This is a genomic window from Streptomyces sp. NPDC002623 (assembly GCF_053592635.1).
This window is the reverse complement of sequence record NZ_JBSFWB010000055.1, coordinates 1-43384: the sequence shown is the minus strand read 5'-3', so window position 1 is coordinate 43384 and position 43384 is coordinate 1. Positions and strand designations below refer to the sequence as shown.

The window sequence follows — 43384 nt, the reverse complement described above, 5'->3', positions numbered from 1 at the left end:
AGCTTTCTACCAGTTCCCGGATCTCCGTCAGGCCCGTGTCCTGGCCCACCGGGGCCGCGAAGTCGGGCTCGCCAACTGGGGTCACCCCCAGGGATATCTGAGGCGCCAACTCGATCGATGGCGTGCGCAGTGGGACTTGGTAGCCACGCGGCCACTACTCGAACTGCTCCGCTTGCACCGGGCGTTGGAGGCCGCGGTGCCGAGTGAGAGCGGTGTCTCGATCGTGCACGGTGACTTCCGCGTCGACGACCTCGGCACCTTCCTCGCATACCGCGGCCCGGCCGTCGACGCGCTGCTCGACTCGCCTGCCGCGACCGATCCTGGCTTTCCCGATCAGATGGAACTCGCCGATCAGTACGAGTTGCTGAGCGGCCGTGACATCAGCCTCCTGCCCTTCTACCAGGCGCTCGCCTACTTCAAGATCGCCGTGTTCGCGGAGGGCGTGTACTCCCGTCATCTGCAGGGGGTCACGGTGGGAGACGGCTTCGCGGGGGCCGGCACATCGGTTCCCGAGCTGGTGCGGGCCGGCCTCGCGCTCGTGGGACGCGGCCGGTGACGGCCGGCACCGCCATCTGCCGCGGCTATGTCGACACCGACATGAGCGCCTGGAACCACTCTCGTGTCCCGCGCGCTGTAGTGCCGTAGTGCCGTAGGTCAAGTATTCAGCCGCAGTTCGGCCCAGATCGTCTTGCCGTATGTGGTGTGGCGGGTGCCCCAGCGGTCGGTCAACTGCGCGACCAGGAGGAGTCCGCGACCGCCCTCGTCGTAGACACGGGCCCGGCGAAGATGCGGAGCGGTGTTGCTGGCGTCGGAGACCTCGCAGATCAGAGTGCGGTCGCGGATGAGGCGGAGTTGGATGGGTGCGGCGCCGTAGCGGATGGCGTTGGTGACGAGTTCACTGACGACGAGCTCCGTGACGAACTCGACCTCGTCCAGACCCCAGTCGGCCAGGCGTGTCATGGCCTCCTTGCGGGCGGTGGCGACGACTGCCGGGTCGGAGGGGAGCTCCCAGGTGGCGACCTGGGAGGGGGCCAGAGTGCGAGTGCGGGCGATGAGCAGGGCGACGTCGTCGGTGGGGCGTTCGGGAAGGAGCCGCTGGAGGATGGTGTCGCACGTCTGTTCCAGCGGCTGGTTCGGGTCTCCGAGCGCGCTGCGCAGCAGGTCGTTCCCGACCTCGATGTCGCGCTCGGCGGTCTCGACAAGACCGTCGGTGTACAGCGCGATGAGGCTGCCCTCCGGCAGTTCCAGGACGGCTGATTCGAAGGGCAGGCCGCCGAGGCCCAAGGGAGGGCCGGCGGGGAGGTCGGCGAAAACGACTGTGCCGTCGGGGTGGACGAGAGCCGGCGGAGGATGCCCGGCCCGGGCCATGGTGCACGTGCGGGCGATGGGGTCGTAGACCGCGTACAGGCAGGTGGCACCGACATCTCCGTCGGAAGTCGGACGGCCGTCGTCGTCCTCCGAGTCCTCCGCGCGGTCGAGGCGCAGGACGAGATCGTCGAGGTGGGTGAGCAACTCGTCGGGAGGCAGATCGACGTCGGCGAGGGTACGGACCGCTGTGCGCAGCCGGCCCATGGTGGCCGAGGCCTGGATCCCGTGACCGACGACGTCTCCCACGACCAGCGCGACCCGTGCACCCGACAGGGAAATGACGTCGAACCAGTCGCCCCCCACGCCCGCCCGCGAGCCGGTGGGCAGGTAGCGGGAGGCGACTTCGACCGCGGATTCCCTGGGAGCCCGCTGGGGGAGCAGGCTCCGTTGCAGCGTGATGGAGGTGTTGCGCTCTCGGGTGTAGCGGCGAGCGTTGTCGACGCAGACCGCGGCACGGGCGGTGATCTCCTCGGCCAGCAGCAGATCGTCGTCGTCGAAGCGTTCCGCCGTGCGGTGGCGCGCGAAGAAGGCGAAGCCCAGAGGTGTTCCCCGGGCGCGCATCGGCACCAGAAGGGTCGAGTGCGTGCCGAAAGCCGAGACTTTCGACGCGAATTGTGGATGCTCGGCCAGCCACGTGCGGGTTTCTGGCTCATCCGCGTCGTGGCGGACAGCCCGACCGCCGACCAGTGAGTCCAACAGCGCTGATCCCGCTGGGAAGAGGCTCAATTCACCCGGCTGGAACATGGCCTCCGGACAGCCGTCCAGGACGGATCGGTTGGCCGCGCGCCGCATGGCGGTGGTGTCGGCCGGCCCGCCGGGCTTGGGTTCTCCACCGTCGTAGACCTGGTCCAGGAGGTCGACGGCCGCGAAGTCCGCGAACCGATCGACGGCAAGCTGTGCCAGCTCCTCTGCGGTGCGCACCACCTCAAGGGTGGTGCCGATGCGCGCGCTCGCCTCGTTCACCACGCCCAGCTGTCGGCGGGCCCGCGTCTCTTCGGTCACATCGCGTACGACCGTGGAGGCGCCGCGCACCCGGCCTGCGGGGTCCCTGAGCGGCGAGACGGCGAAGGACCAGGTACGGGCGCGGCCCTCCCCGGGTGGGCGAACGGACTTGTCCGTGTGGAGCGGCTGCCCCGTGCGGGCCACCTCCGAGACAGCGTCTGCCAGGCCGCGGTACAGAGAGCGGGTGCGCAGAGCGTCGTCGACGCGGCCGCCGAGAACTGTCTCCTCGGACAGGCCCAGGAGGTCCAGCGCTGTGGCATTGGCGTCGACCATGCGTGCCTCGGCGTCGTGGATGAGCACGGCCACGGGCAGTTGTGAGAGGGTCCAGCCCCGCAACGCTTGGGTCTCGCTGTCGGTGGCCGAAGCGGGTGGTTCGGCGATCAGCACCCAGCCGACGTCTCCGTGTGCCTCCCGCTGGGGAAAAGCTCGGACAACGGCGCTGACAGGGGAGCCGCTGCGGTGCCGCAGTATGAGGGTGCCACTCCACTCCTTGTGTTCGGCCAGGGAGGTCCGAGCCGATGGCGGAAGCGGCGAAGCGAGCAGGTCGGCGGCGGCGCGGCCCAGCACGTCGTCGGGTAGGTGGCCGAGTAGTTGCTCAGCCCCGGAGTTCCATGTGATCACGATGCCCAGAGCATCGACTGATACAAGACCTGTGGCCGGCGCGGGTGGGGCGATGCTGTCGGGTCGGCCCCCATCTGCTTCCCTGTCCATGATCGCTCACTTCGGCGCCGTACCGACTCACCGGGCATCGGAAAGCAATGTCCTGGGCGCCACCCTCCAGCATGGTGCCGCCACCCCTTGGCCACAACCGGTCACCTCCGGCGGACGGGGTCACGTCTTCGGTGTGCGCGGGGTGGGCCTCACCCGTGCGCTCACCGTGCGCAGGGCGATGCCTACGTAGCGATCCGCGATGTCTTCCGGTGTCAGCCGGCCGTCCGGGTGGTACCAGCCGGTGACCGCCTGGCACATGCCCAGGAGCGCTCGGGTGGTGTCGGCCGCGCTGTCCACCTCGAACAGCCCCTCGGCCACGCCCTCCTCGATGATCTCCAGCAGAAGTTCCTCCAGGGCTTTGCGGAGGGCCGCGTACTTCTTGCGGTTGGCAGGCTCCAGGTAGCGCAGCTCGGAGTCCAGGCCGGCTGTCGCTGTCCGGTGGGTCATGTGCAACACGATGCACTCGATGACGTTGCCGAAGCGGTCCAGTACCCGGCCGTCGGCCTCCTTGTCGGCCTGGCGAGCCCTCTGGAGCACCTCGCCCATGGCGCTCTCCAGCAGGGCGACCAGCAGGCCCTGCTTGTTCTCGAAGCGGTAGTAGATCATCGGCAGGCTGACCCCGGCTTGGTGTGCGACGTCCCGCACGGTCGTGCCGTGGTAGCCGTGCTCGCGGAAGTTCTCCAGTGCGGCGGCCAGGATGGGGGGCGGGTCGAGGGGCGCGAACGTCCGCCATTCGTCGATGCACGTCTCGTGCTCCGATGCCGGGTCCGCTCCGGGTGTCATGGACGCCATCCGCTCAAACTCCTTGTCACGCGGCCGACGGGCTGCTGATCGTGATTCTAACGAACGCTAAGTAGAGCAGAGGGCCGGGCGGACTTCTGCGGTCGACAATCTCCGACCACGCTCGTCGGCAGGCTTGACCTTTCGCTAAATCACAGTAACTTAGGTGATTAAGGGATCGGTGGCTCTCGATGACAAGGCTCGAGTGGTCCGGACCGGTCGGTTCTTCTTTCCAAGCCCCTGGAGGCTCAGGCATGACAACTCACACCGCGACCGAAGAGCGGGCGGCCTTCATCGAACGGTCACTGCAGGTGGGAGATCCCGTCGCCGATGCCGTGATCGTGGAGATCGACGAGCTCGGAGGGCCCGCGCGACGCCTCGTGAACCAAGGGCTGCAAGACGGACTCTCGTCGCTCTCCGATGTTCCTCCCGCGATCGCTGCCCTGCTGCGCGAGGCCGAGACCGTCCCCGACTGGGTGGATACGAAACCCTTCGCCGAGGGGGAGACCGCCTACCTGTCGGTCGAACCGGTGTGGACGCAGTTCGCCCTTGCGCTCGGCTCGCTGCTGCCCGAATACAGCACGCCCCGCATCGCGCGGGTCCTCAGCGGCACGGGGCGGCTGGAGAACGCCACACAGCGTCGGCTCCAGGAGACCGGCAAATGGATCAACGGCGTGGTCCTGCCGGGAGGACTGCTGCCGGGTGGCCCCGGATACCTCGACTCGGTGCAGGTGCGGCTGATGCACGCGCGTGTACGGGCCACCAAACTGCGGCACGGCTGGGACCCGGCCTTCGGCGTGCCCATCAACCAGGTCGACCTGGCCCGCACCTGGCTCGACTTCACCTACAGCCCTCTCAGCGCGCTGGAGAAGCTGGGCATCACCTTCACGGACGAGGAACTGGCCGGCGTGTACAGCTACTGGCAGTACGTGGCCTATCTCCTCGGCGTCGACCCCGGCTTCTACCGCAACATCGCCGACCACCGGGAGGCTGGAGAGTGGTACGCCGTGATCAACGCCATCAGCGGAGAGCCGGACGAGCACTCCGTGGCGCTCACCTCCGCGACGCTCGACATCCTGACCGCCACCCTTTCGGAACTGACGCTCAAGACTCCGCTGACCCTCACCGGTGACCTCGTCGCCGCGTTCGCCCGCCACATCCTGGGCGACGAGTTGTGCGACCGACTGGGTGTCGCGCAGACGGACCTCGTTCCCCTGGTCGGGCTGTTCGCGGAGCGTAACAAGCAGACCCGTCGCTGGCAGCGGCTGTCCGCCGAGGCCCAGCAGGAGGGGCTGACGGAGAACATCGAATTCCGACGCTTCCTGATGGGCCTCACCGAAGGCGCCACGGTCTACGAGCAGAACCTCGCCTGATATCCCGCCTACCCCTGCACCGCACCACAAGGAACCCCCATGACTGACACCACAGTGCCCACCGCGACCCTGCCCGTCGACGAATCCTTCGCCGTTCCGGTCTCCGAAGCGAGCCTCGTCCGTGCGGCGGATGCACTGGGCAAGCACGGCTTCGCCGTCCGGATCGTCGACACGGCCGCAGAAGCACGGCAGCTCGTGACTGAACTGCTGCCGACGGACAAGGCCGTCTTCACCTCCACCAGCGAGACACTGCGCCAGTCCGGCATTCAGGAGGACATCGACGGCTCCGGACGGTTCGTCAGCGTCCGCGCCGCCCAGGCCGACTGGGACCTGCGAGCCCGTTACGACGATGTCCGCCAGACCCGGTCCGCTCCCGACGTGGTCGTCGGCAGCGTGCACGCCGTCACCGAGGACGGCCGTCTCGTCACCGCCTCGGCCAGCGGCAGCCAGCTCGCCCCCTATGCCTTCGGCGCCGCCCAGGCGGTGTGGGTGGTCGGTGCCCAGAAGATCGTCCCCGATCTGGAGACGGCTCTGCGCCGCATCGAGACCTACTCCCTTCCCAAGGAGGACCTCCGCGCCCAGCAGGCCTACGGCCGGCGCAGCGTCGTGGCAAAGATCCTGATCAGCAACCTGGAGTTCGTCCCCGGCCGCGCCACCGTCGTCCTCGTGCGCGAGCCCCTCGGTTACTGACAACTGCGCGCATCCACTTCCCGACCGTCCCCTCTGGCCCTCTCGCCCGTTCCCTTTCGGAGATCAGCACCATGTTCATCGTCACCGCCGTAGTCGCCGTCCTGCTGGCTCTGGCCTTCTTCGCCGCAGGCGCACAGAAGGCCACGGGCCAGGCCAAAGCCCTGGAGCAGGCCGACCACCTTCATGTTTCTCACGCGCTTTACCGCCTGATCGGGGCACTCGAAGTACTCGGCGCCGTCGGCGTCGTCACCGGTCTGTGGGTGCCATGGCTGGGCATCGCGGCCGCCGCCGGCCTCACCCTGACGATGGTCGGCGCTGTGGGCGCGCACGTCAGGGCCAAGGACCCTGGCAAGGCGATGGCCCCTGCCCTGGTGTTTGCGCTGCTCGCCGTGGCGGAGCTCGTCCTCAGGGCAGCCACCGCCTGACGGCACCGGTAGGTGCGACGGGCCTGGGAGTGTCCGCCGGTCCGCGGCCCCCGTGGCCGACAGACCGGCGGACTATTTTCTCGCTGGAACGGAGAAGCAATGGACCGCGTGCAATGGGTGCTGCGGCACTATGACGCGTCGGCTTCCGCGCTGGACGCCGATGCCTTCGTCCGAGGCCTGGCCCCGGACGTCAGGATGACGCGTGGCCTGACGGCCATGACAGACCGGGGCGAGATCCGCCGGGCCGTCGAACGTATGAGGGCCCAGGGCCTGCTTTCCATACGGCACGACATCGTGGGCCTCTGGGAGCCCGAGCCCGGAGTCGTGATCGCGGAAGCCGTGGTGACGTACCGACACGAGACCTACTCGACTCGACCTGTTCCCGTTGTGACGGTCTTTCGATGGCGGGGCGACGAGGTGGCGGACATCCGCATCCACATGGACAGCTCTCAGGTATCCGACAGGCGTCCTGCCCACCGGCTTCGCGGTATTGCATCGGACGGCGTTACCGGTTCATCTCACGATGAGACGCAACGCGCCGCCGTCGTCCCGCACCCTCACGGTGAGGCAGGCGAATCACTCGGGCGGGGAGGCGGGGATGGCGGCGCGATCATGGGGACACCGCGAGCGGCTGCTCGCCTTCGGCCTGGTCGGCATCCTGCTGGCGGTCTGCGGTGCGATCGCCGCGGCCACCGGTGCGGCCGTGGGCCCCGGCCTGACCCTCGCGGGCACCGTCCTGGCCTGCTGGGAAGGGCTCGGTCTGTGGCTGGCCGACGCCTACGACCGGCGTTCGGGGCGTGGCTGAGCGTCCTCGCCCCTTTGCTCGGTCTCGCTCGATTCGGTCCTGGGCTCAGGTGATGCCGACGTCCCCGGCGTCACCCGCCGTCCGGACCCAGCCGGATCCCGAATGCCGTGATCTTCCGGTAGATCGTCGCCCGTGAGATGCCCAGCGCCTTCGCCGCCTTCGCCTTGTCGCCACCGTGATCGAGCAGGGCTTGGACGATCAAGTCGCGCTCTGTGGACTCCCAGGTGGACAAGGGGTGTTGAGCCTGGGAGAGAAGGGAAGGCGGGAGGTCTGCCTGCTCGATCAGCGGGCCTGTGCGGTGCGCCTCGGCATAACGGAGCGAATGTGCGAGCTGACGGACGTTGCCCGGCCAGGGCGCGCGGGAGAGTGCGCGCAACGCGCTGTCCGAGCATCGGGTGTCTCCGCCCTGGCGCGTGATGAGGCAGGTCACAAGCTGCGGTATGTCGGCCGTACGGTGCCGCAGAGGCGGCACGCTGACCTCGGCGCCGAACCGTGGCCGCACAGCGTCGAGGGGGTTTCTGCCCTTCTGCGGGACGCTCGCGCCCGGCAGCGTGAGCCGGTCGCGTGTGAGCAGCGCGGCGACCCATCCCGTGCGTCCTGCCGTGCTGCGCAGCAGGGTGTCGAGCTGCCGAAGCACCTGCTCGGACAACACTTCGACATGGCGCAGGACCACCGTGCCCCGGTCCTCGGCGAGGTTCTGGAAAACAGCCCGGAGCCAGTCGGCCGCACCGTCGCGCGTGTGGACCGCGTCGTGCACGGCGTACGGCACAGTCGGTGCGACGTGCCGGTGCACGGCTCGCACGAGTTCCTGTTTCCCTGTGCCCGCCTCTCCGTCCACGAACGTCCAACGACCCTGCCCGCAGTGGCGGATCAACTGGCTGACCACCCCTTGAAACGCGGGGCTGGAGCCGACGATCCCTGGAAGATGCGCCGCCCGGGCGACCGGTCGCGGCTCGGGCTCCTCCTGGTCCGCGACCAGCCATAGTTCGAACAAATATCCGGCCGGCTGTTCGCCGTGTGTCTCGCCCTCGACCTGTCGGCCGCGCACCCGTACGGCACGCCCGTCACTGAGGGACATCCGCTGTTCGCGCAACCCCTCCGGGTGCTCGACCAGTTCTCGCAGCCTGCGGTGGTCGTCCGGGCCGAGCAGTTCCATGGCGACCGCGTCGGCCAGCAGCAGCCCGTCGGAGAGCGTGACCAGGGCCCTCCGGGAGCTCTGGCGTGTGGTCAGAAAGGCACGCAGAACCGCTCGTTCACGCTCTGAACCGATGTGGAGCAGCCGCTCCTCGATGTCGGCGGCGGCTTCCCGGACCAGCGCCATCATCAACGGCGAGGCCGTGTCCTGCCAGGACGTCAGATCGATCAGGCCGATCACCCGGCCGCTGGCCGGATTGCGGATGGGCGCGGCCGCGCAGGAAACCCTCTGCAACCGCTCCGAGAAGTGTTCCGAGCCGAACACATGCGCCGTGCGACCGTCCTCGGCGGCCGTGCCGATGCCGTTCGTGCCGACGTACTCCTCGGCGTAGCTGAAACCCGGTGCGAGACAGATGTCGTCGAGATGCCGGTGCAACGCCCGGTCGCCGGTTCTGCGCTCCCGCACCCTGCCCTTGGAGTCGGTGAGGATCAGCGCCGTCGGGGTGCCTTGGAGGGCGTCGGAGAGCCGGTCGAGGACCGGGTGCGCAGCCGTGGCGAGCCGGGAGTGCGGGTCGAAGTCGGCGTTGTACGGGGCCTGGATGCGGTCGGTGTCCACACCCCAGAAGCGCGAGCGCTGCCAGGAGTCGAGGATGGGAGTCCGCACCTCGGAGGCCGGGACGCTCCCGCCCTCCAGGAACAGGGTCCGCGCGTGGATGGGGTTGAGGCGTGGGACAGGACGGTCCCGACCGGGCTCGGGCGAGTGGGCGGAGGAACTCGTCCGCTCCTCGGGTTCCAAGGGTTCCATCGGCTCTGTGCCTTCTGCCGTGATGACGCCTCGTGTCGCTGCGAAGGCGCTCCTGGTTCGGGTACTGCCAGCACGCTAAGTCCGGCCACCGGCGGGCGGCCATACCCGCGTCGCGACTCGTGTCTCAGCTTGAGATGAACCGCTGCCCCACCAGCCCTCACGATGGGCGACGCCCCGGTGACCGACGGCAGTGCGCCGCCGCGGAACCGGACCGATCGAGCCATCCCTCGCCGCCCAGTCAGCCGGAGGAGTCTCACCCGTGAGTCGACAGAGCCTGAGCAAGGCGCACAAGAAGATCACCGAACTGTCGTGGGATCCGACGTTCGCGACCCCCGCCAACCGCTTCGCAACCGACTACCGCTTCGACAAGGCCCCGAAGAAGGATCCGCTCAAGCAGGTCCTGCGCTCCTACTTCCCGATGGAGGAGGAGAAGGACAACCGGGTCTACGGCGCGATGGACGGCGCGATCCGCGGCAACATGTTCCGCCAGGTCCAGCAGCGCTGGATGGAGTGGCAGAAGCTGTTCCTGTCGATCATCCCGTTCCCCGAGATCAGTGCGGCCCGCGCGATGCCGATGGCGATCGGCGCGGTGCCCAACCCGCAACTGCACAACGGGCTCGCGGTCCAGATGATCGACGAGGTACGCCACTCGACGATCCAGATGAACCTCAAGCGCCTCTACATGAACCACTACATCGACCCGGCCGGCTTCGACATCTCCGAGAAGGCGTTCGCCAACTGCTACGCCGGCACGATCGGCCGCCAGTTCGGCGAGGGGTTCATCACCGGTGACGCGATCACCGCCGCCAACGTCTACCTGACGCTGGTCGCCGAGACCGCCTTCACCAACACCCTGTTCGTGGCCATGCCCGCCGAGGCCGCCGCCAACGGCGACTACCTGCTGCCCACCGTCTTCCACTCGGTCCAGTCCGACGAGTCCAGGCACATCTCCAACGGCTACTCGATCCTCCTGATGGCCCTCGCCGACGAGGACAACCGCCAGCTCCTGGAACGCGATCTGCGTTACGCCTGGTGGAACAACCACTGCGTGGTGGACGCCGCCATCGGCACCTTCATCGAGTACGGCTCCAAGGACCGCCGCAAGGATCGCGACTCGTACGCGGAGATGTGGCGGCGCTGGATCTACGACGACTACTACCGGTCGTACCTGATCCCACTGGAGAAGTACGGCCTGAAGATCCCGCACGACCTCGTCGAGGCGGCGTGGAAGCGGATCTGGGACGACGGCTACGTCCACAAGACCGCCCAGTTCTTCGCCACCGGCTGGCCCGTCAACTTCTGGCGGATCGACGGCATGACGGACGACGACTTCGAGTGGTTCGAGTCCAAATACCCCGGCTGGTACGCCGAGTACGGCGCCTGGTGGGAGGCGTACAACCGGCTGCGGCACCCCGGCCGCAACAAGCCGGTCACCTTCGAGGACGTCGGCTACCAGTACCCGCACCGCTGCTGGTCCTGCATGGTGCCGTGCCTGGTCCGGCAGGACATGGTGGTCGACAAGGTCGACGGACAGTGGCGCACGTACTGCTCCGAGACCTGCGCCTGGACGGACACCACCGCGTTCCGGCCCGAGTTCGAGGGCCGGCCCACCCCGTCGATGGGCCGTCTGACCGGCAAGCGCGAGTGGGAGACCGTGTACCACGGGCAGGACCTCGCCGACATCGTCCAGGACCTCGGCTACGTCCGTGACGACGGGAAGACCCTGATCCCGCAGCCGCACCTGGACCTCGACGACCCGAAGAAGCTGTGGACGCTCGACGACGTCCGGGGCAACACGCTCCTCAGCCCCAACATCACGCTCAACGAGATGTCCGACGCGGAGCGCGAGGCGCACATCGCGGACTACCGCAGCCGCAGCAACATCACGCCGTCGGCGCACTGACCCATTCAACGGCAGGGGCGGCGACGAACCGTCGCGGGGTCGCCGCCCCGGAAGGCTGGTCCTGGTGGGCGACAAGCACCGTATCCGATTCGAACCGGTCGGCATCGAGATCGAGGCCGACGAGGACGAGACCGTCCTGGACGCCGCGTTCCGTCAGGGCGTCGGGCTCATGCACGGCTGCAAGGAGGGCCAGTGCTCGTCCTGCAAGTCCTTGCTGCTGGAGGGCGACCAGCAGATGGAGCGCTACTCCACCTTCGCGCTGGCCGACTACGAGAGCGAGGAGGGGTACGTCCTGCTGTGCCGGACGCACGCCTACAGCGATCTGACCGTCGAACTCATCAACTACGACGAGGACATGCTGCTGGGAGGCATCCCGCCGCGCCAGGTCGGCGCCACCGTCTCGGCCGTCGAACCCCTCACGCACGACATCGTCCGGCTGACCCTCGCCGTCGCCCCGACCGACGAACTGCCCTACCGCACGGGTCAGTACGTGGACATCGAGGTACCCGGCACGCAGCAGTGGCGCTCCTTCTCCATGGCCGGACAGCCCGGCGAAGGAACCGGCGGCACGCTGGAGTTCATCATCAAGCGCTATCCCGGCGGGCTGTTCTCCGGTCTGCTCGGCGACACCCTGCGCCCCGGCGACCCGCTGAAGGTCAAGGGCCCCTACGGCACCTGCGTCATGCGCGACGCACCCGACCGTGACCTGATCCTCCTCGCCGGCGGTGCCGGCATGGCCCCGATCCTCGCCCAGCTGAGCGGCCTCGCCGCCGCCGGAACCGCCCGCCGTACCCGCTTCTACTACGGCGCCCGCACCGAGCGGGACCTGTTCGCCCTCGACGAGATCGCCGGACACGGCAGCCGCATCGCCGACTTCGCCTTCGTCGCGGCGCTCTCCGAGGACACCTCCGGAGCGTACGAACAAGGCCTCATCACCGAGGTCGTCGACCGGCACGAAGGCGATCTGTCGGGGGCCGACGCCTACCTCTGCGGCCCCCCGCCCATGTGCGACGCCGCGCTGGAACTGCTCACCGGCAAGGGCATGCCCGAGGAACGGATCTTCCTCGACAAGTTCACCACCTCCACCGACACCTGATCCGACCCGATCCCCGACCGATGCGAGGAGCCGTACGCATGGCCACTCAAGCCGAGAAACCAGTCAAGAGCGAACGAAGCTTCCCCAAGCCGCAGTTCACCGATGCCGAGGCGGGAGCGCTCGTCTTCCCGAGCTCCAACAGCCGCGCCTTCTCCTACTACCGGCCGCAGAAGCTGCGGGCCACGATGTACGAGGACGTCACCTTCGACGTCCAGCCCGACCCTGAGCGTCACCTCCTCCAGGGCTGGATCTACGGCTTCGCCGACGGCTCCTCCGGCTACCCGCAGGACTGGACCGCGGTCAAGTCGTCCGACTGGCACCGCTTCCTCGACCCCAACGAGGAGTGGGAGCAGACCATCTACCGCAACAACGCCAACGTCGTGCGGCAGGTCCAGCAGAACCTGGCCAACGCCCACAAGGCCGACGCGTACCAGCAGTGGAGCCGTTCCTGGGTCTCCTTCGTGGAGCGGCACGTCGGCGCGTGGATGCACGCCGAACAGGGCCTGGGCATGCATGTGTTCGTCGCCGTCCAGCGCTCCGCGCCCACCAACATGATCAACAACGCGCTGGCGGTGAACGGTACCCACAAGCTCCGTTTCGCCCAGGACCTCGCGCTGTACAACCTGGACATCGAGGAGCAGCTACCGGGTTTCGACGGCTCCGCGCACCGTGAGGTGTGGCAGTCGGACCCCGCCTGGCAGGGCGTGCGGGAGAACGTCGAGCGGCTGACCGCCACAACGGACTGGGCCGAAGCTCTGTTCGCGGCGAACCTCGTCTTCGAACCCCTCGTCGGCGAGCTGTTCCGCAGCCACCTCGTCCTGCAGATCGCCGCCCGCAACGGGGACTACACCACTCCCACCGTGATGGGCGCCGGCGAGAACGACTACGACCGCGACCTGCGCTATACCCGCGCCCTGTTCTCGCTCCTGCTGGGCGACCAGGCCCACGGCGCCGGCAACAGGACCACCGTCCAGGAATGGCTGGAGCGGTGGGTGCCGGTGAGCCTCGGCGCGGCCCGCCGGCTGCAGCCGCTGTGGTCGCAGCCCGGGGAGAAGCCGGTCCGCTTCGAGGACAGCCTCGACCGGGCGAAGGAGCGTTTCGGCCGCCTGGTCGAGGACCTGGGCCTGCACGCCCCCGCCGACCGTACGAGCGAGAGGACCGCCAAGTGACCACCGTCCCACAGCCTTTCAGCGCTGACCGCACCTCCTCGAACATGTGCGGCGTCACGCTGATGAACAACCAGAACGGCCATGTGGTCGCCGACGTCATGCGGGGCAAGGAGAACGTCACCGTCACCGACTTCCCGTCGATGATCCGCGTCGACGCCGAGCGGGTGCTCACCTTCGACTTCGACGAGATCTCCAAGGCCCTCGGCTTCGACTTCGACCAGTCCGACTTCGAGGAGATCATGTCCACCCACTACGGACGCATGGTCCACCTCGACGACCGCACGGTGCTCTTCGCCAATCCCGAGGACGCCGCCGAGTACATCGACTTCGACCTCAGCCCGGTCGACTGACGCCTCGGAGAGGAACCCATGTACCACAAAGACGGCGTCGACTACTTCATCGTCGACGGGCACATCCACTTCTGGGACGCGAGCGAGGAGAACACCTCCAACAAGTACGGCGAAGGGTTCATCCGCTGCTTCTACGACTACCAGCGCAACCTCAGCCCCCAGGAGTGGGTGTGGCCGCTGGAGAAGTTCCGTAAGTACAGCGAACAGGACCTGGTCCACGACCTCTTCGAGACCGGATACGTCGACTGGGGCATCTTCCAGCCCACGTACCTCAACGAGTTCTATCGCCAGGGCTTCAACACCACCGCGCGCAATGGGGAGTTGGCCCGTAAGTACCCCGACCGGCTCATCGCCAACGGCTCGTTCGACCCGCGCGAAGGCGAGGCCGGCCTGGAGCGGCTGCGGCAGCTGCACGCCGAGTGGAACCTGCGCGGGGTCAAGCTCTACACCGCCGAATGGCGCGGAGCGTCGAAGGGCTGGAAGCTCAGCGACCCCGAGGCGCACGACTACCTGGTGCTCTGCCAGGAACTCGGCATCCGCAACATCCATGTCCACAAGGGCCCCACCATCTGGCCGCTGAACCGCGACGCCTTCGATGTCGCCGACATCGACCACGCGGCCACCGCCTTCCCCGGCCTGAACTTCATCGTGGAGCATTCCGGCCTGCCCCGCCTGGAGGACTTCTGCTGGATCGCCACCCAGGAACCCAACGTGTACGCGGGCCTGTCGGTGGTCATGCCGTTCATCCACTCCCGGCCCCGCTACTTCGGCCAGGTCATCGGCGAGCTGTTGTACTGGCTCGACGAGGACCGGATCGTGTTCGGCAGCGACTACGCGATCTGGAGCCCGAAGTGGCTGATCGAGAAGTTCGTCGACTTCCAGATCCCCGAGGACATGCAGTCCGAGTACGGCGTCCTCACCACGGACGTCAAGCGCAAGATCCTCGGCCTCAACCACGCGCGGCTGTACGACCTCAAGGTCCCCGGCAGCGCCCAGGTCCCGCTCTCCGCAACGGCTGTGGCATGACAACCGTCACCGAGGCCGTCGACCGGGTCACCGCCGTCAACTCGGCTCTGGCGGCGGTGCTCGACCCGGAGCTCGACCGGCCCATCACCGATCTCGGTTTCGTCCGGGCCTTGAGTGTGGACGCCGACGGCTCGGTGGAGGCCAGACTCCGGCTGCCCACCTACTTCTGCGCCCCCAACTTCGCCTGGCTGATGGTCGAGGACGCCCGCCGCGCGCTCGTCCGACTGCCCTGGGTGAGGCAGTGCACGGTGATCCTGGAGGACCATTTCGCGTCCGACGAGATCAACCAGGGTGTGAGCTGCGGCAAGTCCTTCGGGCAGGCCTTCCCCGGCCTCGCCGACGCCGACCGCATGGAGGAACTGCGGGTCTCCTTCCTGCGCAAGGGACACCTCGCCGCCCAGGCTCGCCTCGGCAAACGCCTCCTCGAACGCGGCTGGACGCTTCGTCAACTCGTCGAGGCCGCCTTCGGTGACCTGCCGGAGCGGTTGACGGTGACGCTGCGCAGACGGCGCGCGCTGCTCGGCCTGCCCGCGGACGCCACGGCACCGCTCTTCGCCGACGACGAGGGGCGTGCGGTGCCCGCCGCCGGCCTGGAGCGGCATCTGCTGCGAGGCCGCACGGCAGGTGTCGGCATCAGCACCAACACTGAGTTCTGCGAGGGACTGCTGGCCACCCGCTATGACACACCGCAGGCGCGTCGAGAGGAGGAAGCGTCGTGAAAGCCGTACGCCTGCACCGCTACGACCACCGGCCGGCGCTCGACGAGGTACCCGACCCGGTCGTCTCCGGACCGCTGGACGTGATCGTGCGAATCGGCGGCGCCGGAGTGTGCCGGACCGACCTCCACATCATCGAAGGCCAGTGGGCGGCCAAGAGCGCAGTGACCCTGCCGTACGTGCAGGGGCACGAGAACGCCGGCTGGGTCGCCGAGGTCGGCTCGGCGGTCACGGGCCTTGCCCCGGGCGACCCGGTGATCCTGCATCCGCTGGTCACCTGCGGACTGTGTGCCGCCTGCCGACGCGGGGACGACGTGCACTGCACGGCGAGCACCTTCCCCGGCATCGACGCGGACGGCGGCTTCGCCGAGTACCTGCGCACCAACGCCCGCGCGGTCGTCCCGCTCGACCCGGGCCTCGCCCCGGCCGAGGTGGCCGCGCTCGCCGACGCCGGCCTGACGGCGTACCACGCGGCGAAGAAAGCGGCCCGGCAGCTCGCACCCGGGAGCAAGGCCGTGGTGATCGGCGCGGGCGGGCTCGGGCACATCGGCGTCCAGGTACTACGCGCCCTCACCCCTGCCGAGCTGATCGTCGTCGACCGATCGCCGGAAGCCCTCAAACTCGCCGCGAAACTCGGCGCGCACCACACCGTCGTCGCCGACGGCAGCCAGGTCGACCAGGTCGCCGCGCTCACCGGAGGGGAGGGCGCGGCGGCCGTCCTGGACTTCGTCGGCGAGGGCGGCGCCCTGGAGGACGGGGTCCGGATGCTGCGCCGGGCCGGCGACTACTACGTCATCGGCTACGGCGGCACCCTGACCGTGCCGACCATCGACATCATCTCCACCGAAATCAACTTCGTGGGCAACCTGGTCGGCTCCTACACCGACCTGGTGGAGCTGATGGACCTCGCGGCACGTGGACTGGTCACCCTGCACACCGTCACCTATCCACTGGCCGACTTCGGCCGCGCCCTGGACGACCTGGACGAGGGCCGGGTGCGGGGACGTGCCGTGCTCGTGCCCTGAAGCCGCAACCCCATACAGGTGGCGGCGGACGATCCGTGGACTCTTCCCAGGCCGAAGAGTCGGCGCACCACGGAGCCTGCACCCGACCGCCGCCACCGCTCCACCCTCATCTCTCATCCGTTTCCGCAGGCCGGAAGGAACGACCGCCATGGCGAAGGAACTGCGCTTCAACGCCGAAGCGCGCGCACTGCTGGAGAGCGGGGTGAACGCGCTCGCCGACGCCGTCCGCGTCACCCTGGGCCCGAAGGGCCGCAACGCGGTCCTGGAGAAGCTGACCGGACCGCCCACCATCACCAACGACGGCGTCACCATCGCCCGCGAGATCCAGCTCAAGGACCCCTTCGCCAACATGGGCGCCCAACTGGTCAAGGAGGTCGCCACCCGCACGAACGGCGACGTGGGCGACGGAACCACCACCGCCACGGTCCTCGCCCAGGCGATCGTCCGCGAGGGACTGAAAGCGGTCAATGCCGGGGCCAACCCAGTGCTGCTGAAGAACGGTATCGAGGCCGCCGTGGCCGCAGCTGTCGACTCACTGACCTCCCAGATGCGGCCCGTGCGCACCGATGACGAACTCGTCCGGGTGGCCGCCCTGTCCGCCAACAACGACCCCGTGATCGGCGAGGCCATCGCCGAGGCGGTGGCACGCGTCGGTCGCACCGGAGTCGTCACCGTGGAAGAGTCGTCGGCGTTCGGACTGAGCGTCGAGTACGCGGAGGGCCTGGAACTCGACAACGGCTGGCTCTCCCCGTACATGGTCACCGACCAGGGACGCATGGAGGCCGTCCTGGAGAAGCCCTACCTCCTGTACTGCGACACCAAGATCACCAAAGTGCAGGAGCTGATGCCCGTCCTGGAGCGGGTCATGGGCACCGGCTCCCCTCTCGTCGTCATCGCGGAGAACGTCGACGGACCCGCCCTCGGGATGCTCGTCACCAACGCCGCGCACGGCACCTTCCGTTCACTGGCGGTGCGCGCCCCCGGCTTCGGCTTCAGGCGGATCGCCGAGCTGGAGGACATGGCCGCGCTCACCGGCGGGCGCGTCATCACCGGAACGGCGGGCCGCACCCTGGAGGGCGTCACCCTGGACGACCTGGGGCGCGCCGACAGGGTCATCGCCACCGAGCGCTCCACCACCGTCCTCGGCGGAGCCGGCGGCGACGCACGCATCGCCGAACGCATCGAGAACCTCAAAACCGAGCTGGAGCGTGCCACGAACGAGCACGACCGGGACAAGCTCGGCGAACGCATCGCCAAGCTCTCCGGCGGGGTGGCCGTCATCCGGGTCGGTGCCGCGAGCGGTGTCGAGCTCAAAGAGAAGCAGATGCGCCTGGAGGACTCCCTCGCGGCGACCCGGGCCGCGGCCGAGGAAGGTGTCGTCGCAGGCGGCGGCGCGGCTCTGCTGCACGCCCGCACGGCCATCGCGGCCCTCGACCCCCTCAGGCTTTCGGGTGAGGACACGGCGACGGGCCGTGCGATCGTCGCCAAGGCGCTCGCCGAACCGCTGCGTTGGATCGCGATCAACGCCGGCCTCGACCCCGACGAGGCGGAGACGAAGGTGGCCGCGCTGCCCGTCGGAAGCGGTCTGGACGCGCTGCGCGGCGACTACGCCGACCTGCACCAGCGCGGCATCATCGACCCCGTCAAGGTCACCCGCAGCGCCCTGCTCAGCGCCGCGTCCATCGCCGCGCTGCTGCTCACCACCGAGACGCTGATCGTCGAGGAGATCATCGGCAACCCCGGTTCCATCCACTCCCCGGAGATCGGCGACCTCGCAGAGGGACTGCCGCGGCCGTCCAACATCCCGTAGCCGCGGCGGGGCAGACCGTACACCTCTCCTCGCTCCCATGGCGGTTTGGATGCCCACCACTCACCCGCGACCGGCGAACTCGCCGAAGGGCTGCCGCGGCCACCCGACCTCCCCGGCCATGGCGGGCGGCAGGGCTGTACCCCCTGCCGCCCTCTCCCCTGGCCATCCCTGTGACCACAGAGAGGCGACACCATGGCGGCCGATTCCTCCCCGGCCCGGTCCGGAGAGCTCGATCTCCCCACCACGACCACCACTCACCCCGACTCGCAGGGCCGCACGCCGGGCGAGCGGCACCCCCGACTGCGCTCGGGGGTGTCGTACACCCTGCTCGGTCCGGCGTTCATCGCCGCGGTCGCCTACGTCGACCCGGGCAACTTCGCCACCAACATCCAGGCCGGCGCGACCTTCGGCCCACTGTTGCTGTGGGTCCTGGTCACCGCGAACATCGTGGCGATGCTGCTGCAGTACCTCTCCGCCAAGCTGGGCATGGCGACCGGCAAGAGCCTGCCCGAACTGTGCCGCACCCGCTATCGGCAGCCGGTCGTGTGGGGGCTGTGGATACAGGCGGAGGCTGTCGTCGTGATGACCGACCTCGCGGAGGTGGTCGGCGGCGCCATCGCCCTGAACCTGCTGTTCAATCTGCCGCTCTGGCTGGGTGGTGTGGTCGTCGGAGCGGTCTCGCTGCTCCTGATGCCGATGCGCGGTCGCGGGCGACGCCGGTTCGAGGTGCTGATGGCGGCGGGGCTGGCCTGCCTGCTTGCCCTCTTTCTGGGACAACTACTCGGCGCCGGCGCCCCGTTGGCGGGCATGGCCGACGGGCTGAAGCCGGCCCTGGCGGGTTCCGACAGCATCGTCCTGGCCGGCGGGATCGTCGGCGCCACCGTGATGCCACACGTCATCTATCTGCACTCGGCCCTCACCAGCGACCGCTACAGCCTCTCCCTCCCCCCGGCAACCGAGGAACTGTCCGCCGACCCCGACCGGCCGCTGCGCCGCCGCCTTCTGCGCCACATACGCACCGACGTGCTGATCGCGATGTGCCTGGCGGGAGCCGTGAACGTGGCGCTGCTGGTGTCGGCGGCCACCCTGTTCCACCCCGGAGTCCCCGAGGCCGCCGACTCGCTGGGCGCGGCGCACGACGCGTACGGGCGGCTGGTCGGACCGCTCGCGGCGCTGGCCTTCGCCCTGGCACTGCTGGTCTCGGGCCTCGCCGGCACCAGCGTCGGCATGTACGCGGGCGAAGTGGTGATGGGCGGTTTCCTCGGTCGACGGATCCCGGTGCTCCTGCGCAGACTCGTCACGATGACGCCCGCCATCGTGGTTCTGGCAGCCGGGGCAGGTCCGACGGAGAGCCTGGTGATCAGCCAGGTCGTCCTTTCCTTCGGTATCCCCTTCGCCCTCATCCCGCTGGTCCTGCTCACCCGCGACCGTGCCGTCATGGGCCGCTGGGTGAACCGGCGTACGACCACGCACGGCGCCTGGGCCGTCAGCGCGGTGGTGGTGGCGCTCAACGTGGCGTTGCTGGTGAGCCTGTTCGCGAACTGAGCACAACAGAGGAGGGTTCCATGATCTTCATCGCCGTACGCTTCCCTGTCCGCCCCGAGTACCGGGACCAATGGCTCGACCGAGTCTCCGACTTCACCGTCGCCACGCGCGCCGAGCCCGGCAACCTCTTCTTCGAATGGTCCGTCGACACCACCGACCCGAACCGCTTCGTCCTTCTGGAAGCCTTCGCCTCCAGCGAGGCGGGCCTCGAACACGTCAACTCCGAACACTTCAAGACCGCCATGTCCTGGATGCCGGACATCGTCGCCGAGACGCCCGACATCGTCAACGTCGAGACCGCGGGCCAGGGCTGGTCGCGGATGGCGGAGATCACCCCACGGATGTGATCAACGGCCCGCGCAGTCGCCGGGCATCCACATGTGCCTAGACCTCATAGCGGGGCGTCCACTGCGCCGCCGCGATGGCCTCGCGTAGCGCCTCCTCCGAAGCCTTCGGGGCGACCTGGTCCTCGACGGCGGCGAGCGCCGCGGCCAGAGCGACCTCGCGAGCGGCCTCCGGCATCCCTCTCAAGGGCGGCAGCAGCGGCACGGGCCCGTCGTCGCCGTCCGCCGACCGAACGGCGCACTGAGCGACGGCGCGGGCAGCGGCCACGAGCATGCCGTCGGTCACACGTGTGGCCCGGCTCGCGGTCACCGCGAGCCCCATGGCCGGGAAGACGTACACATTGTTCGACTGCGCCACCGGCACCTCTCGCCCGTCGACCTTCAACGGTGGGAAGGGGGAGCCGGTGGCGATCAGCGCCCGGCCGTCGGTCCAGCGGGTGAGGTCCGCGGGGTCGGCCTCGGCGTGCGAGGTGGGGTTGGAGAGCGGGAAGATGACCGGCCGCGCGCAGGTGGAGGCCATCTGCCGGACGATCTCCTCGGTGAACGCACCGTGGGCGGTCGACAGCCCGATGAGCGTCGTCGGCTCGACGCGGCGCACCACCTCGGCGAGGTCTGTACCGGGCCAGTCGGCCGCGTCACCGTCGTCACGTGCGTAGACCCGCTGCTCCTCCGTGAGATCGGCGCGTGAGCGCAGCAACAGGCCGTCGACGTCCACGATCCAGAAGCGAGCCGCGGCCTCGGTTTCCGACAGGCCTTCCTCGGTCATGGCCGTACGGATCATGTCGGCGACGCCGATGGCGGCCGACCCCGCGCCCAGGAGCACCACGCGCTGCTCGGACAGTGGGGTGCCGGCCACGTCGGCCGCGGTGGACAGTGCGCCGAGGGCGACGGCCGCGGTGCCCTGGATGTCGTCGTTGAAGGTCAGCAGCCGGTCCCGGTACCGCGTGAGGATCGGGCGCGCGTGGACGGTGGCGAAGTCCTCCCACTGCAGCAGTGCACCCGGCAGTTCCGTCTCGACCGCCGAGACGAAGGCCTCCACCATCTCGTCGTACTCGGCACCGGTCAGTCGGACTGCCCGCCGGCCCAGGTAGCGCGGATTGTTGAGCAGTTCCTCGTTGTCGGTACCCACATCGAGCAGGACCGGCAGGGTACGGGCGGGATGGATGCCGCCGATCGCCGTGTAGAGGCTGAGCTTGCCGATCGGGATGCCCATCCCGCCGACGCCCTGGTCGCCCAGTCCGAGGATGCGCTGCCCGTCGGTGACGACGATGACGTCCACGTCCTGGTCCCGGTGGGGGCGGTTGCGCAGGATCTCCCCGAAGCGGTGCCGGTCCTCCCAGGTCAGGAACAGGCCGCGCGGCCGCCGGTAGATCTCGCTGAAGCGTTGGCAGGCTTCGCCCACGGTCGGTGTGTAGACGACGGGCAGCAGTTCCTCGAGGTGGTCGGTGACCAGACGGTAGAAGAGGACCTCGTTGGTGTCCTGCAGCTGTCGCAGGTAGATGTGCCGGTTGAGCGGCTTGTCGTAGCCGCGGAACGCCTCGTAGGCGCGGGCGACCTGCTCGTCGAGGGTCTCCACCGCCGGGGGCAGGAGCCCGTCGAGACCGAGTGCGGAGCGTTCGCTCGGGTTGAAGGCTGTTCCCTTGTTGGCTAGGGGGTCGGCCAGGATCGTGGCGCCGGGGCTTTTGGTCGGTCGGGGGTCATGGGGCATGGTGTGGTCCATCGTGTGCTCGCGATCGGAAACGGCAGGGCGTCCGGGTAACCCCCGGACGCCCTTCGATGTCACGGCTCTCAGATTGACGGCAACGGAGCCGGTACTACTTCCGGGTCCGTGCCAGGACTAGGGGTAGGTCGCGCCCCTCTTCTCGCGGGCGAGGACGTCCTCGACGAAAGCCTTGAGGTTCGCCACGGAGCGGGTCTCGGTGTCGGACGACACCGTCACGGTCGCGGCCTGACCTCCGTCGTCGACGACGCGACGGAAGAGCGTTCCGTCAGCGACTTCCTCGAAGGTGTACGAGATGAAGCCGGGCAAACCGATGAGCTGAATCGTCACGCGCCGGGGGCGCTCGTGCTCCACCACCTTCCAGACGAGCTCCAGCGTGCCGTCGGCCGTGCGGATGAACTCGGTGAACTCGTCACCCGGCAGGAACGGCCGCTCGATGGTTCCGGTGACGGCCCTGGTGAGGACGTGCCACTGGGGCCAGAAACGGACCTGGGTGACGATGTCGAAGACCCGGTCCACGGGACCGTTGATGGTCGTTTCCATGGGGATGGGAGACATGGCTGCATTCCTTGAGGGGTGGGGGGAGCTGTTGTCCTGGGCGAGGGGGGCGTAGGGACCCCCGGGTGCTTGCTGTCAGGCCTTGCGGAACAGGGCGCCGGCGCCGTCGGCGACCGGATCCAGACCGAGCGTGCGCAGGACCTTCCAGGAAGTGGCCGCAGCCGCGGTGACGATCGGTAGGCCGAGGCGCTTCTCGGCGGCCGGGATGGCCGGCAGGGACGGCATCTGCACACACGCCGAGAGCACGACGGCGTCGACGCCGCGCGTGTCCAGGCCGGCGGCGATGTCAGGCAGCCGGGAAGGGTCGAGGCGGCCGACGGCGAGGTTGTCGTCGACCTCCAGGCTGATCGAGTCCTGGACCTCCACGCCCTCGGACTCGATGTAGTCGGCGACCAGGCGGGTCAACGGCTTCATGTAGGGAGTGACGATGGAGACCTTCCGGGCGCCCAGGTGGTGCAGCCCCTCCACCAGCGCGCCGGCACTGGAGAGCACGTCCACCGCGCACCCGTTCTCGGCAGCGGTGCGGGTCAGGTCGGCTTCGATGCCCCGGTGCACGCCGATGCCCTGGGACATGATGGCGACGAGGCATGCGTATGCCATCACTTCGACCTGGGCGTCGGCGAGTTCGATCGCCGCACGGCCCGCATCGGCGTTCATGGCCGCCAATTCGCTTTTCTCCACGGTCTTCATGCGCATGCGGCTGGCGTGGAAGGTGAACTGATCGCCCGTCAGCGCGCTCTGCCGACGGAGGATTTCGGGGATCTCGGTCTCCATGGTGGTGTTGGAACTCGGCACGAGCAGGCCGATCCGGTGACTGGACATGAATGCTCCTCAGCAGTTGGGTCGGGAGAAGAGGGGGCCGTGATCGAGCCCGGGATGGAGAGGTTCGGCACCCGGTCGGGACATGTCGGGCTAAGGAGCGCTTGGCCCCAGGTGAAGGGCGGACTGCAGCATGTGGTCGAGCAGCGGCCAGACCGTCTCGGGGTTCTCAAGGTGGGGATAGTGGCTTGCTCCGGCGAGCACGGTGACGTCAGGACAGGCCTTCGCCAACTCGGCGGGCGGACAGATCGGATCGTGTTCGCCGGCGGCGAGTACCACCTCCTGCGCCCGACAGGCAGCGATCAGCCCGGGCAGATCCGCCGCGCCGACTGCGAGAACTGCGGGGTCCGTGACGGCTTCCCACCGCTCCCCGTCGCCGACGACCAACGAGTCGCACAAGGGTGACTCGTTGGTCACCACATCGCTCATCGCGGCCACGGCCAGTACGAATTGCACGGCGTCGTCCCGAGTGGCGAAGACAGGTGCAGGGGCCGCTGCAACTGCGGCCATCAGTTCCATGTCCTCCGCGGACCAAGTGGGTTTCACGCCCATCGCGCACACGGCGGCCACATCGATACCGAACCACCCGCTGGCCAGGGTGAGGGCGACCACGCCGCCGAGGGAATGGCCCACGACGTGCACCGGCGCGCCCTGGGGGAGGTGGCCCTTCACGGCTTCGGCGACGTCGGCCGCCATCCTTCCGTAGCTGTATCGGGTCAGTCGGGGGGACCTGCCGTGCCCGGGGAGGTCGGGCACCAGCCAGCTGCCCGGCCACCGTTCCCGCAGCAGGTCCTCGACGGCGTGCCACACCTGCCCGTTCCCCAGGCCGCCATGGAGCAGCACCAGCACCGGCCCGTCCGTACGGCCACCGCGGCGGAGGAACAGTCCGCCGCTGCCCGCCTCTTGATGCTGCGAGGTGTCGTCCAACGACATCGTCATCGTCTCCTATGCTGCCGAAGTGGGATCGAGGTAGTCGAAGACCGGCTTGACCGGAGCCAGCGACAGGTCGGTGAGGATGTGGCTGGCCGAGACCACGTCGACGACCGGCAGGTCGGCGAGCGGCGCGAGCACGTGGTGGAAGAGCTGGAGCCGGGCGGGGCCCGTCCAGGCCTCCTTGACCGTGACGTCGGTGATCTGGGTGCGGACCAAGTCGGCGACCCGGGGCCGGAAGTCGTAACCGGGCACGATCTTCACCATGTACGTCGGCACGGTGATCTGCCGCAGTGCCTCTCCCGGGTCGAGCCGCCGGTGTTTGTAGCCCATCGTCGCGGTGGCCACGCGCAGGGTGCCGAAGTCAAGGGTGCCGACGAGGGCCCCCTGGTCGACGTAGAGCCGGGGAGACCCCATGACCTTGGGGTAGGCGGACAGTTCGCGGCCGCCCGCTGTGGCCGGGAAGTTGTCCAGGTACATGGCGTGCAGGTACTCGCCCTGCTCGCCCTCGAAGTCCACCGGAATCGCGATGCCGGCCTCGGTGTAGGGGCCGAAGCCGCCGCCGACGTCGCCCATGTGCATGACCTCGAAGCGCACCAGGGGTTCGCCGACCGTCAGCGGTTCGGGGACGACGGCCCGCAGCGCCTCGGGATCCGTGCGGTAGACGATGTTGAGGTACTCCCGGTCGATGAACCGGGTGCCGGACGGCATCGGGTAGGCGGGTGCGGTCAGCGGGGTGTTCAGCTGGCTGATGACCTGATCGGTGCGCATGACGAGTTCCCGATCAGGCGTTGCGCCAGGTGGCGAGGTAGTCGGGATTCTCGACGGCCAGGGCGCCCTCGCCGAGTTCGAGGGGGCGGAAGGTGTCGATCATGACGGCCGTCAGGCGTTTGATGTCGACCTTGCCGGCGTTGTAGGCGTCGACGGACCTCTCCAGCTCGTTCGCGTGCGGACCGTGGATGAATCCCGCCGGGTGCCACGTGATGGCACCCTCGTCGATGCCGTGTCCGCCACGAGCGCCGCTCGCCGCTTCGACGTAGTACATCAGCTCGTCGGAGTCCACGTTGGCGTGGTTGTAGGGGACGATGACCGCCTCCGGGTGGTACTCCACCTTGTGCGGGACGAAGGAACAGACCACGAAGCCGGGCCCCTCGAACGTCTGGAAGGTGGGCGGCGGTTGGTGGATGCGCCCGATGATCGGCTCGTAGTCGTCCATGTTGAACGCGTACGGGTAGAGGTGGCCGTCCCAGCCGACGACGTCGAAGGGGTGGTGGGCGTAGGTGTAGCGGGTGCCGCCGGCTCGGTGGCGTACGTACACGTCGACGTTGTCGCCCTCCACGACGTACGGCTCGGCGGGCGCCCGCAGATCCCGTTCGCAGTAGGGGGAGTGCTCCAGGAACTGGCCGCGGGGGGAGAGGTAGCGCTTGGGCGGGTGGATGCCGCCGGTCGACTCCGTGATCAGCAGCCGAACGGGCTCGTCGCCGGTGGGAACCCAGCGGTGCGTGGTGGAGGTGGGGATGATGACGAAGTCGCGCGGGCCGACGTCCAGCACACCGAACACCGTCTCGACGCGGGCGGTGCCGGACTGGACGAAGTACATCTCGTCGCCCATGGCGTTGCGGTACAGCGGGCCGGGCCGGTCGGCGGCGACATGACTGACCCGCACGTCCTGGTTGGCCGCGAGCAGGCGGCGGCCGTTGACGGCGTCGCCGCCCTCGTCCAGCTTGCGGGTGCGCACCAGACGAGGCTTGAGCGGGTGGTTGGGCGTGGTCTCCTGACCGGGGATGTCCCATGTGCCCACGTCGACCACATCCGTGGGGGCGTGGGTGTGGTAGAGGAGGGCGGACTCGGCGGAGAAGCCCTCGGTGCCCATCAGTTCCTCGCGGTACAGCCCGCCGTCGGGCTTGCGGAACTGGACGTGGCGTTTGTGGGGAACACGGCCCGCGGAACGGTAGTACGGCATTTCTGCCTCCAGAAGAGCGTGTTGTGCGGCTGCGGCGGGGTCAGGACGTGCTGACGCGCTCGGCGAGCCACTTCGTGACGATCTCCCCGGCCTTGTCGCGCGGGTTGTAGTCCACCGGCGCGTTCGGCAGCAGGAAGAGGTAGTGGTGGGCGTGGGCGAGGGTGAGGAACGTCTTGTCGGCTGCCGGGACGCGGGAGTAGATCTCCTCCTGCTCCTCCGGGTAGGCGTCGGTGTCGCCCAGCGGTGCGACCACGAGAGTGGGCACGGTGATGTGCTCGGCTGCGTGTGTCCACTCGGCCTGCGCCGACAGGCCGCTCCAGGTCGACAGCCAGGCCCTGGCGGTGAGGATCCGGCCGAGAGAGTTGGGGCCGTAGGAGCCGCGCAGCGGATGGCCGCCGGAGAAGATGCTGCCCGGGACTCGGTCGTTGGGGTGGATGGTGGGATCGGTGTGCGCCGGGTTGGCGACGGTCCCGTAGACGGTCAGATACGGCGACATGAGCGCGCGCCGGGCCAGGGGCGAGCTGAGGTTGTCGCGGTCGACGACGCGCCGTGTCTCCTCGTAGTCGGCGATCAGCGTGCGGGCGATGACGTCGATGCGTCGGGTGCGGGCGCGCTGCCCCTCGCGGTACGCGGCCACCCACTCGGGTGCGTACTTGCTGGGCTCAGGGAAGGGCTGGTAGCCGTTGGCCGGGTTGAACATGTCCAGCTCGGGGTCGATCGCTGTCGGGTTCGCCTCGTCGACGACGGCCGGGTCGAGCATATTGAGCATGATGACGCCCTCGCCGGCGTGCGGGGCGAGCGCGACGTAGAAGTCGGCGGCCGGCATGTCCTCCTCGGCGAACCGGGTCAGTACGCCGTGCGGGCCGTGCGTGTGCCGCTGTTCGGGCGGCAAGGACGCCTGCCACTGGTAGTAGGACAGGAGCGAGGTCCCGCCGCTGCTGCCGATGAGCACGATGTCCTCGAAGCCGCGCTCCTTGAGCATGCGCATGCCCGCCGCGGTGTCCAGGACCACTTCCTCGTGGACCATGTCGCTGTCGTTGTTCAGCGCACGGCTGGTCTGGCCCCAAACGGCGTATCCCGCATGGAGCAGATAGGGGCTGAGGTACTGGCGGGACTGGTTCTCCCTGGGATGCATGAAGACAGCGACCGTCTTGGGGCGCGGGCCCGGCGGCAGGTGCAGCAGCCCGAACGAGAACGCCCCGTCCGAGGCCGTGATGTCGATGAACTCACGCTGTGTGCCCTCCGGGAGCTGATCCATCCGGTAGGCGTTGACATTGCCGCGCACCCGCCGCTCGGGTGTGACGAACAACTCGGGAAGCGGCAGATCGGGGAGTCGATACCTGCTCTGTGCAGTCATGTCGGGTCCTCACAGGGGCGACAGAGGGGAAGTTCCTGGTGAGAGCCATGCGCACCAGGTGTGGCGGGGGCAGGCCCCTCAAAACCATGAATCACATATTCATATGGGAAAGATGGAATGTCAAGCGGTGTCGGTCATAATGGGGGCGATTCCCCGCGCGCAGTCAGGAGAGGTTGTGTACATGCCGAACGAGTCCGCTTCCGCGGATGCCGGGAGTGGCGGCCCAGTGGTGGACGACGGTGACGTCCTGAACCCGGACGTGCCCATGCAGCAGCAGATCTATCGGCAGCTGAAGGCCGAGATTCTCGACGGACTGTGGGTGGGGCGCACGAACTTTCCCGGTGAACGCGAACTGGCCGAGCGCTTCAATGTCAGCGTGGTGACGGCCCGGACCCCTTTGGAGCGTCTGGGTGAAGAGGGCCTGGTCGAGCGAGGCCGTGGCCGACGGCCCCGGGCCACCTACGTCCCGCCGGGCGCCGGTGAGGAGGGCGACCTCCCGGTCTTCTATCCCGAAGAGGAGGGGTCCGAGTACGGGTACGAGCTCCTGCAGGTCGGCGTCGGGGTCGTTCCCGCGGAGGCGTGCCGGGTGTTCGGGCTGCCCCCGGGCAGCAAGCTGTGGCAGTGCACCCGGCTCCGGGTCTACCGGGGGCGGCCGCATGTTGTGACGCACAACGTCCAGTTGCCGGAACTCGGTGAGCGGCACAGTCTGGAGGACCTCCGGACGAAGCCGATGATGTCGATCCTCAGTGCGGAAGGCGTCGATGTCACCGCGATGCGAAGGCGGATCTACGCGAGCACGCCGCCGCCCATCGTCTCCCGCCGCCTGGGTCTGTACCTCGACACCCCTGTGTCGGTCTGCGTGCTGACCCTGCACGACGCGAACGGGTCCCCCATCGAGTGGATCAGGGCATACGTGGATCCGAAGCTTCCCGTCCGTGAGGAAGTGCGCGACGTTCGCGAGGGTTATTGGATCAGCCCGGATCAGCGGCTGAGTTGACCTGGGGAGGCCGGCCTTGCGGGAGGGCCGGCAGGCTGCGTAGCCAGAGGATGGATTCGCGCAGATGGAGTCCTGCGACGTAGCTCTCGGGTGTCTTGTCGTAGCGGGTGGCCGGCCCACGTCATTCCTTGATATTGCGCCTACGCAGCCTGCATGGGCGAGGACTTCGACCTTGGCGCGCAGCGGATACACCGCCGCCGCCTACGCGACAGCGACAGCGACAATTCCGGCGACGGCGCCGACGGGCGGGTTTGAGTCACCGTCAGGTGGCGAGGCCGAGGGCTGTGCCGAGGCGGCGGGCCTCGTGGTCGAAGAAGGCGCGGGGGTCGGCGATGATCTCGCGGCGGTGGCCGAAGAGCTCGAAGGAGATGGCGCCGAAGAGGTGGGTCCAGGCCATCAGGCTGCCCATGACCAGGTCGGCCGGGGTGTCCGGGGGGAGTCCGGCGAGCAGCGGTGCCAGTGACTGGCGGGTGTCGTCGGGCATCGCGGGCCGGGTGCCGGCGGGGCGGTGGCCGTCCTGACCGAGCGGGTCGGTGAAGAGGGCGCCGATCAGGTAGGGGATCCGGGTCGCCTGCGCCACGGTGTCCTGGGGGGCGGCGTAGCCGGGCACCGGCGAGCCGTAGATCAGCGCGTACTCGTGCGGATGCGCCAGCGCCCAGTCCCGCACCGCGTGGCAGACGCCGACCCAGCGCTCCAGCACGTCGGCCGGCTCCGTGTCCGCCCCCTCGAGCGCGGCGTAGGCGGCCTCGGCTGCGTCGCTCAGGGAGGTGTAGCCGTCCAGGATGAGCGCGGTGAGCAGGGCGTCGCGGCTCGGGAAGTAGCGGTAGAGCGCGGACGGGGTGGCCAGGCCGAGCTCCCTGGCGATGGCGCGCAGCGAGAGCGCGGCTGCGCCGCTCTCGGCGAGCTGCCTGCGGGCCACCGTCTTGATCTCCGCGGTGAACTCGATCCTGGCCCGTTCCCGTGCGGTGAGGGGCTTCTGAGGGGTGGACATGGATCCATCCTGGCATGGAGCCGTGGAAACGAGAACGCTGAACGCAAACGAGCACACTGTTCTTGACAATGTCCCGGCGCTGCGCCAGTCTCTCGACATCGACCAAAGCGAGAACATTGTTCTCTGATGCTCCGGAGGAACCGTGAGTAAGCACCTGATCGTCGGCATGGGTCCCATCGGCTCGGCCACCGCGCGGCTTCTCGCCGCGCGCGGCGAGGAGGTCGTCCTGGTCAGCCGCTCCGGAGCCGCGCCCGCCACAGCCGGCCTGGCCGACCTGCCGGGCGTACGGTCCGTGCGACTGGACGCCACCGACGCCGCCGCGCTCGGCGAGCTGGCCGCCGGGTCGGCCGTGCTCTACAACTGCGCCGGCCCGGCCTACCACCGCTGGGCCACGGACTGGCCTCCGCTCGCCGCCGCCCTGCTGGCCGCCGCCGAGAGCTCCGGCGCCGTCCTGGCGACGGTCGGAAACCTCTACGGCTATGGCGCGGTCGCCGTCCCGATGACCGAGGACACCCCGCTCGACCCCAACTCGGTGAAGGGCCGGGTACGCGCCCGGATGTGGGAGGACGCGCTCGCCCTGCACCGGGCCGGACGGATCCGGACCACCGAGATCCGCAGCTCCGACTACATCGGCCCGCACGCCGAGAGCCCGCTCGGGGCCCGCGTGGTGCCGCGGCTGCTGGCCGGCCGCGGCATCCAAGTGCTGCGCAGCGCCGACACCGCCCACACCTGGACCTATACCGAGGACGCCGCCCGGCTGCTGGTCACCGTCGGCGGCGAGGAACGGGCCTGGGGCCGGGCCTGGCACGTTCCCAGCAACCCGCCCCGCACCCAGCGCGAGGCCGTCGCCGACCTCGCCGAGGCCGCGGGGGTCGCGCAGGTCCAGGTCGGTGAGATCCCGACCGTCATGCTGGCGGCGCTGGGTCTGGTCAACCCGAGCGTGCGGGCCCTGCGTGAGGTCGCCTACCAGCTCGAACACCCCTTTGTGATGGACTCAGGTGCGGCCACCGCCGCCTTCGGCCACAAGCCCACCCCCTGGACCGAGGTGCTCAGCGCCGCTGCGGACTCCTACCGAAATCCGGCCTCCCACCACTGACGACCTCGTGCCCGGTTGGCCGTGGCTCGGCGCCAGGTAGCTCGTTGAACTGTGCATGATGGGGGCTGGGACGCGTGAGTTGATCGTGGCGGAGTACCGGGCCACCGGGTTGTCGCCGGATGTGATCGGTGAACTCATCGCAGAGGTGGGGCCGTTGTGGCACGAGCGGCATCAGGCTCGGCTGACGGCTCGGCCGCGGCGGCGGGCTGTAGGAACCGGGGCGAAGCACAGATTCGTCTTCGTCGACCGCCTGCTGGCCACCCTCGTGAGTCTGCGCCATGGCACCACCCATGACGTACTGGCGGCCTGCTGGTTCGGCGTGGACCGCTCCACCGTCACACGCGCCATCGGCGAGGTGCGGCCGCTGCTGGCGCAACGGGGCTGCACCGGCGCGCCGGGCGTCCGGCTGTGCGCTCTCGCCGAGGTCATCGAGCACCCGGGAGCCGACAGTGGGACCGGGATCACCGACGGCACGGAGATCCGCGTTCGACGCCCGGTCGCAGGTCGCAAGGACCGGGGACAAGTTCGTCACGCGATCGGTGCCGACGGGTCGGTCGCGGGTGGCACGGCGGTTCGGCCTCATGGGCCCGCGGCCGGCACGCCGCGCCGGGCCGCCGTCGCACCATGCGGTCTCCGCTCCCTCAACCAGGTCCTTGAAGCGCGGCAGATCAATGGTTTCGTGCGCATCAGCAGCTGGTGACGTCGGGCACCTGACTGGCCGTGTCGGCGCGCACCCCGTGCAGGAACAGGTCCAGGAATTGCTCGCGGACCTTGTACGCGCTGACGCCGCGAAGGCGGGCGATGTGTGTACTGAAACCCGCGAGCGAGCTCGCGAAGGTCTCGGCAGCCACGGCTCGGTCGGTTCCGGCGCGCAGCTCGCCGCGCTGCTGTGCATCGTAGAGGACGTCTTCGACGACAGCGAGGGGCTGGTCGATGCAGTCGCGCTGGAACATCGCATAGAGCTCGGGGTACTCCGGCAGCTCAAGGGAACAGCGGGCCGCGATCAGCCACCGGGGGCTGTCCAGGGCTTCTGCTGTCGCGTTGAACAGGAGGCGCAGGTCGCGTTCGAGGCTGCCGGTGCGTGGTGAGCGCAAATGAACACAGAGGGTGGACAGGCCCGCCAGGATCAGTTCATCCCGCTCGGTCCAGCGGGCGTAGAGGGTCCGCTTGGCGACCTTGGCGCGCGCGGCAACGGAGTTGATCCGGAAGCCGGCAACCCCGGCCTCGGCGAGTTCATCGACGACGGCCTGGAGGATGCGGTCGTCGGCGCCCGGGTCACGGGGCCGTCCAGGCTTCGGCGCGACCTGAGGTGTGCTTGCCATGTATGTCTCCCGCGTGTACTCCCGACCCAGTTTCGCAGGTGGCGCAGGGGAGTGAGGGCGATCGGGATGGCCACCTCCCGCACCTCCCGCAGGGCGGGCGCCGTGGGCTCGACGTGACCAATTTTGCTACCGAAACGGTTTCGTATTTTGCCCTTCTGGAGTTACGGTCTACTCATACGAAACCGTTTCGTATGAGTAGAGGGGTCGGAGATGACAGCCGTGACAGGACGCAAGACCTCGGCCGCTCCGATGGGGCGAGGACATGCGTCAGGGATGCGACGCAGTCGACTCACCCCTGAACGCGAGGCTGAGCTGTACGAAGCAGTGCTCGCCCTGTTGCGGGAAGTCGGCTACGACGCCTTGACCATGGACGCCGTTGCAGCGCGCACCCACTGCAGCAAGGCCACCCTCTACCGCCAGTGGACGGGCAAGCCGAAGCTGGTCGCCAAGGCACTACGCCACAACAAGGCCGTCAACCTTGCTGACATCGACACCGGCTCGCTACGTGGTGACTTCCACCAGATGGTGCGGACGGACACCGGAAAGCTGGAGAAGGACTCCGCGCTGGTGCGGGGCCTGATCCACGCGGTGAACTCCCACCCCGATCTTCTTCAGGCACTCCGGGATCTGATCATCGATCCCGAGTTGACCGGGCTCGACGAACTGCTGCGGCGGGCGGTCGACCGGGGTGAACTCCGTCCGGACACTCCAGCACTGCACTACATCCCTCACATGCTGATCGGTGCCCTGATGGCCCATCCTCTGACCGAAACGCAGCCAATCGATCAGCCCTTCCTCCGCCGCTACATAGACGCCGTGATCCTCCCCGCCCTCGGCGTCTGATCCTCCGCACAGCGGCGCACGCCCTTTCGGAATCCCCACCCCTTCATGGGTGGCGCTGCTCGCCACGGTGGGGGTCGGCGCCGCCAGTGCCAGCACCGCCGGCAACAACACCTTCTCCATCCCCGGCACCGAAACGCAGAAGGCCTTCGACCTGCTGGATGAGCGCTTCCCGACCCTGCATGCGGACGGTGCCCAGGCCGACGTCGTCTTCCAGGCTCCGGCGGAGAGAAGATCACCGCCGTCGGCAACAAGGCGGCCGTCGAAAAGGCTGTGACCGAACTCGGCCACGGAAACAAAACAAGTCACCGGCGTCCTCGACCCGTTCAGTGCCGGCAGGGTCGACAAGGACGGGACCACCGCCTACGTCACAGCGACGTACTCGGTGCAGTTCAACGAGATGTCCGACGCGTCGAAGCACATCCTCGACAAGGTCCTCGATCAAGGCCACGACGCCGGCCCGACCGTCGAGGCCGGCGGCACCACGATGGCAGAGGTGCTGGAGACCGGTGCCGCCGAGATAATCGGCATCGCCATCTCTGCTCTGATCCTGGTCATCACCTTCGGCTCGCTGATCGCCGCCGGACTGCCACTGCTCACCGCGATCATCGGCGTTGGCGTCGATGTCGGCTCCATCGTGGCGCTCACCGAGATCCTCGATCTCTCCAGCACCACTCCCACCCTTGCCTCGATGATCGGCCTGGCGGGAGGTATCGGCTACGCCCTGTTTATCGTCTCCCCTTACCGAGGCGAACTCGCGGAGGGGCGTGAACCGCAGGAGGCGGCGGGCCGAGCGGTCGGCACCGCGGGCTCGGCCGTGGTCTTCGCCAGACGATCTCGGCGCCGGGATGCTCGGTGAGCCAGGCCGCGAACGTTTCCGACGTGCGGTAGGGCAGCACGTCCACGACCCGGCCGGCTTCGACGTCGACCAGCACGGTGCCGTAGGTGCAGCCCTTGCGGAAGGCGAATTCGTCCACCCCCAGCAGACGCGGGGCAGGGTCCGGCACCGCTGGCGCCGTCAGCAGTCTGAGCAGCCGGGTCCGGCCCGCGGCCAGCCGTAGCCGACGGCATGCCGCGCGGCCGGCCGACCGCCCAACTCGACGGCGATCGACCTCAGCCAGCCCGTCAGCCCGGTGCTGGAGCGGCGGTGCCGCTCTGCCAGGCCCGGCGCCTGCTCAGTGAACGTCCGACGGGTAACAGTTCTTCCGGTCGCAGAAGTACCGGCGCACCCGCAGCCGTACCACGACCCGACGGGACATACTGTGCCGAAACGATGCCTCGTTCACCTCCCCGACCTGGGGATTGATGGAACTGCGGACAGAGCCGTTTCCAGAGATCCTCATCGCACTGTGGTCTAAAACTGCCGATCATCATTGACGCCTGGGTCTCCGATCACCATGGAGATCCACATGCCGAAGTCCACCACCAACCCGTCGCTTGACCGTGAAGCCAAGCGACGCCTGGCCGTCATACGCCACGTCGAAGAGGTGGCGGTCAGCGAGTGGGATAGAAGGCGTTGATCTCGGCCAGGACATGGTCGGGTACTTCGTGGACGAGGAAGTGCCCGGTGCCGGGGACCGTGCTGCCGATGGCGTTCGGGGCGGCGTCCTGGAGGGCCGGCAGCGTGATCGGGGCGAAGCCAACCGTGGTCAGCATGCGGACCGGGATGGTCAGCGGGGTCTCCTGGAAATCGGAGTTGTCTGCCTCGTCCTGGCCCCAGGCCCGGTAGAGCTCGAATCCGGCGTGCAGCACTTGGGGGCGGGAGAACACTCGGACGTACTCGGCCAACTCGATGTCGGAGGCAGGCGTGGCTCCGGAGACGGACGGCGGGAAGAGAGAGGACAGAAACGTCTCGACCCGGCCGGTGACAAGTTCTTCCGCGAGTGGATACCGCTGGTTGAACGAGAAGTGCCACGAGAACGGTGCGAAATCGGCGAACTTCAGGTTCTTTCCGACGAGCGGGAAGTCTATGAGAAACAGCCCGGCCACCTGCTCACGGTACTGGGCGGCCAGCGCGTACGCGACGCCGACACCGAAGTCATCTGCACGTCGTCAATGGTGGTGAAGCAGTGGCGGAATTCCTTGTTGAACTCGACATCGTTCTTGGTCGCCGCATCGTAGCCGGGGCTGCGCGGCTCCTCGGACTCAATGGCTGCAGCAGCCCCGGATACTCCGCTGAAGGTACTCATGGTGGTGATACGTCCTTCTTCCTGCATGGGGATCGTGAGCTGGGACGCGCCAGTGACCAATGGCGTGCGCGCCTCGCTCCGGACACAGCCCGAGCGGCTTAGGAGAGGGCGTCGCGGAACAGGGCGGGGAGGTTGATCTTCCCCTGCTGCAGCTTCGCAACGTTGGGCGCGGCGAACCCGGCGTTGGTGATGTAGAGCCGCGTTCCGCGCACCGCGGTGGCGGTCGGGGAGCCAAGACCGTCCGCAACACATAGTCACGGCTCGTCAGCGATACGTATCGACCTGATCGCCGGGCCGCCAGAGCCACGCATACGTGAGGCCGGGGCCGGGGTCGGCTTCGGCCTACGGATGCTCGTGCCTGCCCGTGCGTTGAGTGAGCGATGAGCTCGACCGGCTCGATCAGCCGGCCGGGCAGGGCGCGCATCCCGTCGGGCCACACCAGACAACAGCCAATCCCAGGCCGCCGCGGGCGCCGCGGACTGGACATTTCACCAACACGCTGATCGTCACCGTGGTACGCGTCGCCTTCCAGGTGCTGATCGGCTCCATGGCTGCGTACGGCATGATCCTGCGCAAGGGCAGGCTCACCGCTGCGGTCGGATCGCTGCTGATGGTCGCCTACTGCATCCCGATGCAGTCGACCTCATCCCCCTGTACCGGATGGAGGCCTCGCTCAACCTGGTCAACACCCTCCAGGGCCTCATCCTGATCTACCTGGGCAGTGCGATCTTCTGCTACTTCCGTCCGCGATCTGCCGATCGTGCCGTGCGGACTGGCCAGGCTGGCGACCGTCCCGGCGGGCGGCGGGGCCGAGGACCGCACCCAGGAACTCGCCCTCGGCCGTGCCGTGCCCTGCTTCGACGACGAGCCCGTCCCCGGCCTCGTCGCCCGGGACCACGGGGGGCCGGGAGACGTGGAAGGACTGGCCGGGCACGCCCTCGGACAGTCCCAGGACCTCGTCCGTCACCGTCTCGGCGTGCACGGCCTCCACGGTCGCGCCGATGGTGAAGGCCTCGGCCTCACGGATGGTCGGCGACTGCATGCCTGGTACGGGGCGTCGCCCGGGGTGGGGAGTCGCCGGCGATGCTGCGGCACGACGGCACGTATTTCCTCATGCTCTCGCACAAGACGAGCTGGGAGAGCAACGAGAATTCCATCTGTCCGCACCGTTCCTCGAAGGCCCTGGACCCTGCTGCGGGCACTTCGCGCCCGACGGCAGCCTGACCTGCAACTCCCGCGAGGGCGCTGTCCCCCTGTACATGGGCGACCGCTGGTCGTACCCGCACCAGGCCTCCGCGGCGACATACATCTGACTCCCGCTGCGCGTAGAGGACGACACACTGTCGATCCCGGGCTTCTGGGCCGCGTGGGATCCGGTGCCCGTCGGGGTAACCGTTGACGCCGACGCCGGAGTCGCTCGGGTTATCACACACAAATCAAGTAAGAAGGTTGCCGATATCCAGGTGTCCCGCCCCGGCGAAGCCCGCGTCGCGGTCTGTCAGGTCGACGGAGGACGCTGGCCACGCTGGAAGGCACGGCCGAGGTGCTCACCGACGCCGCAGCCGTCGACGACGCCGTGGTCCGCTACGCCGTCCGGTACGGGCGTACGCAGGCCCCGGACCCCGAGCGCGTGGTCATCGAGATCACGATCGAGCGCGCCATGGGACTGGCCGCAGTTCCCCGCCCTGGGTCGGCTGAACGTGCTGGGTGAGCTGAAAACCGCGGCTTCCGGCGATGTCGTTCATCCACACTGCCGTTGCGCTGCGTGGAGGCGACGGACGCCGCGTCGCTGAGCGGTAGGGCTTGGCGTCTCGGCCTGCAAGGCGGTTGCGGACAGGGGCGGGGCGGGTCAGGCGCTGACTCGCGACCGGATGAGGGCTCGCAGTTCCGCCGCTTCCGGGCTTTGTGCCTGCTCCAGGATGCCCAGCGCGTCAATCCAGCACGCCTGGGCCCGGACAAGCTGGCCGAGGGCGTTCAACGCGCTGCCCAGAGTCGTGAGCACCTGGGCCCGGGCAACGTCGCCGCCGGTGCATCCCAACGCCAGTGCCTGCTCGGCGTGCTGCGCCGCGAGCGCTGGTTGGCCGGCGGAGAGGTGCGCTTCGGCGATGCGGAAGTGCGTGGTGCCCTGCCATAGTTGCCGACGGCTGTCCCGGAACACGGCCAGTGCCCGCTGGAGTTCTGCATCCGCCTCTCGGAGCCGGCCCGCCGCCCGGAGTGCGAGGCCGAGGACATAGCGGCCGTTGGCGGCGTGCGGGACATCCCCCAGTTCCTCGTAGATGGCCACTCCCTGCTGCGCGAGGGAAACCGCGCTCTCCGTGCGGCCGATCGCGACGTGGACACGGGACAGACTGCACAGCGCACTCGCCTCACCCGGGAGGCTCCCGATCGCACGGTACCCTTCGGCGGCCCGCATCAGGTGGGCCTCGGCGTCCGCGAAGCGCTGCTGCTGAATGGCGATCAGGCCCCGGGTGTTGGCGGCCCAGCAGCTGACCAGGCGATCCTGGACAGTGTCGGCCAGCACCAGCACGTGTTCCGCGTCCCGGTCGGCCTCGTCGAATCGTCCGGCGAAGTGGTGGGCGGTGCTCAGAGCGACCAGGACCCGCACGGCCGCGTGCGGGTCGTCCTGCTCCTGGGCAGCGTGTCCAAGAGCCCTGGCCGTCGACTCGTACTCCGAGAACGCGCTGCCCGGCTTGTACTCCTCGAAGCCGGTGCCCGGCTCGTCCAAGGCGAGGGTGCACCAGAACAGATCGGTGGCCCGACGGAGCGCGGGTGCGCCGACCGACTGCCTCGCGCACGCCAGCAGGTTGCCTCTCTCGGTGTCGAACCAGTTCAGAGCCTCGGCCGGGCCGGTGAACTCCAGCCCCTGAACGGACGTCGCCGCCAGATGGTCGACGAGGACGTCCCCCGGCCGGTGGATCGCATACACCCGTGACACGGTGGCCAGGTAGAAGTCCAGCAGCCGGGAGAGGGCCGCCTCCCTTTCGGAAGGCGGCTGTTCGTCCCGCTCCGCGCATGCGCGCACGTAGAGCCGCACCAACTGGTGGTAGCGATAGCGCCCGGGTGCCGCCGACTCCAGAAGGGACGCGTCGACGAGGGACTCCAGCAGGTCCTCCGCGCCATGCGTCGGCAGGTCCAGCAGAGCTGCGGCCGCGGGCAGGGAGATGTCCGGTCCGTCGGCCAGTCCCAGCAGTCGGGATGCCCGGGCCTGGGCAGGCTCCAGCTGGGCGTAGCCCAGTTCGAAGGTCGCCTTGACCGCCAGATCGCCGGCCTGGAGCTCATCCAGGCGGTAGCGCTCGTCCGCCAGCTTCGCCGCCAGTGTCGAGACCGTCCATGTCCGCCTGGCGGCCAGCCGGGACGCGGCGATACGGATTGCCAGCGGCATGAAGCCGCACGCCGCGACCACGTCCAGCGCTGCCCTCCGCTCAGATGCCACCCGCTCCGTGCCCACGATCCTGGTGAACAGCTGAAGGGCTTCTTCGGGGGACATCACGTCCAGGTCGACCAGGTGGGCGCCGCCCAGGTCCACCATCCGCGCCGTCGACGTCACCAGCGCCGCACAGCCCTCCGTACCCGGCAGGAGCGGCCTCACCTGCGCCGCGTCCTTCGCGTTGTCCAGCAGCACGAGGACGCGACGGCCGTCCAGGACGGACCGGAACAGCGTCGCCCGCTCTTCCAGCGAATCCGGTATCTCTGTGTCGGGCGTGCCCAACGCCCGCAGGAACGAGCCCAGCACCGCATCCGGCTCCGCCGCTCGTGAACCCGAGCCCTGGAGATCGACGTACAACTGCCCGTCGGGGAAGGCCGCGCGGGCCTGGTGCGCCACGTGCACGGCCAGGGTCGTCTTGCCCACCCCTCCGATGCCCGCCACCGCCGCCACCGCCATCAACTGGCTCCCCCCGGTGGCGAGCACTTCGGTCAGCTCCGACACGAAGGACCCGCGACCCGTGAAGTCCCTGACGGTAGCGGGGAGTTGGGCTGGACGTACCGGTGCGGGAGCCCACTCGGCGGCCGGTACCGACGGCCGCACCAGGCTCGGGTCCGCTTGCAGGACGCGCATTTGCAGCTCGCGTAGCTCCGCTCGCGGATCCACGCCCAGTTCTTCGGCCAGCAGGCGTCGGGTGTCTGCGTAGACGGCAAGGGCCTCCGCCTGGCGGCCGCTCCGGTACAGCGCCAGCATCAACAGCTCTCGCAACCGCTCCCGCAAGGGGTGTGCTGCCGTCAGGGCGGTCAGTTCCGAGATCGCCTCGGCGTGGTAACCCTCCTCCAGGTCCATGTCCAGGCGCGTTTCCAGGAGCTGGAGGCGCCACTCCTCCAACCGGACCCGTTCCACCTCTGCGTACGGGCCCGGCAACGCGGCGAGCGACTCCCCGTCCCACATGGACAGCACCCGCTGCAGGAGTTCGCGTGCCCGGTGCAGGTCCCCTGAGGCTTTCGCCCGCTCTCCTTCCGCGGCAAGCCTCTGGGCCACCAGGACGTCCAGGGCACCTTCGGGCAGACCGCGAACGGCGTACCCGCCCGATTCGGTCACCAGAACCTCGGGGCCCAACACCTTCCGCAGGCGGGAGGCATACGTCCGTAGCGCAGCCAGCACGCGTGTGGACGACGGCGGGTCATCACCCCACAGCGCGTCGATCAGTTCGGCCGCCGTCGCCGTCCGGCCCTCACGCAGCAGCAGTGCTGCCAGCAGGGTCCGCTGCTGCGGGGATCCGGTGGGGAGCTGCTCGTCCCCGCGCCAGGCGCGCACAGGTCCGAGCACACTAAAGCGCAGAGCAGGCTCTTCTGCGATGGAGGGCCGCCGCTGCCCGGGTGTGGGGGGCACAGGCCCGTACACGGTCGAGATCTGCGCAGCGGCTGATCGGTCGGCTTCGCGGGTGGCGGAGGGCGGAGGCGCAGATGTCGGGGCGGTCCGTCGTTCCGCTTCGGAAGGTTGGGCCGCAGCCATGACCATGAGCCGCGCCCTCTCCAGGCGACGCTCATCAGACAGGGCCTCGGCAGCTTCGAACTCCGTGATGGCCAGGTTGACCAGCGCGGAGCGGGACAGGGGATGACGTGGTCCGAGTACCGCCGGCACTTTCTGGGCGGTGATCGCGAGGACGTCTGCGGCCCGCTCCCACCGTCCGCGGTCCCCTGCGGCCAGTGCTGATCCGAACTCGGCCCGGGCCACGGTGATCAGGGCGGAGAGCGAATTCGGATGGTCGCCGCCGAGCAGCCGCACCAGCCCACGAGCCGTGACGGCGACGGCATGTACCCGCTCATCAGCCTGAGCGTGGCGTCCCTGTCGGCGGGCGCTCTCCGCCAGTACCGATTCCGCCAGGAGCTGGATCTCCATCCGCTCCTGTTCCTGGAGGGAGTCATCGCGGGCTCCGAGGCTCAGCGCTTCCTCAGCCGCGCTCGTGGCCCCCTTGAGGTCTCCCACCCGCAGCTTGACCGACGCCAGATTGGCGATGCTCCGGGCCGCAGCGCCACCTGAGTCGTCGTGCGCCCCGAAGACGACGGCCGTCGACAGGACACCGGCCGCAGCCGGGACGAGGCCCCGGTCGGCCAGAACGACAGCCAGTTCGTTGCGGACATCGCCTGGCAGCGCAAGCGACGTCGGATCCCACTGGAGCTGCGAAACCACGCTCCGTAGGACGGCGTGTGACTCCTCGGCCAGGCCGAGCGCTTCGAGCAGCGTCACCAGATAGGCGAGATCCCGGCCGGGATGCGACCGCCGGAGCAGATCGGGGACCTTGCTGAGCGCCACGGCGGCCGAAGCCGCACTGCGGCGGGCGCCGGTGTCCCCGCGAAGGCCGAGTTCAGCCCGGTCGATGGCTTCCTGCCAGAGGTCGGTCATGCGTCGTCACCACGCAGCTGACGCTCCATGGCCCCTTTGGCGGCGAGGAACCTGAGCTCGGCGACCTGCGACGGATCGAGCAGCCTGCGCCGAGACCACTCGTCGATCCGGTCGAACCACGACTCCGCAGCGGCGGCCGCCGCGTCGACGGTCAACTCCTGGCCGTGCTCGGCCTGTCGAGGGAGCGAACTCGCCGGATGGACCACATCCATCAGATGCTCCACATCGAACTGGTCGAAGCGGCGCATGGCTTCCCCGATGGTGGCGGCGAAGAGCACATTGGCGGCCCGGTCGGCGGAGACTCGGTCCGGGACCTGCTCCAGGAGGATGCCCACGATCACGGGCTCCTGATCCTCTGGAAGACCCTTGACGACAGGGCCGCCGGAATAGCCCGAGTAGTCGCCCAGGGACTGGTGCGTTGTCAGCTGCAGTGCCTGGATGACCCCGCCGCCCTCGCAGAGGTACTCCGCCGTGCCGCTGTCCACCTGCCCCCTGAGATGTGCTTCGGACGCTGCGGGCCGGTACGGCCCGTGCCAGTCGTCGCCGCCATGGGCGACGCCGGCCCGGGGGATCGGCAGCAGTATCTCGTAGGCGGCGGAGATCATGATCAGCGCGAGGTCGGCGTCCTTGTCGCGGCGGCAGACCTGGCCGGAGAGCCGGCTGCCGTCTGTCAGGACGATGTCCACGTGCTCGTCCAGCGAGGTGAGGCCCCGCAGACAGTGAAGTGCCGTGAGCACATAGCGGCGGGTCAGCAGGAACCCGCCGCCGAGGCGCTGCTGCGACTGGAAGAGCTCGACCCAGTAACTCGCATCGATCACGGCGACTCCGGGACCCGCTCCACGGTGAGGGTGACCTCGAACGACGCCTCAGCCGACGCCTTGGACAGGATGACTCCGGCCTCCGCCGCCAGGGTCAGCCCGAACGTCACCTCCATGCTCGCCACCTGCCAGCCGTCACGGCGCGGAACTTGCGAGAGCGACTGTTGGGCGATGGCCGACGCCTGGACGATGGCCTCCTCCAACTCCGCGGCCCGCTCGCCGAGGGCGGAACTGGACCGCGTACGGCTGGAGATCTGCCGACCGCCCGCCGCATCCACAGCCACGGTCTCGACCCGAACATCGGCCATACATCCCCTTGTTGGCGCGGCGGGGCTCGCACCGACTCTCGGTCCCCGCCGGAAGCGTAGCCAGCGACACGCCGCATCGGCGACCCATTCGACGACAAGATCCCGTCACACGTGCCGTCGACCGACCGCACCCGCCGTCCGACAGCAGTGGGCCGTGGATCGGCCTGCCCTGCTTCTATGCCCACCTGGTGGCCCTGGAGTGTAGGGCGAACATGACGGTTCCTGCGGCATTGGCGGAGATCCGGCCGGCCGATCACGTCTCGGCTGGAGTCGACGCCTCGTTCGGCGGCACCGAAGCGGCGACCCTTACCTTTCCGCGCACTGCGTGGATCACCTTCACTTCAGCGCTGCGGCTCGACGATCTTGCAGAGCTCTGACCCGTCCTGACCTGCTGTGCCGGCCCGGAACCCGTAGGCAAGGGTCCGGGCCGTAGTACATGTGCAGTGGCCCTGGCGGACGGGCAATCCCCACGGGTGGAGCTTCCTGATCAGTATCGAGAACCTGAACTGACCTCGATTTTCAGTGATCGACAGTGGCTGCTCCGGCGCCTGCCAGATCTACAGACGGAGTGGGCGGACCTTCCGGCAGGTCGTCCCGAGTGCGTGATCCATGGGGATGCCTGGTCAGGCAATTGCGCCGTGATCGAAAAGCCCAACCGGCTGGCCCTGCTCTTGGACTTCGAGCGGACCTCCGTCGGCCCGCCTGACTGGGACCTCACTTCGACCGCGGTCGCAGACGACACCTTCGGCAAGCTGTCGCAGGAGGAGTATCGAAGGTATTGCGAACTGTACGGATACGACGTGATGCGTTGGCCGGGGTATCCGACACTGCGTGGCATCCGTGAGCTGAGACTGACCACCTTCGCCCTGCAGACTGCCGATCAGAACCCCCGTGTGCTGAGCCAGGCACGCTACCGCGTGGACTGTGTCCGGGGACGTCGCGGATCACGTCCCTGGGCGTGGGAAGCGGTCGCGTAGCAGTTGACGAGACTGCATAGGGGCGAGTGTCGGATCGTGTACACGGTTGTACCTAGTACTGCAGCCGGTGGTTTCACGGAGAGTGAGGTCGGGTTCGGGCGCGGTAGTGGCTGTTGCGGGCTCGGGCCTGGTGGCGGGTGCGCCAGCCGTGCCAGTGCAGGGCCAGCCAGGGTCCGGGCGCTGCGGACGGGTGTGAGGACGATCCGGTCGTACAAGCGGCGGATCTGACGGTGTGACTGTCTTCGACGACACTCGTTCCTGGTGGCGGTACCGGTCGTTCGGTCGACCGTGGTGAACGGCTTGACGACATCGGGGGGTTGTCACGGCCTTTCGGCCACGGCTTCGGGTTCAGGTTCGGGTTCGGGTTCGGGTTCCTTGAGCGGGATGTCGCGCATGCCGCGCAACGGTGAGAAGAACAGCCACAGTCCCGCGCAGCAGCCGCCGGCGACGGCGATCCACAACGTGGTCCGGACGCCGAAGGCGGTGGCGAGCGCGCCGCCGGCCAGACCGCCGAGCGGCAGTGTGCCCCAGGTGATCCAGCGAGCGGCGGCGCTGACCCGGCCGAGCATCTCCGGCGGGCAGGCGGCCT

At 68.7% G+C, this 43384-nt stretch carries 42 protein-coding genes and 3 pseudogenes; 25 read left to right on the top strand and 20 right to left on the bottom strand.

All coding sequences use genetic code 11. The features are described from left to right. A partial coding sequence (locus ACWD4O_RS45275) for a phosphotransferase (RefSeq protein ID WP_451288923.1) occupies positions 1-556 on the top strand: 556 nt, incomplete at its 5' end. Positions 557-654: 98 nt separating this feature from the next. Here the strand turns inward: ACWD4O_RS45275 and ACWD4O_RS45270 are convergent. After that, complete coding sequence (locus ACWD4O_RS45270) at positions 655-3081, bottom strand: SpoIIE family protein phosphatase (RefSeq protein ID WP_451288922.1); 2427 nt, start codon at positions 3079-3081, stop codon at positions 655-657. A 120-nt stretch (positions 3082-3201) separates the two neighbouring features. After that, positions 3202-3873 carry a TetR/AcrR family transcriptional regulator gene (locus ACWD4O_RS45265; RefSeq protein ID WP_451288920.1) on the bottom strand — a complete coding sequence of 224 codons (672 nt, stop codon included), beginning with the start codon at positions 3871-3873 and terminating at the stop codon, positions 3202-3204. Between the two features lie 242 nt (positions 3874-4115). Here ACWD4O_RS45265 and ACWD4O_RS45260 point away from each other — a divergent pair, with 242 nt between their 5' ends. The 5 genes and pseudogenes from ACWD4O_RS45260 (at position 4116) to ACWD4O_RS45240 (ending at position 7154) form a co-directional block, all read left to right on the top strand. Next, positions 4116-5234 carry an oxygenase MpaB family protein gene (locus ACWD4O_RS45260; RefSeq protein WP_451288919.1) on the top strand — a complete coding sequence of 373 codons (1119 nt, stop codon included), beginning with the start codon at positions 4116-4118 and terminating at the stop codon, positions 5232-5234. A gap of 39 nt (positions 5235-5273) precedes the next feature. Further along, complete coding sequence (locus tag ACWD4O_RS45255; RefSeq protein ID WP_451288918.1) at positions 5274-5924, top strand: LUD domain-containing protein; 651 nt, start codon at positions 5274-5276, stop codon at positions 5922-5924. Between the two features lie 71 nt (positions 5925-5995). Beyond that, on the top strand, positions 5996-6349 hold the full coding sequence (locus ACWD4O_RS45250) for a DoxX family protein (protein ID WP_451288917.1): 354 nt from the start codon (positions 5996-5998) through the stop codon (positions 6347-6349). A gap of 99 nt (positions 6350-6448) precedes the next feature. Continuing rightward, positions 6449-6763 (top strand): annotated as a pseudogene (locus ACWD4O_RS45245) (nuclear transport factor 2 family protein); the annotation flags it as partial. Between the two features lie 184 nt (positions 6764-6947). Beyond that, the gene (locus tag ACWD4O_RS45240) at positions 6948-7154 is read left to right on the top strand and encodes a hypothetical protein (RefSeq protein WP_451288927.1); all 207 of its coding nucleotides are present in this window, start codon (positions 6948-6950) and stop codon (positions 7152-7154) included. 70 nt (positions 7155-7224) lie between these two features. Here ACWD4O_RS45240 and ACWD4O_RS45235 read toward each other — a convergent pair whose 3' ends face one another. Beyond that, complete coding sequence (locus ACWD4O_RS45235; RefSeq protein ID WP_451288915.1) at positions 7225-9093, bottom strand: sigma-54-dependent Fis family transcriptional regulator; 1869 nt, start codon at positions 9091-9093, stop codon at positions 7225-7227. Between the two features lie 259 nt (positions 9094-9352). Here ACWD4O_RS45235 and ACWD4O_RS45230 point away from each other — a divergent pair, with 259 nt between their 5' ends. The 10 genes from ACWD4O_RS45230 (at position 9353) to ACWD4O_RS45185 (ending at position 20080) form a co-directional block, all read left to right on the top strand. Continuing rightward, positions 9353-10996 carry a methane monooxygenase gene (locus ACWD4O_RS45230; protein WP_451288913.1) on the top strand — a complete coding sequence of 548 codons (1644 nt, stop codon included), beginning with the start codon at positions 9353-9355 and terminating at the stop codon, positions 10994-10996. Between the two features lie 64 nt (positions 10997-11060). Further along, positions 11061-12092 carry an FAD-binding oxidoreductase gene (locus tag ACWD4O_RS45225; RefSeq protein ID WP_451288912.1) on the top strand — a complete coding sequence of 344 codons (1032 nt, stop codon included), beginning with the start codon at positions 11061-11063 and terminating at the stop codon, positions 12090-12092. 38 nt (positions 12093-12130) lie between these two features. After that, positions 12131-13261: an aromatic/alkene monooxygenase hydroxylase subunit beta gene (locus ACWD4O_RS45220; protein ID WP_451288911.1), complete on the top strand. Its 1131-nt coding sequence runs from the start codon at positions 12131-12133 to the stop codon at positions 13259-13261. Beyond that, positions 13258-13611 carry a propane 2-monooxygenase effector subunit MimD gene (gene mimD, locus ACWD4O_RS45215; RefSeq protein WP_450952778.1) on the top strand — a complete coding sequence of 118 codons (354 nt, stop codon included), beginning with the start codon at positions 13258-13260 and terminating at the stop codon, positions 13609-13611. Before ACWD4O_RS45220 ends, mimD begins: the two co-directional genes overlap by 4 nt. 18 nt (positions 13612-13629) lie before the next feature. Further along, positions 13630-14637, top strand: a complete 1008-nt coding sequence (locus ACWD4O_RS45210; protein WP_451288910.1) for an amidohydrolase family protein — start codon at positions 13630-13632, stop codon at positions 14635-14637. After that, the gene (locus ACWD4O_RS45205) at positions 14634-15356 is read left to right on the top strand and encodes an iron-sulfur cluster assembly protein (RefSeq protein WP_451288909.1); all 723 of its coding nucleotides are present in this window, start codon (positions 14634-14636) and stop codon (positions 15354-15356) included. Before ACWD4O_RS45210 ends, ACWD4O_RS45205 begins: the two co-directional genes overlap by 4 nt. Further along, on the top strand, positions 15353-16378 hold the full coding sequence (locus ACWD4O_RS45200) for an NAD(P)-dependent alcohol dehydrogenase (protein WP_451288908.1): 1026 nt from the start codon (positions 15353-15355) through the stop codon (positions 16376-16378). The genes ACWD4O_RS45205 and ACWD4O_RS45200 overlap by 4 nt, the downstream gene beginning before the upstream one ends. Before the next feature lie 148 nt (positions 16379-16526). After that, positions 16527-18188: a chaperonin GroEL gene (gene groL, locus ACWD4O_RS45195; RefSeq protein ID WP_451288906.1), complete on the top strand. Its 1662-nt coding sequence runs from the start codon at positions 16527-16529 to the stop codon at positions 18186-18188. Positions 18189-18380: 192 nt separating this feature from the next. After that, complete coding sequence (locus tag ACWD4O_RS45190; RefSeq protein ID WP_451288905.1) at positions 18381-19733, top strand: Nramp family divalent metal transporter; 1353 nt, start codon at positions 18381-18383, stop codon at positions 19731-19733. A 20-nt stretch (positions 19734-19753) separates the two neighbouring features. Further along, positions 19754-20080, top strand: a complete 327-nt coding sequence (locus ACWD4O_RS45185) for a putative quinol monooxygenase (RefSeq protein WP_451288904.1) — start codon at positions 19754-19756, stop codon at positions 20078-20080. A 37-nt stretch (positions 20081-20117) separates the two neighbouring features. Here ACWD4O_RS45185 and ACWD4O_RS45180 read toward each other — a convergent pair whose 3' ends face one another. The 7 genes from ACWD4O_RS45180 to ACWD4O_RS45150 form a co-directional block, all read right to left on the bottom strand. Next, positions 20118-21785 (bottom strand): NAD-dependent malic enzyme, encoded by a 1668-nt coding sequence (locus ACWD4O_RS45180; RefSeq protein WP_451288903.1) that lies wholly within the window; start codon positions 21783-21785, stop codon positions 20118-20120. A 129-nt stretch (positions 21786-21914) separates the two neighbouring features. Beyond that, positions 21915-22355 (bottom strand): SRPBCC family protein, encoded by a 441-nt coding sequence (locus tag ACWD4O_RS45175; RefSeq protein ID WP_451288902.1) that lies wholly within the window; start codon positions 22353-22355, stop codon positions 21915-21917. A gap of 75 nt (positions 22356-22430) precedes the next feature. Beyond that, the gene (locus ACWD4O_RS45170) at positions 22431-23177 is read right to left on the bottom strand and encodes a maleate cis-trans isomerase family protein (RefSeq protein ID WP_451288901.1); all 747 of its coding nucleotides are present in this window, start codon (positions 23175-23177) and stop codon (positions 22431-22433) included. Between the two features lie 90 nt (positions 23178-23267). Next, a complete protein-coding gene (locus tag ACWD4O_RS45165) occupies positions 23268-24113 on the bottom strand; it encodes an alpha/beta fold hydrolase (RefSeq protein WP_451288900.1) in 846 nt (281 codons plus the stop codon). Between the two features lie 6 nt (positions 24114-24119). Further along, positions 24120-24875, bottom strand: a complete 756-nt coding sequence (locus ACWD4O_RS45160; RefSeq protein ID WP_451288899.1) for an acetoacetate decarboxylase — start codon at positions 24873-24875, stop codon at positions 24120-24122. Between the two features lie 13 nt (positions 24876-24888). After that, on the bottom strand, positions 24889-26067 hold the full coding sequence (locus ACWD4O_RS45155) for a homogentisate 1,2-dioxygenase (RefSeq protein WP_451288898.1): 1179 nt from the start codon (positions 26065-26067) through the stop codon (positions 24889-24891). 40 nt (positions 26068-26107) lie between these two features. Next, the gene (locus tag ACWD4O_RS45150; RefSeq protein WP_451288897.1) at positions 26108-27424 is read right to left on the bottom strand and encodes a hypothetical protein; all 1317 of its coding nucleotides are present in this window, start codon (positions 27422-27424) and stop codon (positions 26108-26110) included. 181 nt (positions 27425-27605) lie between these two features. Between ACWD4O_RS45150 and ACWD4O_RS45145 the strand changes: the two genes are divergently transcribed. Continuing rightward, positions 27606-28421, top strand: coding sequence for a GntR family transcriptional regulator (locus ACWD4O_RS45145; RefSeq protein ID WP_451288896.1), 816 nt, complete (start codon positions 27606-27608; stop codon positions 28419-28421). 262 nt (positions 28422-28683) lie between these two features. Here ACWD4O_RS45145 and ACWD4O_RS45140 read toward each other — a convergent pair whose 3' ends face one another. After that, positions 28684-29412, bottom strand: a complete 729-nt coding sequence (locus ACWD4O_RS45140; RefSeq protein ID WP_451288895.1) for a TetR/AcrR family transcriptional regulator — start codon at positions 29410-29412, stop codon at positions 28684-28686. Between the two features lie 142 nt (positions 29413-29554). Here ACWD4O_RS45140 and ACWD4O_RS45135 point away from each other — a divergent pair, with 142 nt between their 5' ends. Together ACWD4O_RS45135 and ACWD4O_RS45130 are read left to right on the top strand one after the other, a co-directional pair. After that, positions 29555-30508 carry an NAD-dependent epimerase/dehydratase family protein gene (locus ACWD4O_RS45135; RefSeq protein WP_451288894.1) on the top strand — a complete coding sequence of 318 codons (954 nt, stop codon included), beginning with the start codon at positions 29555-29557 and terminating at the stop codon, positions 30506-30508. Between the two features lie 55 nt (positions 30509-30563). Then, a complete protein-coding gene (locus ACWD4O_RS45130; RefSeq protein ID WP_451288893.1) occupies positions 30564-31208 on the top strand; it encodes a helix-turn-helix domain-containing protein in 645 nt (214 codons plus the stop codon). On the opposite strand, the gene ACWD4O_RS45125 is transcribed toward ACWD4O_RS45130, so the two are convergent. After that, complete coding sequence (locus ACWD4O_RS45125) at positions 31195-31830, bottom strand: TetR-like C-terminal domain-containing protein (protein WP_451288892.1); 636 nt, start codon at positions 31828-31830, stop codon at positions 31195-31197. The genes ACWD4O_RS45130 and ACWD4O_RS45125 overlap by 14 nt on opposite strands. Positions 31831-32103: 273 nt before the next feature. Between ACWD4O_RS45125 and ACWD4O_RS45120 the strand changes: the two genes are divergently transcribed. Next, positions 32104-32673, top strand: a complete 570-nt coding sequence (locus tag ACWD4O_RS45120; protein WP_451288926.1) for a TetR/AcrR family transcriptional regulator — start codon at positions 32104-32106, stop codon at positions 32671-32673. A gap of 46 nt (positions 32674-32719) precedes the next feature. Beyond that, positions 32720-33499 (top strand): annotated as a pseudogene (locus ACWD4O_RS45115) (MMPL family transporter); the annotation flags it as partial. On the opposite strand, the gene ACWD4O_RS45110 reads toward ACWD4O_RS45115, so the two are convergent. The 3 genes from ACWD4O_RS45110 to ACWD4O_RS45100 all read right to left on the bottom strand — a co-directional run bounded on the left by ACWD4O_RS45110 (position 33399) and on the right by ACWD4O_RS45100 (position 34859). Next, positions 33399-33605, bottom strand: coding sequence for a hypothetical protein (locus tag ACWD4O_RS45110; protein WP_451288925.1), 207 nt, complete (start codon positions 33603-33605; stop codon positions 33399-33401). The pseudogene ACWD4O_RS45115 and the gene ACWD4O_RS45110 overlap by 101 nt on opposite strands. A 559-nt stretch (positions 33606-34164) precedes the next feature. After that, a complete protein-coding gene (locus ACWD4O_RS45105; protein ID WP_451288891.1) occupies positions 34165-34659 on the bottom strand; it encodes an alpha/beta fold hydrolase in 495 nt (164 codons plus the stop codon). After that, positions 34638-34859, bottom strand: a complete 222-nt coding sequence (locus ACWD4O_RS45100) for a hypothetical protein (protein ID WP_451288890.1) — start codon at positions 34857-34859, stop codon at positions 34638-34640. The genes ACWD4O_RS45105 and ACWD4O_RS45100 overlap by 22 nt, the downstream gene beginning before the upstream one ends. Positions 34860-35232: 373 nt before the next feature. Between ACWD4O_RS45100 and ACWD4O_RS45095 the strand changes: the two genes are divergently transcribed. Continuing rightward, the gene (locus ACWD4O_RS45095; protein ID WP_451288889.1) at positions 35233-35568 is read left to right on the top strand and encodes a hypothetical protein; all 336 of its coding nucleotides are present in this window, start codon (positions 35233-35235) and stop codon (positions 35566-35568) included. Here ACWD4O_RS45095 and ACWD4O_RS45090 read toward each other — a convergent pair. Further along, a complete protein-coding gene (locus ACWD4O_RS45090; RefSeq protein WP_451288888.1) occupies positions 35560-35901 on the bottom strand; it encodes a hypothetical protein in 342 nt (113 codons plus the stop codon). The genes ACWD4O_RS45095 and ACWD4O_RS45090 overlap by 9 nt on opposite strands. Positions 35902-36402: 501 nt before the next feature. On the opposite strand from ACWD4O_RS45090, the gene ACWD4O_RS45085 reads away from it, so the two are divergent. Continuing rightward, a complete protein-coding gene (locus ACWD4O_RS45085; protein ID WP_451288887.1) occupies positions 36403-36570 on the top strand; it encodes a hypothetical protein in 168 nt (55 codons plus the stop codon). Between the two features lie 138 nt (positions 36571-36708). On the opposite strand, the gene ACWD4O_RS45080 is transcribed toward ACWD4O_RS45085, so the two are convergent. The 3 genes from ACWD4O_RS45080 to ACWD4O_RS45070 form a co-directional block, all read right to left on the bottom strand. Then, a complete protein-coding gene (locus tag ACWD4O_RS45080) occupies positions 36709-39699 on the bottom strand; it encodes a BTAD domain-containing putative transcriptional regulator (RefSeq protein ID WP_451288924.1) in 2991 nt (996 codons plus the stop codon). 989 nt (positions 39700-40688) lie between these two features. Continuing rightward, entirely contained in the window at positions 40689-41510 is an 822-nt protein-coding gene (locus tag ACWD4O_RS45075) for a S1 family peptidase (RefSeq protein ID WP_451288886.1), read from the bottom strand. After that, positions 41507-41818, bottom strand: coding sequence for a CU044_2847 family protein (locus tag ACWD4O_RS45070; protein ID WP_351902796.1), 312 nt, complete (start codon positions 41816-41818; stop codon positions 41507-41509). Before ACWD4O_RS45070 ends, ACWD4O_RS45075 begins: the two co-directional genes overlap by 4 nt. A 212-nt stretch (positions 41819-42030) precedes the next feature. On the opposite strand from ACWD4O_RS45070, the gene ACWD4O_RS45065 reads away from it, so the two are divergent. Then, complete coding sequence (locus tag ACWD4O_RS45065; protein WP_451288885.1) at positions 42031-42195, top strand: hypothetical protein; 165 nt, start codon at positions 42031-42033, stop codon at positions 42193-42195. A gap of 66 nt (positions 42196-42261) precedes the next feature. Beyond that, positions 42262-42795: a phosphotransferase family protein gene (locus tag ACWD4O_RS45060; protein ID WP_451288884.1), complete on the top strand. Its 534-nt coding sequence runs from the start codon at positions 42262-42264 to the stop codon at positions 42793-42795. 320 nt (positions 42796-43115) lie between these two features. Here ACWD4O_RS45060 and ACWD4O_RS45055 read toward each other — a convergent pair. Then, a pseudogene (locus ACWD4O_RS45055) lies at positions 43116-43384 on the bottom strand (MFS transporter); the annotation flags it as partial.

Bases quoted from the DNA above. Each gene is read 5' to 3' on its own strand.
- ACWD4O_RS45185 (WP_451288904.1), top strand. From the start codon at position 19,754: ATGATCTTCATCGCCGTACGCTTCCCTGTCCGCCCCGAGTACCGGGAC.
- ACWD4O_RS45210 (WP_451288910.1), top strand. From the start codon at position 13,630: ATGTACCACAAAGACGGCGTCGACTACTTCATCGTCGACGGGCACATC.
- ACWD4O_RS45255 (WP_451288918.1), top strand. From the start codon at position 5,274: ATGACTGACACCACAGTGCCCACCGCGACCCTGCCCGTCGACGAATCC.
- ACWD4O_RS45130 (WP_451288893.1), top strand. From the start codon at position 30,564: ATGATGGGGGCTGGGACGCGTGAGTTGATCGTGGCGGAGTACCGGGCC.
- ACWD4O_RS45140 (WP_451288895.1), bottom strand. From the start codon at position 29,412: ATGTCCACCCCTCAGAAGCCCCTCACCGCACGGGAACGGGCCAGGATC.
- ACWD4O_RS45165 (WP_451288900.1), bottom strand. From the start codon at position 24,113: ATGACGATGTCGTTGGACGACACCTCGCAGCATCAAGAGGCGGGCAGC.
- ACWD4O_RS45160 (WP_451288899.1), bottom strand. From the start codon at position 24,875: ATGCGCACCGATCAGGTCATCAGCCAGCTGAACACCCCGCTGACCGCA.
- ACWD4O_RS45220 (WP_451288911.1), top strand. From the start codon at position 12,131: ATGGCCACTCAAGCCGAGAAACCAGTCAAGAGCGAACGAAGCTTCCCC.
- ACWD4O_RS45070 (WP_351902796.1), bottom strand. From the start codon at position 41,818: ATGGCCGATGTTCGGGTCGAGACCGTGGCTGTGGATGCGGCGGGCGGT.
- ACWD4O_RS45065 (WP_451288885.1), top strand. From the start codon at position 42,031: ATGACGGTTCCTGCGGCATTGGCGGAGATCCGGCCGGCCGATCACGTC.
- ACWD4O_RS45240 (WP_451288927.1), top strand. From the start codon at position 6,948: ATGGCGGCGCGATCATGGGGACACCGCGAGCGGCTGCTCGCCTTCGGC.
- ACWD4O_RS45125 (WP_451288892.1), bottom strand. From the start codon at position 31,830: ATGGCAAGCACACCTCAGGTCGCGCCGAAGCCTGGACGGCCCCGTGAC.
- ACWD4O_RS45180 (WP_451288903.1), bottom strand. From the start codon at position 21,785: ATGCCCCATGACCCCCGACCGACCAAAAGCCCCGGCGCCACGATCCTG.
- ACWD4O_RS45205 (WP_451288909.1), top strand. From the start codon at position 14,634: ATGACAACCGTCACCGAGGCCGTCGACCGGGTCACCGCCGTCAACTCG.
- ACWD4O_RS45260 (WP_451288919.1), top strand. From the start codon at position 4,116: ATGACAACTCACACCGCGACCGAAGAGCGGGCGGCCTTCATCGAACGG.
- ACWD4O_RS45250 (WP_451288917.1), top strand. From the start codon at position 5,996: ATGTTCATCGTCACCGCCGTAGTCGCCGTCCTGCTGGCTCTGGCCTTC.
- ACWD4O_RS45100 (WP_451288890.1), bottom strand. From the start codon at position 34,859: ATGAGTACCTTCAGCGGAGTATCCGGGGCTGCTGCAGCCATTGAGTCC.
- ACWD4O_RS45120 (WP_451288926.1), top strand. From the start codon at position 32,104: ATGCGACGCAGTCGACTCACCCCTGAACGCGAGGCTGAGCTGTACGAA.
- ACWD4O_RS45155 (WP_451288898.1), bottom strand. From the start codon at position 26,067: ATGCCGTACTACCGTTCCGCGGGCCGTGTTCCCCACAAACGCCACGTC.
- ACWD4O_RS45145 (WP_451288896.1), top strand. From the start codon at position 27,606: ATGCCGAACGAGTCCGCTTCCGCGGATGCCGGGAGTGGCGGCCCAGTG.
- ACWD4O_RS45150 (WP_451288897.1), bottom strand. From the start codon at position 27,424: ATGACTGCACAGAGCAGGTATCGACTCCCCGATCTGCCGCTTCCCGAG.
- ACWD4O_RS45170 (WP_451288901.1), bottom strand. From the start codon at position 23,177: ATGTCCAGTCACCGGATCGGCCTGCTCGTGCCGAGTTCCAACACCACC.
- ACWD4O_RS45090 (WP_451288888.1), bottom strand. From the start codon at position 35,901: ATGCAGTCGCCGACCATCCGTGAGGCCGAGGCCTTCACCATCGGCGCG.
- ACWD4O_RS45235 (WP_451288915.1), bottom strand. From the start codon at position 9,093: ATGGAACCCTTGGAACCCGAGGAGCGGACGAGTTCCTCCGCCCACTCG.
- ACWD4O_RS45265 (WP_451288920.1), bottom strand. From the start codon at position 3,873: ATGGCGTCCATGACACCCGGAGCGGACCCGGCATCGGAGCACGAGACG.
- ACWD4O_RS45190 (WP_451288905.1), top strand. From the start codon at position 18,381: ATGGCGGCCGATTCCTCCCCGGCCCGGTCCGGAGAGCTCGATCTCCCC.
- ACWD4O_RS45270 (WP_451288922.1), bottom strand. From the start codon at position 3,081: ATGGACAGGGAAGCAGATGGGGGCCGACCCGACAGCATCGCCCCACCC.
- ACWD4O_RS45175 (WP_451288902.1), bottom strand. From the start codon at position 22,355: ATGTCTCCCATCCCCATGGAAACGACCATCAACGGTCCCGTGGACCGG.
- groL (WP_451288906.1), top strand. From the start codon at position 16,527: ATGGCGAAGGAACTGCGCTTCAACGCCGAAGCGCGCGCACTGCTGGAG.